This window comes from Leisingera sp. NJS204 (assembly GCF_004123675.1).
Lineage (GTDB): Bacteria > Pseudomonadota > Alphaproteobacteria > Rhodobacterales > Rhodobacteraceae > Leisingera.
Map to the genome: position 1 here is coordinate 936,586 of NZ_CP035417.1, position 56,930 is coordinate 993,515.

49 protein-coding genes and 8 pseudogenes (2 of these 57 only partly in view) are annotated in these 56,930 nt (G+C 60.4%); 37 read left to right on the forward strand and 20 right to left on the reverse strand.

Annotated elements, in window-relative coordinates; translation table 11 throughout:
* The 7 genes from ETW24_RS04735 to ETW24_RS04765 all read left to right on the forward strand — a co-directional run.
* Positions 1-630, forward strand: the 3' portion of a protein-coding gene (locus tag ETW24_RS04735) for a bile acid:sodium symporter family protein (RefSeq protein ID WP_129369985.1). 246 nt of this gene lie to the left of the window's left edge; 630 of the gene's 876 nt are visible here — the last part of the coding sequence; its start codon lies beyond the left edge, outside the window; the stop codon is at positions 628-630.
* 84 nt (positions 631-714) lie between these two features.
* On the forward strand, positions 715-2,790 hold the full coding sequence (locus ETW24_RS04740) for an NADPH-dependent 2,4-dienoyl-CoA reductase (protein ID WP_129369986.1): 2,076 nt from the start codon (positions 715-717) through the stop codon (positions 2,788-2,790).
* Positions 2,791-2,819: 29 nt separating this feature from the next.
* Complete coding sequence (locus ETW24_RS04745) at positions 2,820-4,337, forward strand: phytoene desaturase family protein (protein ID WP_129369987.1); 1,518 nt, start codon at positions 2,820-2,822, stop codon at positions 4,335-4,337.
* 4 nt (positions 4,338-4,341) lie between these two features.
* Positions 4,342-5,505, forward strand: coding sequence for a 2Fe-2S iron-sulfur cluster-binding protein (locus tag ETW24_RS04750; RefSeq protein WP_129369988.1), 1,164 nt, complete (start codon positions 4,342-4,344; stop codon positions 5,503-5,505).
* Between the two features lie 25 nt (positions 5,506-5,530).
* Entirely contained in the window at positions 5,531-7,249 is a 1,719-nt protein-coding gene (locus ETW24_RS04755; protein WP_129369989.1) for an AMP-binding protein, read from the forward strand.
* Between the two features lie 271 nt (positions 7,250-7,520).
* Complete coding sequence (locus ETW24_RS04760) at positions 7,521-7,979, forward strand: abscisic acid-deficient protein Aba4 family protein (RefSeq protein ID WP_164982688.1); 459 nt, start codon at positions 7,521-7,523, stop codon at positions 7,977-7,979.
* 155 nt (positions 7,980-8,134) lie between these two features.
* Positions 8,135-8,791: a hypothetical protein gene (locus tag ETW24_RS04765; RefSeq protein ID WP_164982689.1), complete on the forward strand. Its 657-nt coding sequence runs from the start codon at positions 8,135-8,137 to the stop codon at positions 8,789-8,791.
* Between the two features lie 125 nt (positions 8,792-8,916).
* On the opposite strand, the gene ETW24_RS04770 is transcribed toward ETW24_RS04765, so the two are convergent.
* Entirely contained in the window at positions 8,917-9,744 is an 828-nt protein-coding gene (locus ETW24_RS04770) for a LytTR family DNA-binding domain-containing protein (RefSeq protein ID WP_129369992.1), read from the reverse strand.
* Between the two features lie 228 nt (positions 9,745-9,972).
* Between ETW24_RS04770 and ETW24_RS04775 the strand changes: the two genes are divergently transcribed.
* Positions 9,973-10,752 carry a MipA/OmpV family protein gene (locus tag ETW24_RS04775; protein WP_129369993.1) on the forward strand — a complete coding sequence of 260 codons (780 nt, stop codon included), beginning with the start codon at positions 9,973-9,975 and terminating at the stop codon, positions 10,750-10,752.
* A 69-nt stretch (positions 10,753-10,821) separates the two neighbouring features.
* The gene (locus ETW24_RS04780) at positions 10,822-12,048 is read left to right on the forward strand and encodes a fumarylacetoacetate hydrolase family protein (protein ID WP_129369994.1); all 1,227 of its coding nucleotides are present in this window, start codon (positions 10,822-10,824) and stop codon (positions 12,046-12,048) included.
* 237 nt (positions 12,049-12,285) lie between these two features.
* Here the strand turns inward: ETW24_RS04780 and ETW24_RS25325 are convergent.
* Positions 12,286-12,381 (reverse strand): annotated as a pseudogene (locus tag ETW24_RS25325) (IS5/IS1182 family transposase); the annotation flags it as partial.
* A gap of 133 nt (positions 12,382-12,514) precedes the next feature.
* Here ETW24_RS25325 and tnpA point away from each other — a divergent pair.
* Complete coding sequence (gene tnpA, locus ETW24_RS04785; protein WP_129369995.1) at positions 12,515-12,979, forward strand: IS200/IS605 family transposase; 465 nt, start codon at positions 12,515-12,517, stop codon at positions 12,977-12,979.
* On the opposite strand, the pseudogene ETW24_RS04790 reads toward tnpA, so the two are convergent.
* Positions 12,925-13,380, reverse strand: a pseudogene (locus tag ETW24_RS04790) (IS5 family transposase); the annotation flags it as partial. The gene tnpA and the pseudogene ETW24_RS04790 sit on opposite strands and share 55 nt — an antisense overlap.
* 69 nt (positions 13,381-13,449) lie before the next feature.
* On the opposite strand from ETW24_RS04790, the pseudogene ETW24_RS04795 reads away from it, so the two are divergent.
* Positions 13,450-13,972 (forward strand): annotated as a pseudogene (locus ETW24_RS04795) (transposase); the annotation flags it as partial.
* A 97-nt stretch (positions 13,973-14,069) separates the two neighbouring features.
* Here the strand turns inward: ETW24_RS04795 and ETW24_RS04800 are convergent.
* The 3 genes from ETW24_RS04800 to ETW24_RS04810 all read right to left on the reverse strand — a co-directional run bounded on the left by ETW24_RS04800 (position 14,070) and on the right by ETW24_RS04810 (position 15,357).
* Positions 14,070-14,516 carry an IS3 family transposase gene (locus tag ETW24_RS04800; protein ID WP_164982690.1) on the reverse strand — a complete coding sequence of 149 codons (447 nt, stop codon included), beginning with the start codon at positions 14,514-14,516 and terminating at the stop codon, positions 14,070-14,072.
* A gap of 65 nt (positions 14,517-14,581) precedes the next feature.
* Positions 14,582-14,902 (reverse strand): IS3 family transposase, encoded by a 321-nt coding sequence (locus tag ETW24_RS04805; RefSeq protein WP_254695681.1) that lies wholly within the window; start codon positions 14,900-14,902, stop codon positions 14,582-14,584.
* Positions 14,903-15,060: 158 nt separating this feature from the next.
* Positions 15,061-15,357, reverse strand: a complete 297-nt coding sequence (locus ETW24_RS04810; protein WP_129369997.1) for a transposase — start codon at positions 15,355-15,357, stop codon at positions 15,061-15,063.
* A 61-nt stretch (positions 15,358-15,418) separates the two neighbouring features.
* On the opposite strand from ETW24_RS04810, the pseudogene ETW24_RS04815 reads away from it, so the two are divergent.
* Positions 15,419-15,931: pseudogene (locus ETW24_RS04815) on the forward strand (transposase); the annotation flags it as partial.
* Positions 15,932-16,013: 82 nt separating this feature from the next.
* Here ETW24_RS04815 and ETW24_RS04820 read toward each other — a convergent pair.
* Positions 16,014-16,439: a hypothetical protein gene (locus ETW24_RS04820; protein ID WP_129369998.1), complete on the reverse strand. Its 426-nt coding sequence runs from the start codon at positions 16,437-16,439 to the stop codon at positions 16,014-16,016.
* A gap of 135 nt (positions 16,440-16,574) precedes the next feature.
* Here ETW24_RS04820 and ETW24_RS04825 point away from each other — a divergent pair, with 135 nt between their 5' ends.
* Positions 16,575-17,642, forward strand: a complete 1,068-nt coding sequence (locus ETW24_RS04825) for an AraC family transcriptional regulator (protein ID WP_129369999.1) — start codon at positions 16,575-16,577, stop codon at positions 17,640-17,642.
* Between the two features lie 76 nt (positions 17,643-17,718).
* On the opposite strand, the gene ETW24_RS04830 is transcribed toward ETW24_RS04825, so the two are convergent.
* On the reverse strand, positions 17,719-18,318 hold the full coding sequence (locus tag ETW24_RS04830) for an alpha/beta fold hydrolase (RefSeq protein WP_129370000.1): 600 nt from the start codon (positions 18,316-18,318) through the stop codon (positions 17,719-17,721).
* Between the two features lie 202 nt (positions 18,319-18,520).
* Entirely contained in the window at positions 18,521-20,161 is a 1,641-nt protein-coding gene (locus tag ETW24_RS04835) for an FAD-dependent oxidoreductase (RefSeq protein WP_129370001.1), read from the reverse strand.
* Between the two features lie 342 nt (positions 20,162-20,503).
* Here ETW24_RS04835 and ETW24_RS04840 point away from each other — a divergent pair.
* Both ETW24_RS04840 and ETW24_RS04845 read left to right on the forward strand, forming a co-directional pair.
* Positions 20,504-21,646: pseudogene (locus ETW24_RS04840) on the forward strand (IS3 family transposase).
* 497 nt (positions 21,647-22,143) lie between these two features.
* On the forward strand, positions 22,144-23,184 hold the full coding sequence (locus tag ETW24_RS04845) for an IS481 family transposase (protein ID WP_129369363.1): 1,041 nt from the start codon (positions 22,144-22,146) through the stop codon (positions 23,182-23,184).
* Positions 23,185-23,242: 58 nt separating this feature from the next.
* Here ETW24_RS04845 and ETW24_RS04850 read toward each other — a convergent pair whose 3' ends face one another.
* From ETW24_RS04850 to ETW24_RS04865, 5 genes are all read right to left on the reverse strand, one after another.
* Positions 23,243-24,880, reverse strand: coding sequence for a recombinase family protein (locus ETW24_RS04850; RefSeq protein WP_164982691.1), 1,638 nt, complete (start codon positions 24,878-24,880; stop codon positions 23,243-23,245).
* Positions 24,881-24,905: 25 nt separating this feature from the next.
* Positions 24,906-25,085, reverse strand: coding sequence for a hypothetical protein (locus tag ETW24_RS24175; protein WP_164982692.1), 180 nt, complete (start codon positions 25,083-25,085; stop codon positions 24,906-24,908).
* A gap of 327 nt (positions 25,086-25,412) precedes the next feature.
* Positions 25,413-27,635 (reverse strand): AAA family ATPase, encoded by a 2,223-nt coding sequence (locus ETW24_RS04855; protein ID WP_129369602.1) that lies wholly within the window; start codon positions 27,633-27,635, stop codon positions 25,413-25,415.
* 89 nt (positions 27,636-27,724) lie between these two features.
* On the reverse strand, positions 27,725-28,462 hold the full coding sequence (locus ETW24_RS04860) for a GIY-YIG nuclease family protein (protein WP_205877331.1): 738 nt from the start codon (positions 28,460-28,462) through the stop codon (positions 27,725-27,727).
* A 307-nt stretch (positions 28,463-28,769) separates the two neighbouring features.
* Complete coding sequence (locus ETW24_RS04865) at positions 28,770-29,261, reverse strand: hypothetical protein (protein ID WP_254695685.1); 492 nt, start codon at positions 29,259-29,261, stop codon at positions 28,770-28,772.
* A 756-nt stretch (positions 29,262-30,017) separates the two neighbouring features.
* On the opposite strand from ETW24_RS04865, the pseudogene ETW24_RS04870 reads away from it, so the two are divergent.
* Positions 30,018-30,878 (forward strand): annotated as a pseudogene (locus ETW24_RS04870) (IS91 family transposase); the annotation flags it as partial.
* Positions 30,879-31,345: 467 nt separating this feature from the next.
* Here ETW24_RS04870 and ETW24_RS04875 read toward each other — a convergent pair.
* The 5 genes and pseudogenes from ETW24_RS04875 to ETW24_RS04890 all read right to left on the reverse strand — a co-directional run bounded on the left by ETW24_RS04875 (position 31,346) and on the right by ETW24_RS04890 (position 36,242).
* On the reverse strand, positions 31,346-32,080 hold the full coding sequence (locus ETW24_RS04875; RefSeq protein ID WP_129370003.1) for a DUF3726 domain-containing protein: 735 nt from the start codon (positions 32,078-32,080) through the stop codon (positions 31,346-31,348).
* Positions 32,077-33,777: a hypothetical protein gene (locus ETW24_RS04880; RefSeq protein ID WP_205877356.1), complete on the reverse strand. Its 1,701-nt coding sequence runs from the start codon at positions 33,775-33,777 to the stop codon at positions 32,077-32,079. The genes ETW24_RS04875 and ETW24_RS04880 overlap by 4 nt, the downstream gene beginning before the upstream one ends.
* A gap of 107 nt (positions 33,778-33,884) precedes the next feature.
* Positions 33,885-34,691 carry a LysR substrate-binding domain-containing protein gene (locus ETW24_RS04885; RefSeq protein ID WP_237456952.1) on the reverse strand — a complete coding sequence of 269 codons (807 nt, stop codon included), beginning with the start codon at positions 34,689-34,691 and terminating at the stop codon, positions 33,885-33,887.
* A 6-nt stretch (positions 34,692-34,697) separates the two neighbouring features.
* Positions 34,698-34,847, reverse strand: a pseudogene (locus tag ETW24_RS25165) (LysR family transcriptional regulator); the annotation flags it as partial.
* A gap of 657 nt (positions 34,848-35,504) precedes the next feature.
* Positions 35,505-36,242 (reverse strand): GntR family transcriptional regulator, encoded by a 738-nt coding sequence (locus ETW24_RS04890; protein ID WP_254695697.1) that lies wholly within the window; start codon positions 36,240-36,242, stop codon positions 35,505-35,507.
* Positions 36,243-36,403: 161 nt separating this feature from the next.
* Here ETW24_RS04890 and ETW24_RS04895 point away from each other — a divergent pair, with 161 nt between their 5' ends.
* From ETW24_RS04895 to ehuA, 7 genes are all read left to right on the forward strand, one after another.
* Complete coding sequence (locus ETW24_RS04895; protein ID WP_129370007.1) at positions 36,404-37,186, forward strand: maleate cis-trans isomerase family protein; 783 nt, start codon at positions 36,404-36,406, stop codon at positions 37,184-37,186.
* Between the two features lies 1 nt (position 37,187).
* Positions 37,188-38,369, forward strand: a complete 1,182-nt coding sequence (locus tag ETW24_RS04900; protein ID WP_129370008.1) for a M24 family metallopeptidase — start codon at positions 37,188-37,190, stop codon at positions 38,367-38,369.
* Between the two features lie 18 nt (positions 38,370-38,387).
* Positions 38,388-40,844, forward strand: a complete 2,457-nt coding sequence (locus ETW24_RS04905) for a GcvT family protein (protein WP_129370009.1) — start codon at positions 38,388-38,390, stop codon at positions 40,842-40,844.
* Positions 40,845-41,008: 164 nt separating this feature from the next.
* A complete protein-coding gene (locus ETW24_RS04910; RefSeq protein WP_129370010.1) occupies positions 41,009-41,851 on the forward strand; it encodes a transporter substrate-binding domain-containing protein in 843 nt (280 codons plus the stop codon).
* Positions 41,852-41,917: 66 nt separating this feature from the next.
* Positions 41,918-42,583 (forward strand): ectoine/hydroxyectoine ABC transporter permease subunit EhuC, encoded by a 666-nt coding sequence (gene ehuC / locus ETW24_RS04915; protein ID WP_129372842.1) that lies wholly within the window; start codon positions 41,918-41,920, stop codon positions 42,581-42,583.
* A 3-nt stretch (positions 42,584-42,586) separates the two neighbouring features.
* Positions 42,587-43,252, forward strand: a complete 666-nt coding sequence (ehuD, locus tag ETW24_RS04920; RefSeq protein ID WP_129370011.1) for an ectoine/hydroxyectoine ABC transporter permease subunit EhuD — start codon at positions 42,587-42,589, stop codon at positions 43,250-43,252.
* A gap of 2 nt (positions 43,253-43,254) precedes the next feature.
* The gene (ehuA, locus tag ETW24_RS04925) at positions 43,255-44,070 is read left to right on the forward strand and encodes an ectoine/hydroxyectoine ABC transporter ATP-binding protein EhuA (RefSeq protein ID WP_129370012.1); all 816 of its coding nucleotides are present in this window, start codon (positions 43,255-43,257) and stop codon (positions 44,068-44,070) included.
* A gap of 4 nt (positions 44,071-44,074) precedes the next feature.
* On the opposite strand, the gene ETW24_RS04930 is transcribed toward ehuA, so the two are convergent.
* The gene (locus tag ETW24_RS04930) at positions 44,075-44,953 is read right to left on the reverse strand and encodes a LysR family transcriptional regulator (protein ID WP_129370013.1); all 879 of its coding nucleotides are present in this window, start codon (positions 44,951-44,953) and stop codon (positions 44,075-44,077) included.
* Positions 44,954-45,085: 132 nt separating this feature from the next.
* Here ETW24_RS04930 and ETW24_RS04935 point away from each other — a divergent pair, with 132 nt between their 5' ends.
* From ETW24_RS04935 to ETW24_RS04985, 14 genes and pseudogenes are all read left to right on the forward strand, one after another.
* Entirely contained in the window at positions 45,086-46,228 is a 1,143-nt protein-coding gene (locus tag ETW24_RS04935) for a M24 family metallopeptidase (RefSeq protein ID WP_129370014.1), read from the forward strand.
* Positions 46,229-47,023, forward strand: coding sequence for a maleate cis-trans isomerase family protein (locus ETW24_RS04940; protein ID WP_129370015.1), 795 nt, complete (start codon positions 46,229-46,231; stop codon positions 47,021-47,023). It begins immediately after the preceding gene.
* Between the two features lie 22 nt (positions 47,024-47,045).
* Positions 47,046-48,317 (forward strand): sarcosine oxidase subunit beta family protein, encoded by a 1,272-nt coding sequence (locus ETW24_RS04945; RefSeq protein ID WP_129370016.1) that lies wholly within the window; start codon positions 47,046-47,048, stop codon positions 48,315-48,317.
* Between the two features lie 11 nt (positions 48,318-48,328).
* Complete coding sequence (locus ETW24_RS04950) at positions 48,329-48,613, forward strand: sarcosine oxidase subunit delta (protein WP_129370017.1); 285 nt, start codon at positions 48,329-48,331, stop codon at positions 48,611-48,613.
* Positions 48,610-50,970: a 2Fe-2S iron-sulfur cluster-binding protein gene (locus ETW24_RS04955; protein ID WP_254695698.1), complete on the forward strand. Its 2,361-nt coding sequence runs from the start codon at positions 48,610-48,612 to the stop codon at positions 50,968-50,970. Before ETW24_RS04950 ends, ETW24_RS04955 begins: the two co-directional genes overlap by 4 nt.
* The gene (locus ETW24_RS24690) at positions 50,961-51,569 is read left to right on the forward strand and encodes a glycine cleavage T C-terminal barrel domain-containing protein (RefSeq protein ID WP_254695699.1); all 609 of its coding nucleotides are present in this window, start codon (positions 50,961-50,963) and stop codon (positions 51,567-51,569) included. The genes ETW24_RS04955 and ETW24_RS24690 overlap by 10 nt, the downstream gene beginning before the upstream one ends.
* Positions 51,562-52,170, forward strand: coding sequence for a sarcosine oxidase subunit gamma (locus ETW24_RS04960; RefSeq protein ID WP_129370018.1), 609 nt, complete (start codon positions 51,562-51,564; stop codon positions 52,168-52,170). The genes ETW24_RS24690 and ETW24_RS04960 overlap by 8 nt, the downstream gene beginning before the upstream one ends.
* Positions 52,167-53,339, forward strand: a complete 1,173-nt coding sequence (locus ETW24_RS04965; protein WP_129370019.1) for an aromatic ring-hydroxylating oxygenase subunit alpha — start codon at positions 52,167-52,169, stop codon at positions 53,337-53,339. The genes ETW24_RS04960 and ETW24_RS04965 overlap by 4 nt, the downstream gene beginning before the upstream one ends.
* Before the next feature lie 56 nt (positions 53,340-53,395).
* Positions 53,396-53,704 carry a transposase gene (locus tag ETW24_RS04970; protein ID WP_129372843.1) on the forward strand — a complete coding sequence of 103 codons (309 nt, stop codon included), beginning with the start codon at positions 53,396-53,398 and terminating at the stop codon, positions 53,702-53,704.
* Positions 53,644-53,805, forward strand: a complete 162-nt coding sequence (locus ETW24_RS24695) for a hypothetical protein (protein WP_164982653.1) — start codon at positions 53,644-53,646, stop codon at positions 53,803-53,805. The genes ETW24_RS04970 and ETW24_RS24695 overlap by 61 nt, the downstream gene beginning before the upstream one ends.
* Complete coding sequence (tnpB, locus tag ETW24_RS24435; RefSeq protein WP_129371295.1) at positions 53,799-54,011, forward strand: IS66 family insertion sequence element accessory protein TnpB; 213 nt, start codon at positions 53,799-53,801, stop codon at positions 54,009-54,011. The genes ETW24_RS24695 and tnpB (ETW24_RS24435) overlap by 7 nt, the downstream gene beginning before the upstream one ends.
* A gap of 85 nt (positions 54,012-54,096) precedes the next feature.
* Positions 54,097-54,255 carry an IS66 family insertion sequence element accessory protein TnpB gene (gene tnpB / locus ETW24_RS24440; protein WP_205877358.1) on the forward strand — a complete coding sequence of 53 codons (159 nt, stop codon included), beginning with the start codon at positions 54,097-54,099 and terminating at the stop codon, positions 54,253-54,255.
* An 87-nt stretch (positions 54,256-54,342) separates the two neighbouring features.
* A pseudogene (tnpC, locus tag ETW24_RS04980) lies at positions 54,343-56,110 on the forward strand (IS66 family transposase).
* 645 nt (positions 56,111-56,755) lie between these two features.
* Positions 56,756-56,930 carry the beginning of a methyl-accepting chemotaxis protein gene (locus ETW24_RS04985; protein WP_129370020.1) on the forward strand. Its footprint extends 1,238 nt past the window's final position, so the window shows 175 of its 1,413 coding nt (coding positions 1-175); the start codon lies at positions 56,756-56,758; its stop codon lies beyond the right edge, outside the window.

Sequence of the window (56,930 nt, forward strand, 5' to 3'; positions counted from 1 at the left end):
GCGCCATCGAATGCTGTTTGCGCTGTTGCCCGTGGGGATGTCGCGCTTTCGGTGTCACTGACAGCGGTTGCCAGTGTTCTGGCCTTTCTGACCGTGCCTTTCATAATCGGACTGGGAATTGAGTTCTTCTTGGGCGAAAGCACGACGCTGCACCTGCCGTTCTGGGAAACGGCGTTTCGTATATTTCTGACGACGTTCTTGCCGGTTGTGAGCGGGATCGTGGTGGGAGCTGTGGCCCCTGAGTTTGCAGTCAAGGTCCGCCGGCCGATGTTTATCAGTGGCTTCGTGACCATTCTGATCACGTCCCTGTTGTTTGTGGCTGGCCGTATGCATCTGATTTCAGCGTTTGATGCGTTTGATGCGTTTGGCGCGGTGGTGGTGCTGAATGTGCTGATGATGGGGCTTGCCTTCGTACTTGGGCGGATGGCCCGCCTGAAGGAAGATGAAACCCGCGCGGTGACCGTCGAAGTCGGGATGCAGAATATCTCCATGTCGATCGTGGTCATCATGGGAATCTTGAACGCACCTGAGCTTTTGGGACCAACCTTCTTCTACCTGCCTTGGGCCTATGTCACCGGCTTAGGCTTTGCTTTCCTGGTCCGCAAGCTCCGTGCTCCGGCGCTGGCCTGAGCAGCCTCGGGAACAAACCTCGCCACTGAATCGTAACATCTTCGTTTGCGCTGAAGCGTTCGAAGACTGCCGAAGAGAAGCAAGATGAAATATCCACTGACATTTGAGCCGATTGAACTGGGGCACGTCACTCTGCCCAACCGGGTCATCATGGGGTCCATGCACACAGGCCTGGAAGAAATTGACCAGACAGGTGAGCGGATAGCAGCCTTTTATGCGGCGCGCGCGCGCGGCGGCTGCGCGCTTATCGTGACTGGAGGCGTTGCTCCGAACGAAGAAGGCAGCACCGGTATTCCCAGCAAGCCAGACAGCTACGGGCGGCTTGACTCACCAAAATCCCTGGCGATTCACCAGCGGGTGACACAGGCGGTGCATGATGAAGGCGGCCGCATTCTATTGCAGATCCTGCACACCGGCCGGTATTCCTACGCGCCTGGATCTGTTGCGCCATCAGCAATTCAGGCACCGATTTCAGCGCATGTGCCTCGCGAGCTGACAGGTGCGGATATCACTCGGACGATCCATGACTTCGCCAAATGCGCCCAGCGGGCCCAGAAAGGTGGGTACGACGGTGTCGAGATCATGGGTTCAGAAGGTTACCTGATCAACCAGTTCATTGCGCAGCGCACCAATCACCGCACCGATGAATGGGGCGGCGCCTATGAGAACCGTATCCGTTTTCCTGTTGAAATTGTACGCCAGACCCGCGAGATGGTCGGCCCGGACTTCATCATCATGTTCCGCCTATCAATGATTGACCTGGTTGAGGGTGGTTCCGACTGGGAAGAAGTGGTGCAACTGGCCAAAGCGCTGGAAGAAGCCGGTGCCACTGTCCTGAACACCGGAATTGGCTGGCACGAGGCCAGAGTGCCAACTATTGCACAGGCCACGCCCCGGCAGGCCTGGTCCTGGGTGACCCGGCGTATGATGGGAGAGGTTTCGATCCCGCTGATCACCTCGAACCGGTTCAATGCACCGGATCAGGTGGAAGAGGCCCTACGCGATGGCCATGCGGATATGGTGTCGATGGCGCGCCCGTTTCTGGCGGATGCGGATTTCATGAATAAGGCCCTCGATGGGGATGAGGCGGCCATCAATACCTGCATCGCCTGCAACCAGGCCTGTTTGGACCATATCTTCAGCATGAAGACCTGTTCCTGTCTGGTGAACCCGCGGGCCTGTAACGAAACGCGTTTTGCCACGACCCCTTCGGACAAGCCGCAGCGGATTGCCGTTGTGGGGGCAGGCCCTGCGGGCATGAGTTTTGCATGCGAAGCGGCGGAGCGGGGCCATCAGGTTGTTCTGTTCGATGCTGAAAAGAAGATTGGCGGGCAGCTGAACATTGCGCGCAATGTTCCGGGGAAAACCGAATTCGATGAAACCGTGCGCTATTACGGCAACCGGCTTGAACGCGCTGGTGTGGAGATCCGGCTTGGCACGCGGGTTGGATTGCCTGATCTGGAAGCCGGATTTGATCAGGTGGTTCTGGCCACGGGGATCGAGCCGCGCGCCTTGGACATTCCCGGCGCAGATCACCCCAAAGTGTGCAGCTATATCGACATTCTGACCGGGCGTGTGGTCGCGGGAAAACGCGTGGCAGTCATCGGCGCGGGCGGCATCGGTTTTGACACGTCAGAGTTTCTTCTGGTCGCGCCAGGGCATGACCATGCCCATGTTCCCTCTTTCATGCGGAAATGGGGTGTGAACCCTGGCTGGGGGCAGGGGGAAGGCGGCTTGCGCGGCGGGCTCGCGGAGGCGCCGGCACCGGATGCTCCGTTCCGGGATATCACTTTGCTGCAGCGCAAAACAACGCCGCCGGGTGCAGGGCTGGGCAAAACCACCGGCTGGATTCACCGCGCTGAGATGAAGCTGGGAAAGGTGCGGATGCTGGGCGGGGTTCAGTATCAAAAGGTTGATGACGCGGGGCTGCATGTGGCCGTGAATGACCAAAGTGAAGTTCTGGACGTCGATACGGTTGTGGTGTGTGCAGGCCAGCTTCCCAAGCGGGATCTGCTGGAGGGGCTGCAGGCTCGCGGGATCCCGGCGCACCTGATCGGGGGCGCCGATGTGGCTTCCGAACTCGATGCAAAGCGCGCCATTCAGCAAGGGCTGACACTGGCTGAGAGCCTGAGCAAACCCCAGGCCCAGGCATGCGCCTGAATGCAAAGTCCGACATGAGGAACGAACACATGACTGATTATGATGCGATTGTCATTGGTGCAGGCAACAGCGGCCTGACCGCCGCTGCGGGCATGCAGCGCAAGGGGCTGCGGACGCTTCTGCTTGAACGGCATAATATCCCTGGCGGATGCGGGACGTCTTTCGTGCGGGGAGAATTCGAGTTCGAGGTCGCGCTCCACCAGCTGAGCGGGATGGGATCTGATGATAACCCTTTTGTTCTGCGCCAGACATTTGAGGAACTTGGCGTGATGGATAAGGTTGATTTTGTCGAGGAAGGCGAAATCTACCGGTTCTGCGTTCCGGGCAAGGTGGATGTCACGCTGCCTGCAAGCATTCCTGGGATTGTTGCGGTGTTGAGCCGCGAGTTTCCGGAGGAAGCCGGGAAAATCCGCGATTTCATGAAGGTCTGCGGACAGCTGACACATGAATATTATGTGCTGTTCCCGCGGGCCAAGGCATCAAAAGACCCGGAAGAATTGGAGCAGCGCTGTCCCAATGTCGTCAAATACGGAGTACGCACAGCGCGTGATGTGCTGGATGAGTTTTTTGCGGATGAGCGTCTTAAGGCAGCGTTGGGTGCATATTGGCCGTATCTAGGGCTACCCCTGGATGAGCTGCCTTTTGTCGAACTGGGGCCAATGTTCTTTCTCTATGCCGAATACCGCCCCTACCACATGCGGGGCGGGTCGCAGGCGATGTCCAACGCGCTGCTGGACAGTTTTATGGAAGCGGGCGGTGAAGTGCGGTTCAATACTGCGGCGCAAACCATCCATACCAATGATGGCCGGGTCTGTGGGGTGACCACAGAACATGGAGATCGCTTCAGCTGTAACCATGTGGTTTCAAATTCAAGTTCGATCCATACGTTCAACGAGTTGCTGGATTGGGATGAGGCTCCAGAACAGGTGCAGCAGATATTCCGCCACAGCCGGATCGGGGTCTCGGGGTTCATTGTCTATATGGGGCTTGATGTTTCGCCGGAGGAATTGGGCGTGACCGCCGCGTCCAACTTTATTTGCTCTGATCTGGACGACCGTGTGGTTTTTGAAACAGCCAACGCGCTGACAGATCCGGCCGGCTGCCTGTTCACCTGCTACAACTATGACGACCCGTCCTTTGCGCCGGACGGAAAGTCGATGATCGGGCTGATGTGTGCCCAATACGCCGCCCCATGGGAGGCGATGGACCCGGAAATCTATTTTGATGCGAAATATGACTTTGCAGAGCGCCTGATCGCGCTGGCGGAACAGGTCTATCCGGGGTTGAAAGACCATATCGAAGAGGTCGAGGTCGCCACTCCATTGACGGTTATGCGCTACCTCAACACGCCTGGCGGCGCGATTTACGGCTTTGATCAGAACGCGTTGGAAACCCCGGTGTTCCGCGAACGCCTTAGAGGGCCAGAAGGCCTTTATCTTGCAGGGGCCTGGAGCGGTCCGGGCGGATTCCAGCCAACCTATATGGCTGGGCTGTCTGCGGCGAACACTGTCGTGCGCAACAACACTCAACTACTGGCTGCGGAGTGAAACCATGAGCACAAAATCCACACTGAATGTGATTGCCGCCTATGACAAGGTCTGCGCCGAGAAGGCTGAACTGGCCCACGAAGGCAGCAACTTTGCCGCAGACCGGAATGCGGTCGCGCGGCAGATCCGCAAATTGCACCCCAAGCGGCTGACCCTGACTGTTGGTGAAATCATCCGCGAAACCCCGACGGCGTGCAGCCTGCGCTTGCTGAGCGATGATGGCTCACCGCTGCCTCCGTTTCAGGCAGGGCAGTACATCAATTTGTTTCTGACTGTCGACGGAGTTGAGACGGCCCGCCCGTTTGCCATTTCGTCCGCGCCGCAAAGCCGGGACTATTATGATGTGACGGTTCGCAGTGTGCCCGGCGGTTTTGTCAGCCCCTATATGGTCGGCGAGATGTTCGAAGGCCAGATCTTGCAAAGCTCCGGCCCGATGGGTTCCTTCTACTACAATCCGTTGTTCCACGGGGGGGATCTGGTTTTCCTGGCCGGCGGGTCCGGTGTTGCGCCGGCAATGAGCATGATCAGGGATATCATAAACAAGAAGCGCCCGCTGAACTTCCACCTGATCTATGGTTCGCGCAGCACGGATGACATCATTTTCCGGCAACAGCTGCAGACACTGGCAGAACAGCATGACTTCCTGACCGTTGATGAGGTTATCTCTGAACCAGACGCGGATTATACTGGCCACACCGGATATCTCAGCGCGGAAATGGTCCAGCGTCTGACCGGCGATGTTGACGGCAAGATGTTTTATCTTTGCGGCCCGAACGCCATGTATGACTTCTGTAAGCCGGAATTGGAAAAACTGGGAGTGCCCGGCCGGCGCGTTCGGATTGAAGCAAACGGGGCGCCGCCAGCGCCGCAGAAACTGACCGGCTGGCCGCAGGGCCTTGAGACCAGTAAAGAAGTCACTGTTACCGTGCGCGGCCGGGGACAGTTCAAGATGCCCGTTGGCGAGCCGCTGCTGAACGCGATGGAGCGCAACGGTTACCAGGCGGAAAATGCCTGCCGTTCTGGTGAATGCAGCCTGTGCCGGGTCAAGGTCTTGTCGGGCGATGTATTCAACCCGCCGCAATCCCACCTGCGCAGTTCTGACCGCACGTTTGGCTGGACGCACGCCTGCGTTGCCTTTGCGCTCAGCGATATTGAAATCCTGATTTAGGAAAAATGATAAGGGAGGAACGAACATGCCAACCACGGAAACACTCGCAGAAAGCACTCGGCGCATCGATGGGAACAGTCGTTGGTGGGACCGCTCATACACAGCTGCACAGGCCGCATATGATCCGAACGCGCGGCGCTATGCACATGTTTCAGACATTCTCTTTGACACGGTAAAGGCGTTTCCTGATCGTGTTGGCTTTTCTCTAGTGCTGCCTGGCGGGCAGTGCCTGGACAAGACATATGCGGAAATCGGTCAAGCTGCAGAGGCGGTGGCCGCCTACCTGCGCGAAGATTTGGGCTTGCAGCCCGGGGATGTTGTCGCGGTACAGTTGCCGAATTCACTTCACTACCCGGTTGTTTTGTTTGGTGCGCTGCGTGCCGGTCTGACGGTGACCAATCTCAATCCGCTCTATACCCCGCGCGAGATCGCCCATCAGCTTCGGGATTCCGGCGCCAAAGTCTTATTCGGGTTCAATCTGTTTGCGGCCCGGCTTGCCAAGGCGCTTGAAGATGTTCCAGTTGACAGGGTGATTGTTGCGGCTGTCTGGGATTTTTTTCCGCAGGAAGTGTCGTCTCAGCTGGAACACTACCTTCGCAATGTGGCCAAACAGGTACCGGACGTTCCGTTCGACCATGAGAATTTTGCAGACGCTCTGGAAACGGGCGGCCGCCATCGCGGCAAAGACTGCTTGGCAGAGGGCAAGGACTGCTCTGCGCCGGCTTTCATACAGTATACTGGTGGCACAACCGGGGCCAGCAAAGGTGCTGAGCTGACACATGACAATGTCGTACACGTCCTTGAAATGCTTGAATGCAGCGTCCGGGACGCGCTGGACCCAGACAGGCAGAACTCAATTCTTACGGTCATCCCATACTACCATATCTTCGCGCTGATCGTGAACATGATGTTGTTCACCTCCCAAGGCGGGCGCAATATCCTGATCCCGAACCCAAATCCGGTTTCCAATCTCAAACCCGCATTTGAGAACTACCGAATAGACTGGCTGACCGGAGTTGACACGCTGTTCAATGGGCTGATGGCACAGGACTGGTTCCAGGAGATGAAGCCTGAAATCGAGCTTGCGATCGGCGGCGGCACAGCGTTGAGGGAGGATACGGCGTCGCGCTGGCAGGCGGCGGTTGGTCCGATCGCCGAAGGGTACGGAATGACGGAGTCTACCTGTATCATTGCGATCAGCCCGTTTGACGGCCGCGGCAAGCCAGGCACGGTCGGCTTCATTGTGCCCGGTCTAGATGCCAAGATAACCGATGAGCAGGGCAATCCAAGGGGCATCGGTGAACCCGGCGAATTGCATGTAAGGGGACCAAATATTGCAACCGGGTACCGCAATCAGCCGGAAGCAGGCGGCGAGACGTTCCAGGACGGCTGGATGGCGACAGGGGATGTCGTAACAATGGACGCTGATGGCTACGTTACAATTGTCGACCGCAAGAAGGACATGATTCTGGTCAGCGGTTTCAACGTTTACCCGAATGAGTTGGAGGCGGTTATCCAGGCGCTGCCGCAGGTCGATGAAGTGGCTGTTGTCGGCAAACCGCACAGCGAGCGGGGTGAAAGCCCTCATGCATTCATCAAACGTAACAATGATGGCCTGACTGAGAAGATGGTGGTTGACCATTGCCGTGCAAATCTGACGGGGTACAAGATTCCGACACATGTTACATTCCTGTCCGAACTGCCCAAAAGCCCGGTGGGAAAGATCTTGCGGAAAGACTTGTAGCCAGAACTCTCCCGGTGCAGCTTTAGCGGTTCCTGACGCAAGACGGCCCGCGCCTTGCGAGCCGTCATTGCACGGCAGCGTTCATGCGGCACCGCCCCGGGTATTACATGGCTGCCAAATTGATCGCTGTCGCGGCCATATTTCCGTGTGCATGGTTTCTCGGCATCTGTCGCAGGAATGAGCTTTCAGATGTTTGCTCTGAACAAGATCGTGGAAGGCTGTAGAAGCTGAAGTACCATAGAGGCCTGGCCTAAAACAGGAGACGTTGGGTTTGACGCCTGAAGCGCTTTTTTCGCATTCCAGCAGCCTTGCAACAGCCGGTTGGGTCATTCTGGTTCTTGGTCCGCGCAGTATCGGCTGGCTGAACCTGTTCCCGCGGCTGCTCATTCCTGCAATCCTTGCAGCGGTTTACACGGCGGTCGCCTTAAGCCGCTTTTCCGAAACCGGGGGGGGATTTGGCAGCCTCGCTGACTTTACTGTGTTCATGACGAACGAGTGGGGCTTGCTGGCGGGCTGGGTGCATTACCTGGCATTTGACCTGATTGTGGGCTGCTGGGCCGCTGCACGGCTGGATGTCGCCGGTGTCACCCGAATTGTTCAGGTGCCTGTTTTGATATTGGTTTTCATGCTGGGGCCGATTGGCTATTTGCTGACCATCCTGATTGTCTATGGCCTCAGCGGATCTGCATGGCTTGAAAAACAAGCCACCGCGGAAAGGACGATCTTGTGACAGGCTCTAAAGAAGCTGACCGTCGGGAAAACTATCGGAATTGCTCCCGGTTCCGAGTGTTGACCGTCTTTTCCTTGGCGCTGATGGTAATTTGCGGGCTGTGGAGCTTCGCTGATCACCGGTTGGTGGATGGCACACCGGTTTGGGGGAAGCCTATGAAGTTCGCGTTCAGCTTCGCGGTCTTTTTCGCCACGATAGAAGTCTTCGAGAGTTTTATGTCAACTCGACTGCGCCGTGGGAAGCCGTTACAGATCGCGTTTGGCGTGATGTCGGTCTGCTTTCTGGCAGAAATGGCCTATATCTTCTATCAGGCCGCGATGGCGGAGCCTTCGCACTTTAACTTGAGCTCTCTGTTTCATACCGTGATGTATTCGGGCCTGATGTTCGCAAGCGCGATATGCATTTTGATTGTCAATCTGTACATTGCCTGGCTTATCAAACACGACCATGAGGCCCACATATCTCCGGTTCTGCGGGAGGCGGTTTGGCTGGGCGGCCTTTTGACCTTCTTGCTTACAATGATTGTGGCGATTTATCTCAGCGCTCAGGATGGGCATTTTGTCGGAGCGCATCCAGAGGGAGCGCCAACCTTGCCTGTTTTTGGCTGGTCCCGCGTCGCCGGTGATTTGCGGCCCGCGCATTTTCTCTCGCTTCACGCTATGCAACTGCTGCCACTTATTGCGTTTGCATTGAACCGCAGGGGCAGCCTTGGACGGCGCAGCCTGTTTTGCTGGAGTGCGCTATACGCAGTCTTCACAATGGCGGTTTTCTGTCAGGCACTCATGGGCTATCCCCTGATACCCCTTGCATAAAGTGCCGGATAGGATCGGGGTGAGGCTGCTCGTTGTCGGACGCAGGGGGGAAGCGATACTACGGTGATTGAGGCAGGTAGGGGCAGGGGTGCCGGTGGCTCTGGCGCACAGGCTCCAGCTTGCAATCATATTTTGTGCCGCAGTTCGCTGTATTTACGTCGGCTGACTGGAACGTTATCTCCGTTGGACATCTCGCAGGCATAGGCGCTGCCAACACGTTTGATTCCCTTAGCGTGCTTGAGATTCAGCCAGTGTGACCGGTGGCATTGAAGGCCGGTGAACTCCTCGAGCGCCGCCACACTTTCGGCAAATGGCTGTTTTATCAGCACTTTCCCGTCGGCAGTGATAACATTTACATAATGCCCCTGGGCCTCAATCCGGATCAGATCATTGCCTAGGTTGTGGGGCACGTTAGGCAGCGCGCTTCTCAGCATAGGTTCGGTGGCGGGGAAGGCTGCCAATAGCTTGCGGTGCTCACGGACGGCGGCTGCGAGTTTGCTGGCGGCAATAGTGAAAAAAGCGCTGCAGACCACAGCGGACAGGCCAACTGAAGTAAACTCATCGAAGAGGTTTTGTATGATACCGCCTGGGGGGGCGCTGAAGGTGCCCGAGAACCATTGGTCGAGCAGCAGTGACACAGGCGATAGCAGGACTGGAAGACAGAGTGTACCGGCAGTGAGAGAAGGTGTCCTGCCAAGGCCGAGCCGGACGCATAGCATAGCGGTGCCCAAGACGATCCCGATGGAAAGGAAGAAATGGATAAACCAGGAGGCGGCTGCCGCGAGATAGCTCAGTTCTGCAGTTGGCTGCGGGGAAAAACTGGTCAGGATCAGCGCTGCTGCAAACGAGAGGGAGGCGGCATAGGCCCAAAGCCGCTGCCAGCTGATGCCGCTCAGGCCGAAGAGGGACAGGGCGATATTCATTCCTCCCTGCGATCCAGAACTCAGCTGCATAACCTAGCCTCCTTAGGTGCCGGTAGGATGCTCAACTTTTCCAAATCTATATAGGTGTAAACGCTGAATCTTGAACGGTCGACGTACGACCGTCCGTACCTTTTGGCGACCGTTCATGCACAATAACAGCGGATCAGGGAATTCAGTATTTTCTGGGCTGCCATACGGAGAGATGCCTTTGCCAAGCGCAGCCTATGCGCTTGAGAATGATCATCAAAAGGTTTCTCCATGTCTCAGTCTCTTAGGGCTCCTCTCGCCCTTGCCGCCGCAGCTACAGCACTCTTAGGCGCACCCGCCCTGGCCGGCGAAAAGAACCTCACAGGCGTTATCGGTCTGGGCACGTCCTACGGCCCAGAGTTTTCTGGTTCCGATGAGTCTTCAGCCTCGGCCTTCCCGATCATCAGTCTGGAATGGGGCGAGCGCTATTTCTTCGATGACCGCGGGTTGGGGTTTTACGCCCTGCGGAACCAGGGTGGCTCTGGGCTGTCTGCGGGTCTGGCAATCGGATATGATTTTGACGAACGGATCGCCTCTGATGACTCCCGGCTGACAGGGCTGCGCGATGTCGAAGCCGGCGCAATGCTGACAGCGTTTCTAGAATATGATCTGGGGTTCGCTGATTTCGGGCTTGCGCTGAACCGAGGGTTGGAAAGCGCAGGCCATGAAGGTACGCGCGCAACAATGAGCCTGGAATTCAACGGACAGGTCAATTCGCGTCTCTCACTCTCTGCTGCCCCCTATCTCGTTTGGGCCGACAGCTCTTATTCTCAGGCGTTTTATGGCGTTAGCCCGTCCGAAGCAGCTGCTTCGACGTTTGCCGGATTTGCGGCCGGCTCCGGGTTTGAACGGGTTGGTGTCGAACTGCAGGCCACTTATGCCCTGAATGACCGTACTGGCATTTTTTTGGGGCTGAACCACGCGGAACTGGTGGGCGATGCCAAAGACAGTCCGGTCACCTTTGACTCGGGGCAAACCGCGATTTCGACCGGCATCTACTTCCGATTCTAAAACGTCGGCACGCGGTCGGCCTGGCGGCAGCCAGGCCGGTTGCCTGCGGCGAAATCACTGGAGGCTTTAATGAAACGTATTCTCTCCGCGGCTGCGGCTATGTGTGCAGCCGTATTGCTCTGGGCTTTCTTGCTTGACGATGATCCTGCGCGCATGAACCAGATCACCACGGATGGGCAGATCGTTCAGCCTGGTGTCCTGCCGGCTGGCAAGGCAATTACCATGGCTCAGGCGCAGGGCAGAAATGGCCAGGCGATCCCGCTTCTGGTTGTCGGGATGACGCCTGATAACGTGACGGCTGTCGACCTAACCCGGTATGGCGGAGCGCCGGATACGGATCTTTTTCGCGTTTTTGATCAGGTCGGAGAGGAGACGTTAAAAACGCTGTTGCAACAGGCCCAGGGCACAGATGTAGCCGCGGGATTGCTGGGTGAGTACAGCTTCGATGTGTTGAAGCCCGCTGCGGGCGGGGGGGATTTGCATATTGGAAGCGGAACGAATTTCCCCGAGCATGCGGAAGAAACCCTCAGTTCGTCGGTCTTCAACTTTCCCAAGTTCGGCGTTGCGACACCGCCAGTTACCAGCGTGGCTTTGCGCGATGGCGTGCTGCTGGATTATGAAGTGGAACTTTGTGTCCGGTTCGATCGCGACATCAGATCATTTGCAGACTTCGAAGCCGCTCGGAAAGGCTTCTTCCTGTGCGGGGATTTTACCGATCGCGGTACGCTGCTGCGGATGATTGATACGGGGAACTTTGATTCCGGGTCCGGGTTCAGCGATTCAAAAAGCGGAGAAGGCTTCTTTCCCAGCGGGCCCTTCCTGGTCATTCCGGCAGAGTGGCAGAAGTTTGTGACTGATGAACGCATTCAGACGCTGCGAAACGGTGTAATCCGTCAGGACGCTTTTGGCGCAGAGATGATTTTGGGCTTTGATGATCTTGTACAGAAGGTTCTTGGGGACACGGCTTCCACACGATTTGTTTACAAAGGCTCCAATCACCGGTTGGTGCGGGACGAACAGATCGCCGAGGGGCAAGGCCTGATGTCCGGGACACCGGAAGGCGTGATCTTCATGCCGCCGACAGCGCGCCAGATCGTGCGTGGAGTAGTCAGGTATGTTGTTTCGGGGGCCGTCTTCAAGGCAGCAAATCCTTACGACGCGATCATCTCATCTGTTGTCACTGATGAGCAGGAAGCCGGGCGGTTTCTCATGCTAGACGAAGAAGTATCATATCTCTCTTCTAGTATGGGAAAAATCACCATCGCTGTGACCTCCCCGGCAGGGCAGGGGACATAACAAGGATGTGGCCAGAGCTGTGGTTCTGGCCGCTTAAGTTGTCCGGCTGCGGACGGGTGCTTGTTGGTCGGGACTGTAATGCCGACCTGTCGAAGATGTCTTGATCACCAAAGGGATTTGCCGGGGCACCCGGTGAAGACCGTCGCGAGATCAGTTTTGATAAACTGAACGGGTGGCGAGATGCCGCCACCCATCGCGATAGATACCCGAACATTTCCCTAGGCCATGTTGACAAATGCGGAGCCAAAGGCGGATAGAAGTGATGTCAATGAAGCCCAGGAAGCTTTCAGCAGTCTTGTCATAGCGGGTTGCGACGCGCTGGGCATTCTTTAGTATCCACTCACTGGAGCAAACCCTCCGGCTTCCAGCCGGATCCGCTTAAGCGTGAAAGCTTCCTGTTATGCACTTACCCTCCGGAAAATGAGCCGCAGCCGGGTCGAAGGATCATTTTCCGGAGGGTAAGCGCATGCAATATGATACCGGCGAACACTGCGTTTTCTACCACCGCTACCATATCGTATGGTCGACCAAATACCGCTACAAAGTGCTGCGCGGGGCATTGCGCCTGCGGGTGCGCGACATTTGCCGCCAGGTCTGCGCCGAGAACGGGGTCGCCATCTTGCGCGGGGTGCTGTCGAGCGACCATGTGCATATGTTCGTGTCGGTACCGCCGAAACTCGCCATCTCCGAACTGGTGCGCAAAATGAAGGGCCGTTCGTCTTACCGGGTGCAACGGGAATTCCCTGCGATCCGCAGGCGCTACTGGGGCTGCCGGTTCTGGGGCCGCAGGTATTTTTCAACCATCAAAGGCGCCATCACCGAAGACATCATGCTTCAGTACCTGGAAAATCACATTGCCGATCCTACCGGCGCCAGCCGGCAGTCGTTCAGTTTGTTGAAGCATCGCTCAACCATGTTGCGCAGCCGGTAAAGTCTGTGATCTACACCCACGCGCATCTTGCGGGTCTTGCGCATTGGAATTTGAGTGAGGATGTCGCGCTCATCCATGGTTTTCCGCATACGGTCAGCATCATAACCCCGGTCTGCTAGCAGCACCTTGGGCTCCGGCAGGTTGTCGGCCATGACCAGGTCGACAACCGAGATAACCCGACGTTTGGCCCGGTGTGATTTCCGTTCTCATTGGCAGGCCATGCGCGTTGACGCGAAGGTGGATCTTGGTCGTGAACCCACCTCGTGAGCGGCCAAAACCCTGTCGAGGAGTCCCCCTTTAGCGCCCGTTGCCTCATGATGGGCGCGAATGACGGTGCTATCGACCATTTGCAGGGCCTCTGGGACGGCCCCGTTCTGGTTGAGGGCATCCATAATGTCCTCCTAAAGGGCCTTGATGCAAAAATCGGGCGAGGGATTCACTGCGTGAAACCAGCATGCTAGCTGTGAGCCATGAGCAGTTGGGCCGCTAGGAAGTACAAGACCACGAACTGGCCGGCTTACAATGAGGCACTAAGGCGGCGCGGTTCGCTGACGGTGTGGTTTGATCCCGACATGGTGTGGAGACCTGCGCCGACGGGACGGCAGCCGAGCTTCAGCGATGCCGCAATCCAGACCTGCCTGACGATGAAGGTGCTGTTCGCGATGCCGTTGCGACAGACGGCTGGGTTCGTCGAAAGCCTCCTGCGGCTGGTCGGGCTGGACTGGCCGGTCCCGGACTTCAGCCCCTTGTGCCGTCGCCAGCGGAAGCTGAACGTGGCTATCCCCTACCGTGGAGGGAAAGGCCCGCTGAACCTGTTGATCCCCTCTCGTGACATCACTGCGTGATGCACTGCCGGGCAGCGGACAGCACCGGGATCAAGGCCGAGGGCGAAGGTGAGTGGAATGCCCGAAAGCCCCCCTCTCGCACATGCCATGCATGTGCTGCCGGGCAGCGGGTGGCTCCAAGCGGCGCATCTGGCGCAAAATACACATCCCCTGCCCGTCAGGGTCATGCACAGCATGATCCCGCGAGGGGAATTGATGAGGAAACTGGAGTTCGCCCCTGTTTCCGGACAGTTTGATTATTGACCCTATGCGGCAATTCTCCAAGTCATGGTTTCGTATGCTTGCGCGGGTGTTTGGCAGCCGATGGCGGAATGACGCCGTTGGCGATTGTAGAAGACCTCTTTGTATTCGAAGATCGCAGCCTTTGCCTGGGCACGCGTTTTGAAGCGCTCCCGGTGAACCAGTTCCTTTTTCAGGGACGCAAAGAAACTCTCCATCGGTGCGTTCTGCGCCTTCAAATGGTCCCCCAGACCATTTGATCCGCTGGTGCGGACCAGCTTGAACTCCAGGCATTCTCCGGTGCGGCTCATGGATTGCGTGATGCGTGCCGCCCTAAGCAATTTGCGGTATTCTCCGCCTGCATATTGCACGCCGCGGTCGCCATGGCGGATGAGCCCTGGTACCGGGCCGCGGCGCCCAAGGGCCATGTTCAAGGCATCACAGCACAGTTCCGATCGCAGATGATCGTCCATGGCCCAGCCCACGATTTCACGCGTGGCATTCGACCATTGTTCTCGAACCAATGGCGAACAAGGTCTCATTCCTTGATGGCAGCCACGTAGAGCCAGCCTTCAGCGGTGTCGGCATAAGTGATGTCAGCGAGCCGAACACGGTTCGGAACGGTGCAATCGAACTGTTGCTCCAACAGATTTGGTGAGGGTTTGAGGCTGTGATTGCTGTCTGTGGTGCGCCGCTTTCGACGCTTGTACAGGCACGGTGAGACATTGTTTTCACGCATTATTCTGGCCACGCGCCGCTCCGAAACGTCCTCGCCATCGGCTTTCAGATCCTGGTGGCCCCGCTTTGCCCCATATCGTTTTTTGCTTTGAGTAAACGCCGCTTTGATCTTTGGCAGCAACGCGGCGTCCCGGGTGTCCCGCAGCTTTTGCCGCTGATCCCGGGCAGGTTGCGGCTGGACAAAGCCGTAAAACCAGCTGCGCGCAACGCCAGCAATGCGACAGAGCTGAGCGATCGGCTAAACAGTCTTGCGGGCAGCGACAAATGCATGTTTCGCGTTCATGTCTTCGCTGTCCTTGAGGCGAAAAAAGCGGAAGCCTTGTGGAGGATCCCATTTTCCAGCTTCAAACGTTTGTTTTCCTTCCGCAGACGATCCAGTTCCGCTGCATCCGCCTGCTGCCTGCGCAGCGCCGCCATTGATCCTGCCGCTTCGGCCTCCAAGTGCCAGGTCTTCAGCTGGGAACTCGTCACACCCAGTTCCCTGGTCACGCCACATTGTGTGGCACCAGGCTTATAAAGCCGGCCAACAGCTGCGGCTTTGAATTCATCTGTGAACGTTCGTCTCGATTGTCCCATTCCATGCTCCTTCCGTGGACAGGGGTAAATTACCCCGGTGTCCGGGAACAGGGACGAAGTTCAAATGCTGGAGGTCAGAGCCGTTGCGATCACTGGCAGCAATATCGGCGACGCCCCCATACTACCGGAACTGCTGGACCAGACCGGAGCGGATCAGGACATCGCGCCGGTCACAGCCGACGGGGCCTGCGGCACAAGAAATTGCCACGAGGCAATCGCTGCCCGAAATGCTGCCGTTGTCATACCGCCACGCAAGAACGCAAAGCCTTGGAAACCAACGAGTCCCGGCGCCGTCGCCCGCAACGAAGCGCTGCGAGCCTCGAAGTACTTGGGCCGTGCCGTCTGGCGACGGTGGAGCGGCTGCCACCGCCGGAGCCGTGTCGAGATATGAGGAGGATCAGAAAAGGATCCGGGGGATCCTTTTCCCGACGATTGGATGAATTGCATCAAACTCCTTGGCCAATCCTTGATGGCACGAGACTTCGAACGCCAAGTCGCCGAGCTGCAGGTCCGTATCGCCGTGCTGAACGGCTACACTGCGCTTGGCATACCTGTTACGCGGCCCGTGGGATAAGTCCGTCCGGGGAAAGGGGAACTACGGTCAAACCCCGATTTGTGCAACAAGGCCCAACAGAGCCATTTCACGATACGAACATTTAATAGGAATGGGCCGAAGTTGCGGCCTTTCTTCTTAAGGAGAAAAAAAGTACCGCAAGGCCTGAAAAGAATAACGTGATTTGTGGGACGTGGATCATATACGCGCCATTTGGTGAGATGGAGTCGCCCCATACTTCACTAATTCCACCTGTTGACCAGCCAAAGGTCCAAGCGACCCAAAAGGGGATTACGACTATTGTGCCAAGAATTGATACACGTCGCCAGTCTTGAAGGGTTTGGGCCTTGAATGTGAAGTAGATAGTGATAGATGCGAGCGTCAGGCCAAATGTCACCTCACGTATGAAGTGGTTCTTCACATAGTCAGCGATCAACGGTGTCGAAAGGGACGTCGGGATAAACTGAGAATATGCAATGAACATGAACGATATTCCGCTGATGATCAGTATGCGTCCTAATAGTGTCATATTTTTTTCTCCCTGATATTTTATTTGTGAAGGAAATTTGATCCATTCACAACTTCTCCTCATTTATCATCATAGCGGTTTTTTCTGGTCTGGTGACGAGGTTGACTTGGCTCTGCGGCATGGTTAAGAAAGCTCATGAATAGAGCTACGCAGACCGGTGCCGCAATAGGAAAAGGCGAGTTCCTGATCTCTGCGGATTACCTTGGGTTGTTGATATCGTTTTCAGCAAAATACGGCGTTTCACCAGAGTCTTTGTTTTCCAATTCGGATGTTTCATTAACTGACTATTTGTCCAGGCCGCTCTTTGTGCGGAGTGATACGTATAACGGGCTAATCGACGAGCTTGTGGGCGCCTCGCGCGATCCGTTGCTGCCGTGGAAATACGGCAAGGCCATCAGTGAGCTGTCCCATGGAGCCGTCGGTCTAGCGCTTCAGAGTTGTGCCACATTGCAACAATTCTTCGATCTTCTGCCGATGTTTTTTGCGACCCGTGCGGGTTACGCCCAATCCGTCTCTGTCAGGGTCGCCAAAACCCGCTGCGAAATTGTTGTCCGTTCGTCAAAACCCGATGCTCCCGGACATATCGTGCGGTTCAATACTATTGCCAGCCTGATGGCATTTGCCTGGATGAGCCGCCGGTTGACAGGAACCGAAACAGGATTTCTGGATGAGGAGTTGCAAATCTCCTGGCCCGATCCCGGGTTGGAGATTCCGGCTGATTTGCTGCCGCCGGGTACAACGGTCAGTTTCGAACAGCGGGAGAACCTGATTTCGCTGCCTAAGACCCGGCTGCATACGCGGATCGTATCCAGCAGTCCCAGTTTGATGGATGCAGCTTTGCGCCGCTGTGAGGTGGAAATGGAGGCGCCACCACCCAATTCGGGAGTGGTGGAGAAGGTGCAGTGGATGTTCCGGAAGACAGAACCGGAGCTGCCTACGCTTGAGGCAACGGCAAGCCGTCTTGGTGTTTCGCCCGCGACATTGAAGCGGCAGTTGAACAGCCAGGGGACCTCCTTCATTAAAATCAAGAAACAGGTCAGGTTCGACCGGGTCACCGGGCATCTTCTGCTTGGCAATCTGTCGATTGACCAGATTGCTGTTCGCACTGGATTCAGCGATGCCAGCAATCTGTCAAAGGCGTTCAGGCAGTATTTCGGGGAAACCCCCGGCCAGTTCCGGGAGCGGCATAGGCTGCTGGATTAGAGCGCGGCAGGCCGGGGATTTTGCCGATTGTGCCCGGTTCCCAGCACAGCTGGCAAGAACACCGGGAGGGTGCGGTTTAGGCGTAAAGAAACCTTTGCATGGTTGCGGCCACATCTTCCGGAGCTTCCAGAACAGCGTTGTGGCCGACTGGCAATTTGGTGACAGAGGCTTGCGATGGCATACGGGAGAGAAGATGTTCGGAGCGGGCTGCGTCCATTGCCGGATCCTGATCACCATAGATCACCAGACAGGGAACATTGCGTCCGTTCAGGCAGTCCGACAGGTCTTCGCGGTATTTCATGACGCTGAACAAAACAGGTTTGAGCGCCTTGTAGTCCAAGAGGTGCAAATAGTTGCGCAGTTTGCTCACCAGCATATGGTCGTCTTCGGCTGCGGACTTGGACAAGAGCGCCTTTGTCAGCGCGCCTTCGAAGTTCTTGACGCCGAAGCGGGCCAGCAGGCGCGGAATAATCGAGAACATGATTTTCTCGGAGGTTTTGGGACCGGATGCGCAGGTGTTCATCAGAATCAGGCCATCGCAGCGGTCGGCAAAATGTTTGCAGAAGGATTGCGCAACAAAGCCTCCCCACGACAGGCCGACAATTGTACAGCTCGGCAGCGCGTGGTGGTCCAGTATCTCGCGCAGAGCGACGCTGCAATCTTTGATTGAGAACAGTTTCTGCGGGGCATCTGAGCCGCCGTGGCCGGGGGGTCAATGACCAGAATGTTGTAGTCGGGGATAAAGGCCTCAAGGATCGGATCCCACATGGTTCCGTCGAAAAACATGCCGGGCCAGAAGGTCAAAGTCCCCTTGGGGTTAGGCGAACGGCTGATCGCCACGGCCATGCTGCCCAGGCTTGTCTGGATTTGCTCTTTGATCACGTTACTGTCTCCGCTTGGTAGGTCGCGTTAATGGCCGAGGCGGCTTTCATCGCGTTGTAGATACATAGAGATAGGAAGGTTCCTTCCAAAGAACGCCTCCCGTTTACACCGCCGCCGCCGAAACCGCTGGCCTCGCCAACGGCATAAAGACCGTCAATGGCAGATCCGTCAGACCGCAGCACGCGTGAGGACAGGTCCGTGTTGATCCCGCCCAGACTTTTACGTGTGATCAGGTGCAGCCGGATTGCCACGAGAGGCCCCGCCGCCGGGTCCAGGATGGGTTGACCCCGGCAAATCCTAAGCCGGTCGCCTTTCCATTGGCGCAGGCCGACAATACGGCGAACCTGGTCGTCGTTGACCTGGCCGTCACTAGCTGTAAGCTGGCGGTCATAATCGGTCAGTTCGGCTTCCAGAACTGCTTTGTCGATCCGGTTATGGCCGCTTAATCGGTTCATGCTCGCAACGAGCTCATCCAGAGTGTCGGCGGTAATGATGTCCCGGCTGCGGGGTTCTATCTGCTTCAGAAAGTCATCAGGAACACGCAGCAGATTGGCTAGGAACGTGAGTTTGCGTTCGTCCCGGATAGCCGTATTAAAGATGGCTCCGGAGATATTGAGCTCTCGCTTGGCAATTTCCCAGTTCATCACCTGCCAGGTGTAACCGTGGTCCTGCTCACAGACCCGCTGGCACAGATGGCGGGTGTCGAACCCGGAAACCAGTGGCATCGGGCCAATACGACGCCCATAGCAGTTAGCCCAGAGCCCGGACCGGGGCGGGATCAGACTGGCACCATGCTTGGGGTCCATGCGATCGGAATAGGGGTGATGAATTCCGGCGGCATAATTCCAAAACGCGTCCAGATGCGTTACATTAGCAGATAGATCTTCGGCCGCCACGCGATGCAGCTTGCCATCGGAATATTCGTGCGAGCCATTAAGGATGTAGTCCGGCACCTTGGGCCAATTGTTCGGCCAGAGGCGGCGAACCTCCTCCTCGCTGCCTGTTACGCCACCGCTAGCGATGACTATGTCCCGGCCGTGAAAACGGCGTTCGATACCATTGTTTTCAGCAATGCAGCCGATGACCCTGCCGTTTTTGTAGATGAACTGCTGCACATCGTGGTGGAACACCAGCGTCAGCTTGCGGCGCTGCTTGTGGCGCATCAGGCGCTGTACCAAGAGCCGGGTCAGCTTTTCCGATGACCCCCACATGATGTGGTATCTTGGTACCGAATTGCCAGACGTGTAGTCGCCCCGCTCCACCCAGCCGGGCGCCGGTAGAAAGCGGATTCCCAGCTCCTTGGTGAGCCATTGATAGACTGTATCAGAGCCTTCATTGATATAGGAAAGCGCCCATTTTTTTTGCCAAACATCTTCTGGGCCGAATTCGGCTGCGTGCAGCCAGTCACGGGTGGCGAGTTCCTTGGAATCCTTGATCCGGTTGCTCCGCTGGATGGGCGTGCCGGTAAACCACATGCCGCCGAATGCTTCATAAGCCTGACCGCCGAGTTTTGAGGGCGTGCCCCGTTCCAGAATGGCTACCGACCGGCCGTGGTCCAGCAATTCAAGTGCCGTGACAATCCCGGCGATCCCTCCACCAATAACCACGGCGTCAAAGTGTCTGGGAAAGGGATTCATGGAGCGCCTCTCAAGCAATGCGGCTAGTAATTTCCACCGTGATTGAGAGAGTGGCGATCTTAGCCACATGGTTCGAGAGCGAAAGAGATCAACTGTTTGGTTAAAGGGGCGCAGATTGCAGGCCTGACGTCGGGAGCGAATGCGCGATGCAGATTACACTGCCGCCATGAATGGCGCGTCTTGATAGGGTGATGGATGAGCTATTGGCATTCTGCACGCAGCCGTAGTTCGTGTATTCGCACCAGTGGCAGGCCGGCGTGGTGCTCAGCCCCCTGAATACTGGATCGTTCAGAGCTGGAGTTTTCCGCTAAATTTCCCTGGCTGAGAGAGGTGCGGAATCGCATGAGAGCTCCGAAGTTCACAGAGGCACAGAAGGCGTTCATCCTGAAGCAGGGCGAGCAAGGAACGCCGGTCGCGGAGATCTGCCGCAAGGCCGGGATCAGCCAGGCGACATACTTCAACTGGAAGAAAAAATACGGGGGCCTTCTGCCGGACGAGATGCGCCGGCTGAAAGCGCTTGAGGACGAGAACATCCGGCTGAAGAAGATTGTGGCGGACCTGACGCTGGACCGGGAGATGCTTCAGGATGTCATTCGGCGAAAGCTCTGAAGCCTGGCCGTTTGCGCGAGATTGTCACCGGGATGTGCGTCGATTGGGGTGTATCGATCCGGAAGGCTTGTGGGGCCATCTGCTTCGACACATCCACCTACCACTACAAGTCCCGGCGGACCACTGCCCGGCAGGGCATCGCGCGGCGATGTCCCGAGAGGGGACCAGGCTGCCGTCGAACGGCGGATCAAAGAGATCGCAGAAACGCGTGTGCGCTATGGCTACAGGCGCGTCCATGTGCTTCTGACACGGGAGGGGTGGATCATCAATATCAAGAAGACCCGCAGGATTTACAACGAGTTGGGGCTGCAGCTCAGGAACAAGCACCCAAAGCGCCGGGTGAAGGCAAAGCTCAGAGAAGACCGTCAGGAAGCCGTTGGGCCGAACGATGTCTCGGCGATGGACTTCGTTCACGACCAGCTCGCCCTGGGCAGGAGGTTGCGTATCCTGACCGTTGTCGACACGCATTCCCGGCTCTGCCCTGCGGCCGATCCGCGCTTCACCTATCGGGGCGAAGATGTTGTGCAGACGCTCGAACGGGTCTGCCGGCAGATCGGCTACCCCAAGACGATCAGAGTCGATAACGGCAGCGAGTTCATCTCGCGGGACCTCGATCTATGGGCCTACGCCAACGAAGTTACCCTCGACTTCTCACGGCCTGGAAAGCCCACGGACAATAGCTTCATTGAGGCGTTTAACAGCAAGCTCCGGGCGGAATGCCTGAACGCCCATTGGTTCATGAGCCTTGCAGATGCCCGCGAAAAGCTGGAGGATTGGCGTCGGCACTACAATGAGGACAGACCCCACAGCGCAATCGGATACAACGTCCCGATTGCCATGCATTATCCCGATGGCGTCACCAGCCCGTCATCGTGACAGAGCCGGAAAAACCCAGCTCCCGGCGGTCCAAGGTTGGGGTTCAGAGCAGAAAGCCTCGGCAATATGACACCGGCCGGTGTCTACTTCGGTCGCAGCGGCGGCATTCTGAAGGAAAGGAGAACCATCAAGGAAAAAACACTGAAACAGCGACGCTTGCTCAATCTCGGGCGCGCTACTTAAGATCAAAACCGATGCGCCAGGCCGTCCTAAATGCTGTCAGCTCAAACGGACCACTTCATTTGATAATGGACACCTGCGCAAAGCTGCCGTTAGGTGTGAGTCACCATGCGGTTAAATGATTGCGGAGAGGGCAGGTAGGAAACGGCGGTTGCCTGCTCCCGCAACCAACACTAATTAACCTGAATTAGTCTCGATGTGATCTGACACCGCCCCCATTTTTTCAAATTGGATTGGGGGCGGTGGTTCCCTTGAAGGGAGATGGTTGTCCGTTTTGATGGTGGTGCCAACCAAACCATCGAAACGAGGAAACCACGATGTTGAATACTACCGACAAGATCATCAAACACAAAACCGGCCTGCTGAATCTGGCCGAGGAACTGGGGAATGTCTCGAAAGCCTGTCAGGTGATGGGCTATAGCCGGGATACTTTCTATCGCTACAAGTCAGCCGTTGAAGAAGGCGGCGTGGAAGCGCTGTTTGAGCGCACCCGGCGCAAGCCCAATCTGGCAAACCGGGTGGACGACGCGACCGAGCAGGCCGTCATCAAATCCGCCACTGATTTCCCGGCCTACGGTCAGGCCCGCACTTCGAACGAGTTGCGTAAGCTGGGTGTCTTCGTCTCACCCTCGGGTGTCCGGTCGATCTGGCTGCGGCACGATCTGGCGAACTTCAAGGCCCGGCTGAGGGCGTTGGAAGCCAAGGTGGCCGAGGACGGCATGATCCTGACCGAGGCCCAGGTGCAGGCGCTGGAGAAGAAGAAGCTCGACGATGAAGCCTGCGGCGAGGTGGAAACAGCCCATCCCGGCTATCTGGGATCACAGGACACGTTTTATGTCGGCACCCTCAAGGGCGTCGGGCGGGTCTATCAGCAGACTTACGTGGACACCTATTGCAAGGTGGCGCATGCCAAGCTCTACACCACCAAAACACCGATCACCGCAGCCGACCTGCTCAATGACCGAGTGCTGCCATTCCATGACGAGCACGACCTGCCGGTGCTGCGGATCATGACAGATCGCGGGACGGAATACTGCGGGCGCGTCGACAAACACGATTTCCAGCTCTTCCTGGCGATCAACGATATCGACCACACCAAAACCAAGGTGAAATCACCGCAGACCAATGGCATCTGCGAACGGTTTCACAAGACGGTGTTGCAGGAGTTTTATCAGGTCGCGTTCCGCAAGAAGCTCTACGACAGCATCGAAGCCTTGCAGGCCGATCTGGACGAATGGCTGCACCACTACAACCACGAGCGCACTCATCAGGGCAAAATGTGTTGCGGCAGAACGCCGTTTCAGACCATGATCGAGGGCAAAGAAATCTGGAAGGAAAAGTTCCTGAACCAAACTTGACCTGACAGACGCCGCCGGAAAAACGGCCAACTGTCAGATCACATCGGAACCACTACAATTAACCTGACATATCAAAAGCTTCGGATCTACCATCCGGGGCCTTCTTCGTGTTCGGGCCTTCCGCACCCGCCGCCAGCCGCAGCAGCCCCGCCAGATCCCCCTCCAGCGTCAGATCCAGGCCAGTACCCTCCGCCGCGGGCGTCAGCACGATCCGCTCCACCAATGCGCGCAGCGCTTCCTTGGCCTCTTCCATGCCTCCGGCGGAGCCAAGGCCCTTGATCAGCCGTGACACCCGTTCGCGGTAGGCCTCCGCCATCGACGGGTGAAACACCACCGTGTCCGGGGCAGGGGTCTGCTCCAGCTCCCGCTCCAGCTGCTGGCGCCGCGTGTCGAGCTCGATCATCCGGCCCTTCACCTGGTCTACGGGAATGCCCGCAATGATCGCATCCACCAGCTTCTGGTGGTCCCGTTTGGCGCGGGCCAGCGCCTGTTCCTTTTCCTTGCGGTTCCCGGCGGCTGCGGCCTTCAGCCGGTTGCGCTCGGCAGTGTATTCTTCGCAGAAGACCTGCACCGCATCCGGATCCATCAGGTGGTTCGCCAGTGCATCCAGCACCCGGGCTTCCAGGTCGGCCTGCTTGATCGTGCGCTTGTTGCTGCAGACCGCGTCCCCTTTGTTCCGCGCCGGGGAACAGCCGAAGCTGTCCTTGGAGATCTTGGCAAAGCCGCCGCCGCAGCCACCGCAGGCCATCAGTCCGGAAAACAGCGTCTTCGGGCGCCGCCGGTCCCCGACGGGGACATTGGTGCCTGCGGTCTTCAGGTCGCCCTGGCGGGCCTGGACCGCATCCCAGAGATCCTGGCCAATGATCCGCAAGTTCGGGACGTCGGTGACCGTCCAGTCACTTTCCGGGTTCAGCCGCGAGATGCGCTTGCCGGTCTGCGGATCCTTCACGTAGCGGAGCCGGTTCCAGACCTGCCGGCTGATGTAGAGCTCATTGTTCAGGATGCCGGTGCCGCGCTGGCGGTTGCCGTGAATGGTGGAGGCACCCCAGTGGCGGCCGGACGGGGCAGGCACGCCTTCAGTATTGAGCGCCTCTGCGATCTTCTTCGGCGAAAGCCCGCGGGCGTAGTTCGCGAAGATCCGGCGCACGGCATCTGCCTCTTCCGGGTGGATCTCCCGCTCGCCGCGGATCAGTTCGCCGCTGGACGTGAGTTGCGGCTTCATGCGGTAGCCGTAAGCTTTGCCACCCGCGGATTTGCCCTCCAAAGCGCGCCCCTTCAGGCCGCGGCGGGTTTTGTCGGCGAGATCCTTGAGCTGCAAGGCATTCATCGTCCCCTTGAGCCCGATATGAATCTCCGAAATCAGACCTTCCGAGAGGGTCCCGATCGGGAGGCCGTTGAAGCAAAATTCCTGGTAGATGTGGGCGATGTCGGCTTGGTTGCGGCTTAGACGGTCGAGGGCTTCCGAGACCAGCACATCGAAGGTGCCGCCGCGCGCATCGCGGAGCAGGGCCTGCATGCCGCTGCGCATAAGGCTGGCACCGGAGATAGCGCGGTCGGAATAGGTGGCCACGACCTCCAGCCCCTGGGCCTTGGCGTAATCGGTGCAACCGCGGATTTGGTCTTCGACAGAGGCGTCGCGTTGCAGGTCTGTCGAGTAGCGGGCGTAGATGGCTGCTCTGAGCCTGGGCTGGGACATGGCGGTGTTCTCCGGTGGTTTGATGTTAACCGGGAGAATTGCCGTCCCGGTGGTCGGTGCGGGCTGCCTCGCGGGCGAGGGCGCGCAGGAGTCCGTGAAGTGACGCGCGGGTGCAGGCGTCCTGCCGGCAGGAGCCGTTTTGCGGGCGGCCGGGTGTTTCCGGCGCCTGCTGGCATTCGGCATGTCTCTTCCGGTCCCGTGCCATTGGCCGAGGTCTCCTGTCTCCGGTGGGCGGTGGCCGCCCGCGTGCGCTGATGGAGACAGTTTACTGCGCCGGATTGGGTTGGATCGACCCGGGTTGTAACCCTGCGGAGACGGAAATTGTGGATAAGGGCCTCGAAATACGGAACTTTCCCTCTGCAGAGGGAGCTGGGCAGGGATGCGGGCATGGACCGCCCCGGCGTGGCTTTGGGGCAAAACCTTTCCGGGAGGGAATTATCCGGATTTTGGACCAACCGGAGTCTGCGCCGCGGGAGTTTGCACAAAACATTGTGCAAATCCGGTGGCTGGGCCGCTTGATTGGCGGGCGAATCTACTGGTCCAGGACCGGCTCTGGACCATTTTTGCGCGGCACCTCGCGCAGCCAGCACTTGATGGCCTCGCCGTCAAACTCCCTTTTTCGAACTAGAACCGAGGCCATTTCTTTGAGCAAGTGCTTGTAGGGGTACAACAAAGCACGGGCAACGTCTTCGGCATGGTCGAGCCGGTCCTGCAGGCGTTTGCGCTCGCCTTCCGACAGGCGGGCAAAGTCTGGCGGCCCGAGCCAGGCGTTGCCGATGGCCCCAAGCCCCAGTTCAAAATCCATCGCCAGGACCATCCGCGCAGCCTGTGCCAAATCGGACGTTGCGCCCCCGCCGGCCCCGGCAGAAACAACCCCGAAGATGAGCCGCTCCGCCGCCCGCCCTGCGAGGTGGATAGACAGCTGGCATTCAAAGTCTGCCGGCAGACCCGCGTTCGGGGGAACATCCCGCTCGATTGTGCCGCCAGATGGAGACAGGCTGATCCGCGTGATCGTCTCGCCGTAGCTCCACGAGGTGATGGCGTGACCGACTTCATGAATGGCGATGCGGTACAAGAGGTCGTGGTTCTCCTCCTGTGCCATGACTTGCAAATGGCGGCGCAGAAGCTGCAGGTCGAGCGGGCAGCCGCTGTGCCGGGCCTCACTGCGGGCTGAGCGCACCGCCGCGTCCACGTCGGCAGCGGTTTTGCCAATGCAGTCCCGCGCCAGCTCCAACATCGCATCCTCGGGGAATGCGTCCTGCAGCCGTTCTGCAAGGAGGTGCTGCAGCATCGCCATGCTTGGCAGCGGCATCTGGATCTTGATGTCAAACCGCCCGGCTCTCAGCACCGCGGGGTCGAGGTGCTGTGGATGGTTGCAGGCACCAACCACCATAATCCCTGCCTCCCGGCTGATGCGGTCCATCTGCTCCAAAAAACCAGCAACCACTTGGCGCCTGTAGCTGGCACTGTTGTCGCCGGCACTGTCGCGGGAACCGATCGCGTCGATCTCATCGATGAAAAGGATACAGGGCGCATTCTTCCGGGCTTCATCGAAGCTTTTGCGCATGGCGTGCAGCAGGTTGCCCAAATGACCGGCGCTTTGCCACTCGGCGCAGCTGGTCTCGACGCAATTGACAGCGGCGCTCCGGCCCATCGCGCGGGCGAGGTGGCTCTTGCCGGTGCCCGGCGCGCCAAAAAGCAGCAAGGAGTGCGGGATCTCATTCCAGGCCACTTCGCCTTCGGCCCAGAGCCGCAGGTCCGCAACCAGTTGCCGGGCGGTGTCATAGGCTGGGCCGATGCCGGTGATCTCTTCCCTCGGCGTGTAGGCTTCGGGTGGCGAAGCGGCAGCGGCAGCAAGCGCCTGGGACAAGCGCTGCGCCATCTTCTTCGCTGTGGGCGCACGCAGGGCGAAAGACAGTGCGGGGGTGGAGAGCTCATGCAACTGGCCGTTCGGGGGCAGCGCCGCGCGGGCGGCGGCTTCATCAATGCGGCCCGTCCGGCTGTGGGTCTGACGCAGCAGGGCGATCAGAAAATCCGCGTCCGCTTGCGGCAGTGTCAGCTGATGACAGTGCTCCGCCACCAGCGGCGCTGGCAGTGCCATCTCATCCGGCAGGCAGATCCACAAAGGCTGGCTGTGCGCCAGGCCTTTGATGATGAGATCCTGCAGTTCATCGAAGTGTTGCTGTTCAATCGCACCATCGCGGGCACTGGGGACAGCGAGGGTCACGCGCTGAGGCAGCTGCACCTGGCGCCGGGCGTCATAGGCCTGCCAGCCCGGCGGCAGCAGGGCGTGGTTGAGGAGATTTTCCATACTTGAATACCCGCAGCGAGGAACGTTGCGCAGGATCAGCACGGTGCCGCGGATTAGCTGCGCGTCCACCGCAGCCGGGGAGCCGAAGGCCGCGGCGATCCGCAACAGCAGAAGCAGCCTGTCTGGGGGCAGGTCTGTGGCCGGCAGCCAGCGGCCCACGTCATCACATGCGTATGGGTCGGCGCCTTCCTGCTCCAGCGCTTCCCAAAGATCCGGAGGCAGATGCCGCGCGTCCGGCTGCTCGCTCAGATGGTGCAGCAAAGAATGGGGCTGTTCCGGTGCTGGGGGCACAAGCGGCTCCTCGGCGCCAGCACTGCCGTCTGGTGCGTCTTCTTTGAGTGTCTTGCGCCGCGTTTGCTGTAGCTCTTCACAGTAGAGATGATAGCGGCGGGCGCAGTCTTCGGCGAACTGCCACCAATCGGGGCGCGCGGGGGAGTGGTTCATGGCAAGCCTCCTGTGAACAGGCAAAAGGGATCGCTCGCCCAGCGGGGCCGGGCGGAAAACAGGTCGGAAATTGAAGGGGAGGGAGGCGCTTAGCTGTCTTCTTCCGCCTTGATGGCGTCGAGCATCGCGAAGATCACCTGGCACACATCCGGAAAATAGACCTCACTTTTGACCCTCAATTCATCTGCGTAGAGGTCTGGCGGCGCGACGCTGTCGGGGTGCTCTGCCTTCAGCCGCGCATGCAGGCCTTTCTCAATTTGCACAGCTGTGTGGCCGGAGCTGATGGGAACTGTCCGCAGGACCTGCGCCTCCGTCTCCTTGGTCTTCAGAAGTTGGTGGTAAAGGCGGGAGACGGGATCGCGGCTGTAGCCGAGTTTGATCAGCTTGGCACCTTTGGCGAGTTTAAGCTTCATGACGTAGAGAAAACTTGGCGCACTGCTCCAGCCCTCGCCGCAGTTGCTGCATTGAAACCGGCCAGTCTGCATGTTGGCACGGGCAATCCGCTGAACATGGCCGCAGGCCTGGTGCTGGTACAGGCGGTAGTTCTGGTTCCTGTTCGGATCCGGTTCGATCAGCTCCCAACCCTGCGCGGAGGCTTCTTCTTGCTCCTTCTGCTGTTGGCAGAGTTCGCAGCGTACGTCGCAGGTCCCGGCGGCAGCTCTTTTGATCAGTTCGAACTGCCGTCGCAGCCGGTGGCCGCAGTTCGCGATGTAGATGCCATGATGGCGGCTTTGCGGATCGCGGCCTGCCCACTTTAGACCTGCGGCCTCGGCATCGGCCTGCCACCGGTCTTGAATGCAGTGCGGGCACTGCGGCTGGTTGTTCATGAGAACAAAGATCTTGCTGGCGTGTGTCCGTCGGCAGGTGTGGCAGGACAGGAGCAGGTGATAGCGGTCCTTGATGCGCTGGACGATTTTGAAACCTTTTGCGCTGGCGGCGGCGCGCCAGTGGGGATGGACCGTTTGCGGGAAATGTTCGCAGGTTGAGTGGGCATGGCAGCCTCCGCATAGGCAAAAATGGACAGGGCAGGCGCCGGAACTGGCGCTTGCTGAAACTTCAGAAATGGCATGGCTGAGCCGGGCGCAGCGGCGTGTCCGCCGCGGGCCGGGTCAGAAGAATGCTGGGATGGTGGGCCTAGTTGGGCAGAAAGTTCTGCGCTTCAGCCGCCACAGAGAGTTCGATGAGAGCGTTCATCTGTCGCGTGCCGGTCTGCAGCAGGGCCTGGCAATCACCATCTTCGACGGTGAACAGCTCCAGGTTCTCATGGAACAGCTGCTGAAATCTGAGAGCCTCTTCCGGCCCCGTGGACTCGATGAGGAAGTGCAGCAGCATGCTCATGCGCTGCATTGGCAAATCTTCGGCACTGACCATCTGTGCGGTCAGGATGTCGCCGCTGAGTTTAAGGCAATCCTGCCATTTGGCTTCTGCGGCCTCTTGGATATCGGTGGACGCGGGATCCCAGGACAGCGCGTGCGACAGATCACGCTCCAAATTTGGGGCTTCGTCCACTGCCTTAGTCAGCGTGTCGAAAGTTTGGGTGACGAAGGTGGGGCTGTCATCTGCGGCTGATGCGGGCCACAGAGCTTTTGCCGCGCCGAGGCGCGTGATAACGGGGATGGTAGTCATATTGGTCTCCTTAGCCGAGATCAGTGTGGTTAGGGCGAGGTAAGAGGTTCCAGCTCTTGCCTCGCCTGAACAATGTGCGATGATGCCATCATGATGTCAGCATCAAAATGGTAATATCGGAATGGCCCCTCCCAAGAAAGACACAGAAGCGCTAACGCTCAGATTGTCGCGAGAACTCATAAATGCAATCGATGACCGACGTCGTCTTGAGCCTGATCTCCCAACCCGTCCGGAAATGATTAGGCGCGCATTGGTTGACTGGCTGGAGAAAACAAGCTGATCGGCAACAGGCTACGGAAGCGAAACACCCTTCTGCCATTTAAGATTATCGAGAAACAATAAGTCATCCCAGGCCCCCGGCAGGGCGGGTCCAGCAGGCTTCTGGCCGCAGGAAGCATGTTTGGGCGGAGCCCGGACTGCGACCGAGGAGGGGATCGAAGGGGGTATCCCCCTCGCGAACTGGTAAGTTGCAATTCCGGGGCCCAGCCCGGGATTGCAACTTACCTAGTGAGTACAAGCCTCACAAAAACAAAATAAGTCTATCGGGATTTTCGTCGTCTTCGCGGAGACTCGGATCAGAGAAGCAGATCCGAGCAGCAAGATGACCGTACAGCCCAAGTTCACCCAAGCCCAGCCCGTAATTCTTGATGAAGCACCGGTTGTGCTGCGCTTTGCAGGCTTGCCCGCGCCGATCGCCGACATTGCCTGCCAGAATGAGCCATTGGAACGCCATTGGTCCGAGAGACAATGGCGAATGCGGCGGTCTATGGCTTGCTGTTCAAGGCATCGGCCCAAACACTCCTGACCATCGCTGCCGATCCAAAACATCTTGGTGCGAAGATCGGCATGACATCGGTGCTGCACACCTGGGGATCAGCGATGACGCATCACCCGCATGTGCATGTCATCGTGCCAGGGGGCGGGCTGTCGCGCGATGTTGGCCGCTGGATCGGTTGCCGCCCAGGGTTCTTTCTGCCGGTGAAGGTCCTGTCCCGGCTGTTCCGGCGCTTGTTCCTTGAAGGGCTGGCCAGACTGCACAAGGCCGGGAAGTTGGCATTCTTTGGCGATTTGGTGGGACTGGCCGATCCGGATACCTTCGCCGCCCATCTCTCACCGCTGCGCAAAACGGAATGGGTGGTGTATGCCAAGCCACCCTTCGGCGGGCCGAAAGCGGTGCTGGCCTACCTGAGCCGTTATACGCACCGGGTCGCAATCTCCAACCATAGGCTCGTCCGCGCGGATGCCAGCACTGTTGCCTTCCGATGGAAAGACTACCGTATCAAGCGCGCAGACCGCATGAAGGTGATGCGATTGCCGACGTCCGAATTCATCCGCCGGTTCCTGATCCACGTCCTGCCCTCCGGCTTCCATCGCATCCGGCACTCGGGCTTTGTGGCTAACGGCATCCGTCGCGACAGGATCGCGAAGATCAGGCGCTTGCTGAATGCAGAGCCAGAGCCCGATCAAACGCCGGATGAGGCAGCCAGCGCCGAATGCGATGTTCAGCCCGCGCACCAGCCTTGCCCGAAATGCGGCGGTGCCATGATCGTTATCGAAACCTTTCTGCGCGGCCAAACACCCAAATCCCGGGCACCACCATGGGAGGACGCCGCATGACCAGCCCAACCCGATCGGCCTCGCAACGAAAAGACACCGAACCAGTCAGTGCGGCCATCTCACCAAATCATGCGCGGCATCAGGCCTGTAGCCTCATGACGAGAGGCCGTCCAATCAAGCCGTGTCGGGAAATGAGGCTCGCATACACCGCTCGTCGTCACGCAACCGTTTGCTCTCAACGTTCGACACCGCGGCTGTAACCCACAATCCCCATAGACCCAAAACAGCCCGCGCTTTCCTCCTTGTCAGATTTGTCGCCGCTGCAGCTCACGCTGAACAGCAGCCACAAACCTTAGACAGAGCGCCATTTCGCTGCGGCTGCGCCAATGACTGCTCTTGAACACTGGGTCATGTTGATAAATGGCACAGGCAGAAAAGTGCTTTGGCTGTTTCTGCCTGTGCCAGTGGCGGGTATGAAACCGCCACTGGTATCGCTCCTGGGCACCAGAAAACTCTTAAGCCGGTACCTAGGCTGGGCCAGCCCCTGCCCGGGATTTGTCATCCGAAAGCACCAGTATCGGCCAAGCAGCTGCATTCAACGCGGACCAATGGTCTGAAGACACAGAGATGCCACGCTCCAGCGACTGATCATAATTGGCCGCCAGCTGCGCTGCGGTGACTTCGAACCGCTGCAGTTCTGGATGTTCGGCCTGCCTGGTAACGGCATCGGCCAGCAGCGCAGCCTGGGTGGTGCAAACTATGAACAGCGCGGAAGCCTCTTTGCCGGCTCCGGCCTGTTCCACACGCCAGTAGTTGGGGAACACCGCGCCGCTTTCGAAGCTAGCACCATGCATGCCAATCTGATCGCTCCAGTAGGCTCCGATATAGACGCCCTTCTGGGCCACGAGCGACAAGCTGCGCAGGATCAGGCCGGGGTCGCGGCAATTGGCCAGTTCCACAATGGCAAAGCCTGTTTCCTGCGCCTTGGCAAAGGCGAGATCAGACGCGAGGGAGCCGTGCTCACAGACTTCGGCGCCGCCCGCGTCAATAACTGCGAGCCCTGCGTTTTCATAATCCAGCCGAGGCGCCACGCCGCCTTTGGGGGCTTCGGGCGGCAGCGTGATGCGCTCAATCCCGCCCAACCCGCACATGTGCGACCAGGTGATCAGCTGTGCAGCATCCTCATAATCTCCGGTCTGATGCCCGGCACCTTCATAAGCGCGTGACAGCGCCGCGATCATTTCGTTGCGGGAAACTCTCATGCCCGGACCTCCTCCATTTGGGGTTTCAGCGGCAGGAACCAGCTATCGTATGTCTGGCCGATGTCCTCGATCACCGGGGCGCCTTGGTACATAGTGTTGCGCACCCACAGTTTGGAGCGCGGGTCGAATTTACTGACGCCGAAGAACGCCAGCTTACACCGCAGCATGTCCATCGGGCGGATGTCGCGGCTGGCCAGATTGGCCCGGATTTCCGCGTATTTGTGGCGGGACATGGTTTGAATGCGGCGCACGATGCTTTTCATCGTCGGCCGGCGCAGCAGGAAGTGGACCACATCGCTGTCGGGGCTTTCCGCCAGGTCCTGTATCAGCAGATCATAGCATTCGCGTACCCGGCGCCCGATCGGCAGCGGCATCTGCTTTTCCACCCCTGGATCGGCCCCGGCAAAACCCAGCCGCGGCTCAAGCTTTTCTTCCGAGCGGTACCAGAATGCATCGGTCTCAGTGGCGTCAGAAAAATCGATCTCCAGCGCCCAGCCGTACCGGGTTTCGATCAACTGCCGCAGGGCTACAGTGCTCATCTCCGGATCAATCACTGGGTTGGGAATTGCTGCAAAACTGTCTTCAAGATCATTGACCAGTTCCGGGTGGATCTCCAGGCAGATGGAGTTAACCAATTCCTGAGTTTCCAGGCTCCAGACATCGCGGGCGTGATCCGTCAGTTCCGACCAGGTTGTCAGCTGATCGCCTGTCCCGGCCAGCCAGCTGTCCACCTCACTTAGTTCCGCAATCAGTACCTGGTTGCGGTCGATCTGCTCGGCGTCGCTGGTGTGGCTTTCGCCGAAGTGCTGCTTGGCACGGCTGACCAGATCGTGGAACAGACTGATGCGCCAAGCGGTCGGAGCCGCCTTGTGCAAGACTTGCGCCAGCGCAGTTTCGCGCATTTCCACCCATTGGCTGAACAATTCTCCATGGTTGATCAGATATGGCGCCATGCCCAGGCCCGTGGAATTGCCGATGCCAAAGAACCGCTTCAGCCGACCGTCCAGCAACACCGCGGTATCCGGCGCGCGGGATTTGGCGACATGATCCACCTGGTCCAGACTGAACTGGCGCAGCATGAAGCAAATGAACATTTCCGGTGCAAACGGGCGGTTGAAATCCGGAAACTTCGCCCGGACCTTGTTCCAGTCCGCCATGCCCAGCTTGCCGCTGCCGTAAACCGCCGTTGTCCGGTAAAGATAGCCGACTTCGGCAATGCGCTGCGCATCGGGCTGGCGGCCTGCGCTCAACTCTTCCAGAACATAGCTGAACAGCCGGGAAGAACGGTTGGCCCGCGACAGGCTGAACACCCGCGCATCAACTCGGCCTGCTTCCTGTTTCGGCACATTGCGGCGCAGATCCTCCAGCCAAACATCATCCACCAGGCCTTCGCAAAGCGCCATGGTCAGATCCCAACTGGTTGCAATGACCCGGTCATTGCGCTCCTCATCAGGCAATTCGGTGGAAAACAGCACAAAGCTGAAAACCCCATTGGGCGTTCGGATTTCATAGATGGCCGTGCCGTAGCCCTCCGGGTCCAGATCAAACAGCCGGCGGCTGATGTCCCATTCTTCCTTCATGATCCGTCGCACCAAAGTGCGCATGAAGCTGAGCGTCGAAGAATGCAGCGACCCCAGGCGTTGCAGATCCATGACCTCCGCCTCCGGCCGCATCCTTTCGGTAAGTGCTGTGAGCATGTATTGCCCTCCCATTTCAGTCCTGCGCGTTCGCAAACAGCTTTGGCCGGGAAGGGGAGCCAAGTAAAATTTGAAGAATCGAAAGACTTATAAGCCGGGCAAATAAATCACCCCCCGGTAACGGATGCCTCAACAGTCCGGTTCGGAAACCGCGCGGAAATCTGCCGTGCCTGGCCCTGCAGATACTCCAGAAAGCTCTGAGCCACAGAGGACAGCGGGCGGTCTTTTGCCACCACCAGCTGAAGCTCCCTGTACAGAGTTGGCGCCGACAGGCTGCGGTAGACCAATGCCGGGTTCAGATAATCCGGTGCCGCCAGCGCCGGCACCGCAGACACCGCTTCGCCGCTTTCAATCAGCCCGGCCAGCGCCGCCATCGTCAGCACCGTGAAATCGGGGCTGGTCACAGAGGCCGGCAACCCCTCACCCGCCTTGGTCAGACGGCTGACCCCGGTATCCTCGGCCATACCGGCAAACGGCAGACCGTCGAGGCAATCCCAGGTCAGCGGCTCAGTGCGGCGCGCAAGTTCCTGGGTGTTGCGGCAGATCAGCCCAACCTGATCGCGCAGAAACGGCAGATAGGTCAGCCTGGGATCATCAGACCAGCTGCTCGACAACCCGAAATCGGCACGTCCTTCCAGCACCTGCGCCTCCACTCCGCGCGCGTTGTCGTCCTGCAAGTGGATCTTTGCCTGCGGCATCTCTGCCGCAAAGCCACGCATCGCTGGCGGTAAAATCCGCACCGCCGCCGAAGGCAGCACCGCCACCCGCACCCGATTAAGCTGATCTTGCGCACTCGCCCGCACTGACAGGACCGAGGCTTCGACATCGTCCAGAATCTTCTCTGCCTTCGGCAGCAGCTCCTGCCCTTGCGCAGTCAGCTCAACCGACCGGGTGGTCCGCTTAAGCAGGGACACGCCAATAATTTCCTCAAACTGCTGAATACTCAGCGTAAGTGCCGGCTGCGACACCGCCAGATTTTGCGCGGCCCGACTGAAGGAGCCGCACCGAGCCACCGCAACAAAAGCGCGAAATTGTTTGAGAGACAGGTTACGGGCGATTTTTGTCTTCATTCCTGGAACCTATTACTTGCCAGCCAAACACTGAATGGGAAAAAATGCCTGCGTCGCTGGGGCGGAAAGCCGGAGTTGACCACAGACGTCAATTAGTTTGGCTCATTAAGTCTTTCTGCAGGGGAAGGCCACGATCACGGCCTGAACATTCCTACCTGAACTGGCCCACTGCACGGTGTAGTATCACGACTTCAACTCCGCTGCACGTTGCATGAATGGTCGAGATCTCCGCTGAACCGCAAAGCGGCTTTCCATGCCAGCACAGAAAAATCTTCCACTTTGCTTGTGCCACACAATTTTGACAGGTCCGGTGTGGGCTCTTCCTACTCTTTCGCCGCGCCAGGTGTGAATGGCCGATCCCCGAACAAGGGCCGTTCGCCTGGTTGGGCTTGGACTGGCAGTGAGCGGGACAATCCTGCCCTTCGCTGCTAATGCGCAGTTCTTGCTGCACTTGCGAGGATTTTTTCAGGCCGGGTGGGGCGGGTCTTTCTTCGCAAACGCGAAACATTCCCCGAGATCCGCGAAGGCGGTCATTGACTGCCATGCTGCTTGCAGCGAACACCATCTGCACGCAGGCTTCAATTAGATGGAAGCGCGCCGTGAGGGACGCATACAGCTCAAAGAGCTGCCAATCAGAAGCACTTTCCAGATTGAAAACTACCTCCTGACGATGGCATGCGCGGTGAATTCCGCGAGTTCGCCGCGCCAGATCTGGCGGCCGAAGCAGAATGGCTTGCCGTCCTTACTGTAAATCACCTGCTCAAGCTCGATGCCGGCATTGTAGGTCGGCAAGTTTAGTAATCCCGCCTCCTGTTCATTCAATGCGCGCATCCGGATCGTGATGTCACCGGAATGCGGCGGCACGTTGTATTCCCGCTCCATCAGCACCGTGGTCGACTGCTGCAGATTGTGGTCGAACAGGCCGGGGAACAGGCTGGCAATGGCGTATTCTTCTTCGACAAAGGCGGGGTGGTCCTGAAGCAGGAACACCCGGGTGTATTTGTACAGCGCCGTTCCTTCGGGCACGGCCAGCTTTGCGGACAAGACCGCATCTGCTGCGGCCATCTGCTGGGAGACCACCTTGATCGTCAGGCCGGGCCCGTCCTGGCCGAGCAGGGCCGAGAGGCTGACAGTTTGGCTGATGTCATAAGCCACCCGCTGCGGCGACACGAATCGGCCGCGGCGCCCGGAACTGTAGGCGAGGCCTTCCATTTCAACCGCAAGCAGCGCGCGGCGTGCGGTCATTCTGCTGATGCCAAACTGCTCTGCGATGGCTCTTTCCGAGGGTAGAGCCGCGTGAACGGGCAGGGCACCGCTGCGGATTTGCTCCCTCAGATGATCAATAACCATCTGAAAAGCTGGTGTTTTCTTTCTCTGTTCCAGATCGTTTTTCATCATGATGCAGCAGTTCCGCAAATTTTCTTTGGTATATACCAGATTGTTGGTATATACCAGCTCCAGGGGCTCTGTATCCTGAGTGCATGGCGTGGCCATGGTTTGCAAGGGAGGGGCTGGGGGAGCGGGGCAGAAATCCCGCGGGTTTTGGAGGCAGGCCCATGAATTTGGCGCCGGATATTCAAGCACTGCAATTCACCAGTGACGGGGGGCTGGGCAGCGTGGCCCGGATTGGCCTGATCGTTCTGCAATCGGATCAGACTCTGGAGCATGAGCTGTCGGGTGTTCTGCGGCGGCCCGGGGTGGCGCTGTATCACGCGCGGATCCCCAATGAGATGGAAGTCTCCGGCGATACGCTGCGGAAGATGGAGGCGGACCTGCCTACGGCGGCGGCGCTGCTGCCTGCTTCGTTCGAACTGGACGCCATCGGCTATTGCTGCACGTCGGGGGCAACGATGATCGGCGAGGCGCGGGTGGATGCGATCCTGCGCAGCGTTCATCCGGCGGCAAAGACCACCAATCCGCTGACCGCCTGCAAGGCGGCGCTGAGTGCGCTGAAGCTGAAGCGGATCGCGCTGATTACCCCTTATGCCGTCGAGGTGACTGAAGGCATGCGGGACAATTTGGCTGCCGCTGGGTTCCAGGTGAACGCAGTCGGCAGCTTTAACCAGAGCGACGATTTCAAAGTGGCGCGGATTTCCTCGCAGAGCATTCTGGAGGCGATCAAGGAGATCGGCCGCCGTGCGGATTGCGACGGCGTATTTGTGTCCTGCACCAGCCTGCGGGTCATGGAAATCCTGGCGGAGGCCGAGAAGGCCATTTGCAAGCCGGTCCTGTCCAGCAATCAGGTCACGGCCTGGCATCTGGCCAGGCTGGCCGGCATCGGAGACAGCATCGCCGGGGCAGGCATGCTGTTTCACACCCAAATGAAGATGGACAACTGAGATGACGGCAGAGATGCACCCCGCTGCGGAGCGCGGGTTTACCACACAGGAGTTTGAGCAGCGAACCGCGGCAGCCCAGAAGATCATGGCGGGCCTCGGGCTGGATGCGCTGCTGCTGACCACCGAACCGGAAGTGCGTTATTTCACCGGCTTCGACACCATTTTCTGGCTCAGCCCGACGCGGCCCTGGTTCGTGGTGATCCCGGCCAAGGGCGCGCCGGTGGCGGTGATCCCGGAGATCGGCGCACCCAGCATGGCGCTGACCTGGATTTCCGATATCCGCACCTGGCTGGCGCCGCAGCCGCAGGATGACGGTATCTCGCTGCTGGCGGACACCTTGCGGGAACTGATGCCCAGCGGCGGCACCCTGGGGGTGCCGATGGGGCATGAAACCCATGTGCGGATGCCAGCAGTGGACTTCGTGAAACTGCAGGAAGCCCTGGGCGGTATCCGCCTGGCTGACGGCACCGATGTTGTCCGCAGCCTGCGGATGGTGAAATCCGCATCTGAAATTTCCAAAATCGCGCGTATTTGCAGTATCGCGTCTTCTGCGTTTGAGGATCTGCCGAACCAGGTCCAGGCAGGCGACACCGAGCGTCAGGCCTTTGCCAAGTTCAAGATCAGCCTGCTGCAGCACGGTGCCGATGATGTGCCGTATCTGGTGGGCAGCTCCGGCCCCGGCGGATTTGCGGATGTGATCAACAGGTCAAGCGACCGGGTGATTGAGAACGGCGATATGCTGCTGTTGGACACCGGTTCGCTGTGGGGCGGCTACAGCTGCGATTTCGACCGCAACTATGCCTTTGGCCATGCCTCGGACGCAGCCAAACAGGCCTATGACCTGGCCTGGCGCGCGACCGAGGCCGGATTGCAGGCGGCACGTCCCGGCATCACCACCACGGACCTGTGGGGCGTCATGGCCAAGGTGCTGGAGGACGGCGGCTGCAGCGGCCATCAGATCGGGCGCATGGGCCACGGTCTGGGCATGCAGGTCACCGAATGGCCGTCGCTGATGGCGGGCGACAATACTGTAATCGAGGAATGCATGGTGCTGACGCTTGAGCCAGGTTTCGCCTTTGGCGGCGGCAAGATGATGCTGCACGAGGAAAACATCGTCATTCGCGCCGATGGCGCCGAACTTCTGTCCCGCCGCGCGCCGCGCGAGCTGCCAATCATTACCTAACACATGGGATCCGATCACATGAAAAAAGACCTTCCCTCCCATGCCCAGGTTGTCATTATCGGCGGCGGCATTCATGGCTGTTCCGTTGCCTATCATTTGGCCAAACAGGGGCTGACGGATGTGGTTCTGCTGGAGCGCAAGCAGCTGACCAGCGGCACCACCTGGCACGCGGCCGGGCTGGTCGGGCAGTTGCAGGGCAGCCATGCCACAACCGCTTTTGCCAAATACGGCATCGAGCTGCTGCAGGAGATCGAGGCAGAGACCGGCCAGAATCCAGGCTACCGGCGGTCGGGGTCGATCTCTATTGCGGTGAATGACGAACGGATGGCGGAGCTGAAACGCAAGGCGGATTTCGCCAAGCTGCACGGGATCGAGGCGCATTATCTGGAAACGGCGGAAATTCAGGAGCGCTGGCCGCTGATGAACCCCGATGGTGTTCTGGGCGGCATTTACATGCCCAGCGACGGATCGGCCAACCCGGTGGATCTGACCTCGGCCCTGGCCAAGGGCGCGCGGATGCGCGGCGCGAAGGTTTTTGAAAACATCAAGGTCGAAGAGGTGCTGACCCGCGGCAATAAGGCGGTGGGTGTTCGCACCGATCAGGGCACCATCAGCGCCGATTACGTGGTGAACTGCGGCGGCATGTGGGCGCGGGACCTGGGCCGGCAGAACGGCGTTGGCGTGCCGCTGCACGCCTGCGAGCATTACTATCTGGTGACCGAGGCCATCGAGAACCTGCCCAGCGACCTGCCGGTGCTGCGCTCCTATTGCGATGGCACCTATTGGAAGGAAGACGCGGGCAAGCTGCTGTTCGGCTTTGCCCATTTCCAGGCCAAACCCTGGGGCATGAAAGGCATTTCCGAGGACTTCGAGTTCGACAGCCTGCCATTTGTCGAGGAAGATGTGATGGAGGTGCTGGAACTGGCGATGAGCCGGGTGCCGCTGTTGCAGGAAACCGGCATCCGCACCTTCTTTAACGGGCCGGAAAGCTATTCCTATGACGGGCGTTTCATTCTGGGGCAGGCGCCGGACATTTCGAACTATTTTGTGCTGGGCGGGGTGAACTCCACTGGTATCCAGTCCGGTTCCGGCGCAGGCCGGGCCGTTGCGCAATGGATCATCGACGGTCACCCGCCGATTGACCTCAGCGAAATGGACCCCAAGCGCTGCGAGGAGTTCCAGGCGCGTGACCCTTATCTGCAGGAACGCTGCCCGGAAACGCTGGTGCTGACCTATGCGATGCATTGGCCGAACCGCCAGCGTGATACCGTCCGCAACCTGCGCCGCACGCCGTTCTACCACCCGATGAAGGCCCGCGGCGCCTGTTTCACCGAGGCCCAGGGCTGGGAACGCCCCGGCTGGTTCGCGCCAGAAGGGGTGGAGCCGAAGTATGAATACAGCTTTGGCCGCCAGAACTGGTTCCCGCATGTGCAAGAGGAGCAGAAGGCTGCGCGTGAAGCTGTTGCGATGATCGACTACACCATGCTGGGCAAGCTGATGGTCGAGGGCCGCGACGCCGAAAGCTTCCTGCAGCGGGTCTGCACCAACAACATGGCGATGGCCAATGGCCGGGTTGCCTATACGCTGATGCTGAACGAGCGCGGCGGCATTGAAAGCGACGTCACGGTGGCGCGTCATGGGGACGAGAGCTTCATGGTGATGAGCTCGATCTCGCACACTAGGCGCGACTATCTGCATCTGCGCGATCTGATCTGCGAGGATGAGGACGTGCGGCTGCGCGATGCGACCTCCGCATATGGGGTGCTGGGCGTCATGGGGCCGCAGAGCCGGGCGCTGCTTGAGGCGGTCAGCGATGCGGATGTCTCGCACGCGGCGTTCCCGTTCAACAGCCTGCGGCATTTCCACATCGGCCACGCACCGGTGTTTGCGCAGCGTCTGTCCTATTCCGGCGAATTGGGTTGGGAGATTTTCATCACCCCGGATTTTGCCGAGCACGTGTTCGAAGTTCTGATGCAGGCCGGTGAACAGTTCGGCATCCGCCTAATCGGCGGCGAGGCGCTGAATGCGCTGCGGCTGGAAAAGGGCTTTGTCCACTGGGGCCACGACATGGCCTATACCGAGGCGCCGCATCAGATGGGCATGGAGTTTGTCTGCAAGGTCAAGAAGCCCATCCCCTTCATCGGGCGCGACGCCTATCTGGCGCGCAAGGCGGAAAACAAGGGGCCGTTCCTATGTTCGGTCAAGCTGCGCGACCCGGAACCGCTGCTGCATCACAACGAACCTGTTCTGCGGGACGGCAAGATTGCGGGCTACGTGACCGCCGGCGCCTGGGGCCAAACGGTCGGGGCGGCTGTCGGCCTGTGCCTGCTGACCCTGCCGGAAGGCGAAATTGGCAAGGCAGCGGTGGAGAACGGCCAATTCACGGTCCTGGTCGAGGGCAAAAGCATCGAGGCGGATGTCAGCCTGACACCGTTCTATGACCCGCAAAGCAAACGGATGCTGTCCAGCGCCTGAGGGCGCCTGGCACCAAGGAGGAGTTCACGGTCCTGATGCACATCCCCGGTGTCCCGCTCTCATCACCGGCTCAAGCTCAGGACCGTGGCAATGGAGACGCCGCCCCAACCAAACAGCAGGCGCGAGTTCCAAATCGAAGACAGGTTAAATTCTGGGAGGAAACCATGACTTACAAACTACTCAACACTTTGGGCGCAGCGGCAGTTGCAACCGTGGTCAGCTCGATTGCGGCGCTGGCCGGGCCGATTGATGACAGGATCGCCGCGGGCGAGCCGCTCCGCATCGGCTTCTCCAACATTCCGATCTGGGGCTACCCTGACGAAAATGGCGACGCCAAGGGCTTTGTGAACGAGATCGCCATCGATATCTTGAAAAAAATGGGCCACGAAAGCGTCGAGGCGACCGTAACCGACTGGGGCGGGCTGATCCCGGGGCTGCAGGCCAACCGCTATGATATGATCACCGGCGGGCTTTATATCCTCAACAGCCGCTGCGAGAATATTTCCTTCTCCGAGCCGATTGCCCAGTCCGGCGACGCCTTTATCGTTCCGGCCGGCAATCCCAAGGGTATCCAGACCTATCAGGACATCCTGGCTGCAGAAGCCGTACTGGCTGCAGGTTCCGGCTACAACACCGTAGAAGCCGCCAAGAAGGAAGGGTTGACCGACGCGATGATCATGCAGGTGCCGGGGCCGACCGAGATGCTGGCCGCAGTTAAGGCAGGCCGCGCAGATGCTGCGGGCATGACCTATTTCGAAGCGGCGCATCTGGCGGAAAGCGATGAGGCCGTCGACGTGACCGACCCCAGCGCCCTGCCGGAATGGACGCTGAACTGGGTCGGCGTCGGCTTCCGCGACGCTGACAGCGATTTCCTGGCAGAGTTCAACACCGCGCTGGCGGAATACATCGGCTCTGAGGAGATGATGCAGACCGTCGCAAAATACGGCTACACCGAAAGCACCCTGCCCGGTGACAAGACCACCGAATGGACCTGCGCCAACCGCTGATCCGAATGTGCGGCGGATCCCTGAGGTCCGCCACATGCAAATCTCCTCGTGCCATACGGATTACAGATGGGTTTCTATGATTTCCTGATCCAGTACTGGCCGCGGCTTCTGACAGGGACGGGCGTCACCTTGGCCCAGTTCCTGCTCGCTGCGGTGATTGGAATCGCGATCTCGCTCTGCATGGGCCTGATGAAACTGTCGCAGAACGCGCTTATGCGCGGCGCGGCGGTGACCTATATCGAGATTTTCCGCGGTACCTCGCTGGTGGTGCAGCTATACTGGATTTTCTTCGTGCTGCCGCTGTTCGGTCTGACGATCGAAAAATTCACCGCAGGATACCTGGCTATCGGCATGAATATCGGCGCTTACGGCGCCGAGCTGGTGCGCGGTGGCATTCTGTCAGTGCCCAAGGGGCAATGGGAAGCGGCGCTGGCGATCAACATGAGCCCGGCGCAGCGGATGCGGCGGATCATCCTGCCGCAGGCGCTGGTCAGCATGCTGCCGCCCTGGGGCAACCTGATGATCGAGCTTTTAAAGGGCACCGCGCTGGTGTCGCTGATCTCCGTTGCCGACCTGATGTTCGAGGCGCGGCAGATCAATGCCTCCACCTTCCTGTCGGCGCAGGTCTTTGGCGCGGCGCTGGTGGTCTACTATGTGCTGGCCCGCTTTCTGGTGACGCCGTTCATGCGCTGGCTGGAACGCCATATGGCGCGCAAGATGGGGAGGGCGTAATCCATGTTTGACTGGCAATGGGACTTTACCTGGGAAATCCTGCCGCGGCTGGTCTACGCCACCGGCAATACGCTGATCGCTGCCGGGGCGGGCTATGTGATTGCGGTGGTGCTGGGGCTGATGCTGGCGCTGGTACAGCGCACACCGTCCAGGGCGGTGACCTTCACAGTGCGCGAGTTTGTGGAGTTCATCCGCTCCACCCCGCTGATCCTGCAAATCTTCTTTGTGTTCTATGTGGGGCCGCAGTTCGGGATCCGCCTCAGCCCTTGGATGTCGGGGATGATCGCGATCGGCCTGCACTATGCCTGCTACCTGTCGGAGGTTTACCGCGGCGGCATCGAAAGCGTGCCGAAAGGCCAGTGGGAGGCCGCCATTGCGCTCAACATGACCACCGCGCAGAAATACCGCCGGGTCATCATCCCGCAGGCGATCCCGCCCGCGCTGGCCGGCATGGGCAACTATCTGGTCGGCATCTTCAAGGACACGCCGATGCTGTCGGTGATCGGGGTTGCCGAGCTTATTCATACCGCCAATTCCATCGGGTCTGAGAACTACCGGTTCCTGGAACCCTATACGATGGTTGGCATCATCTTTCTGGCAATCTCCCTGCCGGCAGCGGGCCTGATCCGGCTGTTCGAAGGGTATGTGCGCCGCAAACTGGGACTGTAACGATGCTGGACAAGACTGGCTTTCCGCTTGAAATCACCGGTGAAGACACGCCGATGGTGAGCTTTCGCAAAGTGAACAAATCCTATGGGGCGCTCACTGTGCTGGACGATCTCGATCTCGACGTCGCGGCAGGGGAAATGGTCTCGATCATCGGTCCCTCCGGCTCGGGCAAGACCACCGTGCTGCGGATGCTGATGACGCTTGAGCAGATCAACGGCGGGGTGATCTATGTGGACGGCAAGCCGCTGACGCATATGCCCAAGGGCGGCCAGCTGGTGCCTGCAAGCGAACGCCACCTGCGCAGCCGCCGCGCTGACATCGGCATGTGTTTCCAGCATTTCAACCTGTTCCCGCATATGACCGCGCTGGAAAACTGTATGGAGGGGCCGGTGCAGGTGCTGGGCCTCTCCAAGGCCGAGGCGCGCGACCGCTCAGAAGAGCTGCTGGAGATGGTCGGCATGATCTCCAAGAAGGACCAGCACCCCTCGCGGCTGTCGGGCGGCCAGCAGCAGCGGGTGGCGATTGCGCGGGCGCTTGCGATGCGGCCCAAGGTGATGCTGTTTGACGAGGTGACCTCTGCCCTCGATCCGGAGGTGATCGGCGAGGTGACCAATGTGATCCGCAAGCTGGTGTCGGAGCATAACCTGACCATGCTGATGGTGACCCATCAGATGGGCTTTGCCCGCGATATTTCCGACCGGGTGTGCTTCTTCTATGGCGGCCGGATCGAGGAGCAGGGCCCGCCGACCCAGCTGTTCGGCAATCCCCAGCGCGAGCGCACCCAGCAGTTCCTGAGCGCGGTGCGGGAAGCGGTCTAGGTCTTCAGACCGGGATGCCTGCATCCCGCAGCAGGCTGCGGGTCTGTTCGCTGAGCAGGCCCGTGCGCCAGATCACGAAATAGCTGCGCCCGGTTATCAGCTGGTAGTCCTCCAGCGGCACCAGCCGCCCGGCGTCGATCTCGAAGCGCAGCACATCGGGGCAGCCAAGCGCCACCCCGCGGCCGCGGATGGCAGTATCCAGCGTGCTGCCGTATGAGCCCAGGTTGACCTTGGCGGCCTGCGCAATTTCGGCAAAGCCGGTCAGTTCGGCGAAATCGTCCCAATTCACCCATTTCGGGGTCAGCTTGTCGAAATCAAGCAGGGTCGCCGCCGCCAGCCCGCCTTTGCGCTGCGCCTTGGCGGGGGAGGTCACGGGCATCCAGCGCTCCGCGAACAGGAGCGAGCCGTCCCAGCCTGCCGGGATGTCCTGGCCGTAATAGATCAGCGCATCCGCCTCCAGCGCAAACAGGTCGGCGTCCTTGTCGGAGGCGGTGAGAGTGACCGGCGCGGCATCGCTGCTCAGCAGGTATTCATTGATCCGGGGCGTTAGCCAGTATTGCGACACGGCGACATTGGCCGCCAGCGACAGCCGGGCGCCGGTGCTGGCGCGGCGCAGCTGGTTCAGGCATGAATGCAGGTAATCCAGCGCTTCGCCGGAATTGGCCGCCAGGATCTTGCCGTTGCGGGTCAGCGACAGGTTGCGGCCGCGGCGGTTCACCAGGGTCATGCCCAGCCAGTCCTCAAGCACTTTGATTCGCTTGCTGACCGCGGCTTGGCTGACATTCAGCTCCTCTGCCGCGCGGGTGAAATTGCCGTGCCTGGCAACCGCTTCGAAGAACAGGAGATAGTCGAGGGGCGGCAATGCGCGGCGGTAGTTTTTCATAACTTCTGGTTATCACAATTCCGGACCGAATGTCACTTTGTAAAGTGCGGTTTTGGCCATAGCATTTGGGCCAAGGCCCAAGCTGCGGCAAGGTTTTGCCGCGCGGCTCTCCATAACCTACAGGGAAATCCGATGTTCACTGAGCGACTGTCCCGTTTCCAGAAAAACCTTGCCGATGCCGGCATCGATGTGGCGCTGATCACCGATGACGACAACGTCTATTACCTGACCGGCTATTACGATTACCTGCATATGGAGTTCGGCCGCCCGACCATTCTGGTGGTGCCCAAGGACGGCGGGACGCTGCTGATCACCCCGACCATCGACCTCAACAGCGCCAAAGCGGCGGCGCGGGTGGACCGGGTCGCGGCTTGGAATGACGGCATGGGCAACGAATGGCGCGAGGAACTGCCCGCGGAGGTCCGCAATGCCGGGTTGGTGGGGATCGAACCAGGCCATATGCCGCCGCCGGTGCGCGCCTATGTGAACGATCTGGTGGCGGCGGAAAAGATCATCAGCGCGACGCCGATCCTGAACCGGATGCGGATGATCAAATCGCCGCAGGAGCTGCAGCTGGCGCGCCACGCGGGCGAGGTGGCCACCGCGATGATGAATGCGGGCCGGGCCGCAATTGGCGACGGGGTGGCAGAGTTCGAGGTGGCGATTGCCACTAGCCAGGCGGGCACCCGCAAGGCGGCAGAGCTGCTGGCGGCGCACTACGACGATGGCGACATGTCGCCCAATACCCATTTCCTGCAGATCATGGCCTCGGGCAAGGACATCATCAAAACCCACCACCGGGCCTCGACCCGAATCATGCGGCGCGGCGAGCCGGTGTTTCTGTGTTTCTGCGGCATGACCAATTTCCACCGTTTCAAGCTGGGTTTCGACCGCACCTTCTGGATTGGCGAGCCGGATCCGGCGCAGGTGGCGGTCTATGAGGTTGCCGCAGCCAGCCAGAAGGCGGCGCTGGAGGCGCTGCGTCCGGGCGTCACCGCGGAAAGCGTGCATGCGGCCTATGCTGAGGTGATCCAGGGGGCGGGGCATGAATACCCGTTCCGCTGCGGCCGGGCGACCGGCTTCAGCTTCCTGGAGGCGCCGCAGCTGGTCACCGGCGACACCACCATTATCCAGCCCGGCATGGTGCTGGCGGTGGACGGGTCGGTCTCTGTCGATACGTTCCGCGCCCAGGTGGGCGACAGTTTCATCATCACCGAGGACGGCTGGGAGCAGCTTACCCAGCATCCGAAATCCGTTGAGGAGGTCATTCTGTAGATGTTCCAGCCAGGCCAGATTATCCAGTCCAAGCCGCGCACCCCGGAAATGGATGCCGGGCGGTTCCACCGCGCCAAGCTCGGCTTTATCCTGATGTCCACCGACCCCTCAGCCGAGGGCGATTTCTGGGACATGGCGCCGGAGGGCGTGGCGGTCTATGTCACGCGGCTGAAGACCGACGACCACACCACGACCGAAACGCTCGCCAAACATATCGAGCATATGGCCGATGCCGCGGCGCGCATCCAGCCGGAGGCCAGGCCTGATGTGGTCAGCTACAGCTGCACCTCCGGCTCCATCGTGATCGGCGAGCAGCGGGTCATGGCGGAGATCAAAAAGGGCGCGCCCTGGGCGCAGCCGATGTGCCTGGTGCAGGGGGTTCTGGATGCGCTGAACGAACTGGGCACCAAGAAACTGGTGGTCGGCACGCCTTATCTGGATGACATCAACACCGCCGAGGCGGAGTTTCTGGTCGAGCGCGGCTTTGATGTGCTGGACATTCAGGGGCTCAATATCGCCAGCGGCTGGGACATGGGGCTGGTGACGCCGGACTACTGGAAGAAATTCGCGCTGGAGATCGACCAGCCGGAGGCCGATGCGATTTTCCTCAGCTGCGGCGGTGTGCGCTCGCTTCCTGCGGTCGAGGAAATCGAGCAGATCACCGGCAAGCCGGTCATCACGTCGAACCAGGCGCAATTCTGGTCCTGCCTGCGCCGCGCCGGGATCATGGATGAACTGGAGGGTTTCGGCCAGATCTTCAAACACCAGGGACGGGTGCTGAAACCCACCGCCTGAGGCCCCTTAAAGACCTGAAAAAATGACCCGTTTTTCCGCATGGAATGTCTTTTGGCAGGGGATGTCCGGCCAAAGGGGGTGGAGCCGTCAGTGGCGCGACCCCGAGTCCAAGCCCCATTACGATGCCGTCATCGTGGGGGGCGGGCTGCATGGGCTTGCCACCGCCTATTACCTGGCCAAGACCTACGGGCTGCGCAATGCCGCGGTGCTGGAGAAGGGCTGGATCGGCGGCGGCAACGCCGGGCGCAACACCACCATCGTGCGCTCCAACTATGCGCGTCCGGGCAACCGGCAGTTCTATGAGCATTCGCTGAAACTGTGGGAAGAGCTGAGCCACGAGCTGAACTATAACGTGATGTTCAGCCAGCGCTCCCATATCGCGCTGTTGCACAGCCCCGGCGCCATCGACGCGGCGGCGCGCAATTACAACACCCTGCGCCGCACCGGCACGCCCGATGCGGAGATCTGGGGGCTGGAGCAGCTGAAACAGGTGGTGCCGCATCTGAACTATGCGGCTGGCGCCCGCTTCCCGGTGATGGGGGCGGCAGTGCAGAAGCGCGCGGGCACCGCCCGCCATGATGCGGTGGTCTGGGGCTATGCCCGCGCCGCGGACCAGCTGGGCGTGGACATCCTGCAGAACTGCGCGGTGACGGGGGTGGAGCGCGACGGCGGCCGGATTACTGCGCTGGAAACCACGCGGGGCCGGATCACCGCCGGCAAGGTCGGCTTTGCGGTTGCAGGCAATACCTCGCGGCTGTGGAGCATGGCCGGGCTTGGCCGCCTGCCGATTGAATCCCACAAGCTGCAGGCCTTCGTTTCGGAGCCGCTGAAGCCCCTGCTGGATCAGGTTATGGTCTTCGGCATGGGCGGCGCGCATTTCTATATCTCGCAGTCGGACAAGGGCGGCATGGTCTTTGGCGGTGATCTGGACTGGTACACATCCTATGCGCAGCGCGGCAACCTCCCGATCGTGCAGGATGTGGCAGAGGCGGCGATGTCGGTGATGCCCTGCCTGGGCCGGGTCAAGCTGCTGCGCCATTGGGCCGGGGTGGTCGATATGTCGATGGACGGCAGCCATTTCATCTGCCGGACACCTTTGGACAATCTCTATCTCAACACCGGCTGGAACTACGGCGGCTTCAAGGCGACGCCTGCCGCGGGCTGGTGGTTCGCTGATCTGATCGCCAATGGACGGCCCGCGCCGATAATTGCGGATTTCGACCTGAAACGCTTTGAGCGGGGCTTGCAGATCGACGAGCGCGGCGCCGGCCCCGACCCTAAGCTGCACGGATGAGGAGCTGAGCCATGACCCGGATTTCCTGCCCCTTTTGCGGTCCGCGCGACCATGCCGAGTTCAGCTATGGCGGCGATGGCTCGATCACATACCCGGCGCTTGAGGCGCCCATGCAGGACTGGCACGACGCGGTGTTCCTGCGCGAAAACATCTGTGGCTGGCAGGTGGAGACCTGGCAGCATCTGCATGGCTGCCGCATGTGGCTGAAGGTGGAGCGGGACACGATGACCCATGAAATCCGCAGCGTGGCCCCCGCCCATCCGGGCCTGGCCGCCGCGCTGGAGAGCGGGCTATGACCGCGCGGCGGCTGGGCCAGGGCGGACGGATCGGCCGGAGCAAGCCGCTGGAGTTCCGTTGGGACGGCAAGGCGATGCGGGGCTATGCGGGCGATACGCTGGCCTCGGCGCTGATGGCCAATGGCGAGCGGGTGCTGGGCCGGTCTTTCAAATACCACCGCCCGCGCGGGATCATGTCGGCGGGGGTGGAGGAGTCGGGCGCCATCGTCACACTTGGCAGCGGCACCCGGGCGGAGTCGAACGTCAAGGCCACCATGCAGGAGCTGTTTCAGGGGCTGGAGGCGCGGGGCCAGAACGCCTGGCCCAATGTTCGCTTTGATGCGGGCACGGTGAACGGGCTGTTCGGGCGGTTCTTTTCGGCGGGGTTTTACTACAAGACCTTCATGGGGCTGCCGCCGTTTGAATGGGGTCAGGGCACCGGTCTCTGGATGAAATACGAGGCGCTGATCCGCAAGGCGGCGGGCATGGGCGCGGCCTCGCGGCAGGCTGACCCGGATTGTTATGACCATGCGCACGCCTATTGCGATGTGCTGTTGGTGGGGTCTGGCCCCGCGGGCCTGCGGGCGGCGCTGACGGCGGCGGAGGCAGGCCGCGACGTGATCCTGGCAGAGCAGGATTTCGAGCTGGGTGGTGACCAGCTGAACGATCCCGCTGCCGAGCCTGAACGCCGCGCGCTGGTGGAGGCGGTGCAGCGCGCGGGCGTGCGGCTGATGCCGCGGACCACAGTCTTTGGCCTTTATGACAATGGCACCGCCGGGATGGTGCAGCGTGTGACGGACCATCTGGCGGAGCCTGCGCCCTACCTGCCGCGGCAGCGGTTCTGGACCGTGCGGGCCGGCGCCACGGTGCTGGCCACCGGCGCGCTGGAACGCTCTGTGGCCTTTGGGGGCAATGACCGCCCTGGGGTGATGACTGCGGCGGCGGGGCGGGTTTACCTCAGCCGCTTTGGCGTCCTGCCGGGGCAGCGGGTGGTGGTCGCGACCTGCAACGACAGCGCCTACCAGACCGCCGGCGAGTTGGCAGCTGCCGGGGCAGAGGTTGTGCTTGCGGATGCGCGCCAGCAACCCGTCCCGGATGTTCCCGCCGGGGTCAGGCTGCGCAGCGGTCTGGCTCCGCTGGAGGCAAAGGGCCGCTCGGGTGTCAAATCCCTGCGGTTTGCCCGGCGGATCGGGTCTGGCTGGCAGGCGGCGGGCAGCGAGGCCTGTGATCTGCTGCTGGTCTCTGGCGGCTGGTCGCCGGTGGTGAACCTGGCGTCGCACCGGGGCGTCAAACCGGAATGGAACGCCGAACTGGCCTGTTTCCTGGCAGGTGAATGCGCAGAGCCGCTGTTCATGGCAGGCGCGGCAGCGGGCGTCTGGGACCGCGCCGCCTGCGAAGCCTCCGGCGAGGCGGCGGCGAAACGCGCCCTGGGGCTTGCGGCTGCCGGCCCTCAGCCGGGCGGCTGGGAAAGTCCCATCGAACCAATGTACGAAGTCTGGCTGCCGGGCAGCAAACCCAAGGCATTTGTCGATCCGCAGCATGATGTCACCGGCGATGACGTGCGGCTGGCGCATCAGGAGGGCTTTGTCTCGGTCGAGCATCTGAAACGCTATACCACGCTGGGCATGGCGACCGATCAGGGCAAGATGGGCAATATCATCGGCCTGGCGCTGATGGCCGAGGCCTTGGGCAAGGAGATCCCGGCAGTGGGCACCACCCGCTTCCGCCCGCCCTATACCCCGGTTGCCATCGGCGCGCTGGCGGGGCGCAACGTGCATGGCCATTTCAAAGCCCTGCGCCGCACCCCGCTGCACGATTGGAACCTGCGCCATGGCGCCACCATGACCGACGCGGGCCTGTGGCACCGGCCCTGGTATATCGCCAAAGCTGGCGAAACCATCGCCGGGGCCTATGTGCGCGAGGCCGCCACGGTGCGCGCTACCCTTGGCATCTGCGATGTCAGTTCGCTGGGCAAGATCGCGGTGCAGGGGCCGGATGCGGCAGAGTTTCTGAACCGCGTCTATACCAATGGCTTTGCCAGGCTGGCGGCGGGCAAGGCGCGTTATGGCATCATGCTGCGCGACGACGGAATGGTGCTGGACGACGGCACCACCTGGCGGCTAGCAGAGGATGACTTCCTGATGACCACCACCACCACCGGGGCCGGCAAGGTGATGGTCTGGCTGGAGGAGCTGCTGCAAACCCGCTGGCCGGAGCTGCGGGTGCATCTGACCTCGGTCTCCGACCAATGGGCGGGTGCGGCCATCGCCGGGCCGAAATCGCGCGAGGCGCTGGCTGCCTGGCTGCCTGCCTGGCGGATCCGGCGGCGGTCTCGGCAGCGGCGCTGCCCTTCATGGGGGTGGCCCGCATGGCCCTGAAGGACGGCTCGGAGGCGCTGGTTGCGCGGATCAGCTTCTCGGGCGAGCTGGCCTATGAGCTTTATGTGCCCGCCGGTCAGGGTGAGGCGATGATGGACATGCTGTGGCCGGAGGCCTCCCGTCTGGGCGGCTGCCTTTACGGGCTGGAGGCGCTGGGAACACTGCGGATCGAGAAGGGCCATGTCACTGGCGCCGAACTGGACGGGCGGGTCACGATCCGCGATGCCGGGCTGGGCAAGATGGCATCCTCCAAGAAAGCCTATATCGGCAAGGCCTTGCAGGACCGCCCGGAATTGCTGCGCGAAGACCGCCCGCAGCTGGCGGGGATTTTCCCCAAGGACCGCAGCCAGACCTTCAACGGCGGCGCGCTGCTGTGCAGGCCGGATGAGGGCGAGGGCTTTGGCGAAGGCTGGATCACGGCTGTCACCCATTCGCCGGCGCTCGGCCATTGGATCGGGCTGGGCTATATCGCGGGCGGCCATGCGGCCTGGGAAGGGCGGGTGCTGATGGCCAGCGACCCGGTGCGCGGCGGTCTGGTCGAGGTCGAGATTGTCTCCCCCCAAATGTTCGACCCGGAAGGAGAGCGGATGCATGGATGACCAGGTCAACAGATTGCAGGCGCATACGGCGCCGGTGCGCGGCGGCAGGCCGGGGCCTGCTGGTGTCACGCTGAGCCGCCTCACCAGCTTCCGCCTGACCCAGATCGCCGCCTGGCCGCAGATCCTGACCGAGGCCGGGGCACTGGCCGCCGCCGCCGCAGGCTGCGGCGCGGCGCCGGGGCCGGGACGGGCGGCGCAGGGCAAGGGCGGCCTGCTGCTGCGGGTCGAACCGCTGAAGTGGTGGCTGCTGCGGGGGGCGGACCAGGCCTCTGTGCCGCTGCAAGGCGGCAGCGCCTGCGCCTTTCTGAACCTCTCCAGCGCCCGCACCCTGGTGCAGGTATCGGGGCCGCAGGCGGCCACGCTCTTGAACCATTTCCTGCCGCTGGACCTGCGTCCCGGTGCCTTTTCGCCGGGCCATGCCGCCTCCACCGCGTTTCACCACATTGGCGTCACCCTGTGGCGCAGCGGTGCGGGCTTCACGCTGGCGCTGCCGCGCAGCTTTGCCGCCTCGCTGCAAGAGCTGCTGGAGGGCAGCGCCCTGCAATACGGATTGAAAATGCGCGATATCCCCTTTTCCCCTGTAGCAGGAGGCCTGGAATGAAACCCCGCATGTCTGTTGACGAGCTGCTGGAGGCGGTGACGCGCAATGCCGCGCTGCCGGATGAGCTGGCTGAGGCGACGCCGCCGCAGGTCTATACCTCGCCGGAGTTCCTGGAGCTGGAGCTGGACGAGATCTTCAACCACGAATGGTTCTGCGTTGGCCGGGAGGATGAATACGAGAACCCCGGCGACTACCGCGCCACCACCATCGGGCGCGATCCGGTGGTGGTCCTGCGCGACCGCGGCGGGGTGCTGAGGGCGATGTCCAATGTCTGCCGCCACCGGATGGCGACGCTGCTGGAAGGGGCCGGCAATATCCGCGGCCGGATCAGCTGCCCCTATCACGCCTGGACCTACAACCTGGACGGCCAGCTGATCGGCGCCGCCCATATGCGTGAGAATTTCAATAAGAAGGAGGTCTGCCTGCCGCAATTCCAGGTCGAGGTCTGGCAAGGCTGGGTCTATGTCTCGCTCGATCCCGATGCGGCGCCGCTGGGGCCGCGGCTGGCGGGCCTGTCCAAGCGGCTGGAGAACTACCAGCTGCCGAAATACCGCACCCTGTTCCGGGCCGAAGAGATCTGGGACACCAACTGGAAGATCCTGGTGCAGAATTTCACCGAGGGCTACCACCTGTTTGTCGCCCACGCCCAGACCATCGAGCCGGTGATGCCGACCCGGCTGGCCAATGCGATGCATGGCGGCGCGGCCTACAGCCTCTATGAGCAGGGCCGGGTGCCCGGCAAATCCTATGAGCGCAACTCCGACATGCAGGTGGACAATCCCTTGCTGAGCGATGAGGAGCGCGAAAAGGCGGTGCTGTCGGCGATTTTCCCCTGCCATGTGATGTCAGTGGTGGCAGAGCGCACCTTCTGGCTGTCGCTGCAGCCCTATGGCACCGATAAGGTCAAAGTGTTCTGGGGCGCTGATTACTACCCCGGCGCGGTGCCGGACGACCCGGAGGAACGCGCTGCCTTTGCCGCCGAGCTGAAGGCCGGGTTCGACCGCATCAACGATGAGGACAAGCCGATCATCGGCGCCATTGCGCAGAACGCCAGGGCGCTGGCGGCAGCACCCGGGCGGCTGTCGCCCAAGGAACGCACGGTCTGGTATTTCCAGCAGTATCTTGCGGCGCAGCTTTGCAGTAACCGTCGTTTGCGCCCCACGTTGTAGCGCCCATCCCGTGCTGCGAGATCTTGCACATCTCACAGTGGGGAGTGCGTTTCGCAATGTGCGCTACAAATTCGTTTCTCAAATCGTTGGGCGTGGAGATCTACGCGTCGGGCCACCGGCGGTGGCCGGATGAAGCCAAGGCCCAGGCAGTGGCGGACACGCTCCAGCCGGGTGCGACTGTGAATGGCGTGGCGGCGCGGTATGGAGTCTTGCCAAACCAGCTGTCGGCTTGGCGCCGGCTGGCGAAGCAGGGGAAGCTGGTGTTGCCAGCGGCGGAGCCGGACGAACCGGTCTTCGCCCGCTGGTGGTTTGTGATGTTCCGGAGGAGCAGCCGGAGCCGGACATTGCGGCATCCGATGAGGTGATCCGGATCGTCTCGGGCGAAGTCAGGATCGAGCTGGCGCCAGGCACGCCCGCAGCGCGGATCGCCGAGATTGTGCATGCGCTCGGGGCCACGCCATGCTGATGCCCTCACAGGGCGTCCGGATACTGGTGGCAACGAAGCCGGTGGCTCGCCATTGGGCTCGAACCAATGGCGTCCAAGGCTCGCTCCGCAAAGGCCATGACGGCCTGGCGGCGCTCGTGCAGTCAGCGCTGGCGGAAGATCCGTTCACGGGCACGGTCTTCGTGTTCCGCGCCAAACGGGCGGACAGGATGAAGATCCTGTTCTGAGAGTTTGCGCCGGCCTGCGTGAAACGCAGCAAACTGTCCGGGGGACAGTTTGAGGCAAGAACGGGCGGAGCCCAGCGGGCTTGTCATGGCATACAAACGGCTGGAGGAAAGCACGTTCACCTGGCCCGCGATCCGCGACGGGGCGATGACCTTGAACCGTGCCCAATTCGAGGCGCTGCTTGCCGGGCCGGACTGGCGGCGGGTGCGGTCCCTGGAAGAGCGCCGCCCGGCTGTGGCAGAGTGACTCGGGCAGCGGAATGACTGCTCCCAGAGGGGCCGATCAGGGTATGGTCCAGCCATGTCCAACACCCCGCCCATCGACCTCTCGGTCATTCCAGAAGACCAGCGTGATGCTGTTCTGGCAGTGTTGCGCGGGCGGGATGTGCTTCGGGAGGCCAACAAACGCCTGGAGCACCTCGTCGCCGAGCTGAACCAGGCCGTGCATGGCAAGCGGTCGGAGAGGCTGAGCGAGGAGCAAGTCATTGATGCGCCATTGGTCCGAGCAACAATGGCGGCCGGCAGCTGGCTTTCGAGGATCTCGAGACAGCAGTGGCCGAGGCCGAGACGCAGCAGGGCGCGCAGACGTCCACCGGTCCGGCGCCGCGCAAGGCAGCCCGCCGCAACCGGGGCAATCTGCCCAAGGATCTGCCGCGGATCGAGAAGGTGATCGAACCGGCCAGCCTGGACTGCCCATGCGGGTGCGGCGAGATGCACCGGATCGGCGTCGTGCCGCAGGCACGCCTTCGGCGTGACGATCGCACCGAGCGGCTGGATATTATTCCCGCGCAGCTCCGCGTCATCCACTGCCCGGCAGTGCATGTTTACATGCACGAGAGGGGGCACTGTCCGGCCCAAGTATGCCTGCCGCGCCTGCGCAGAGGGCGTCACCCAGGCACCAGCCCCCGCGTACCTGATCGAGGGCGGTTTGCCGACCGAGGGCGCCATCGCGCATGTGCTGGTCAGCAAGTTCTCGGATCATCTGCCGTTATACCGCCAGAGCCAGATCCTGGCCCGCTCCGGGATCGATCTGCACCGCAGCACGCTCGCCGATTGGGTGAGGACAGCTGCCTTCCACCTCGGTCCCGTAGTCGACCGGCTCGCCGAACACCTGAAAAGATCGGGCAAGCTGTTCATGCCTCTCGGCAGCATGCTTCGCATGCGCCTGCCGGGTAATAGACGAGACCACGGCGCCGGTCCTGGACCCGGGCCGCGGCCGGACAAAGACCGGGTATCTCTGGGCGCTGGCCCGGGACGACCGCGGATGGGGCGGCGATGACCCGCCCGGCGTGGTCTTCACCTATGCTCCCGGCCGCGCCGGGCAGAACGCGGAACTGATCCTGCAGGGCTTCGACGGCATCCTGCAGCTGCCCTCCCGGCAGCATCCTGCGGATGCGCCTGCCGGGTGACAGACGGCTATACCGGCTACAACCGGCTGACGCGCCCCTCGCGGAAAGGCGGCGCGCCGGTCACCTTCGCGCATTGCTGGGCGCATGCCCGCAGGAAGCTGAAGGAGGTCTTCGCCCGCGACGGCGTCGTGCTGGAAGCACGCCTCCGGCATGACGATCGCCGCCGAGGGGCTGCGCCGGATCGCGGAGCTCTACCGTATCGAGGGTGAGATCCGCGGCATGGGCCCCGGCCAGCGGCTGTCGGCCCGGCAAGCCCGCACCGCGCCGCTGGTTGCCGGGTTCGGAGAGTGGCTGCAAAGCCAGCGCCGCCGGATCTCCTCAAAGTCGCGTCTCGGGGAGAAGCTGGCCTACATCCACCGCCAGTGGGACGGGCTGCAGACTTTCCTCCACGACGGCCGCGTCGAGATCGACTCTAATGCCCCCTTTCGGCAGATTGCTTCGCAATCGCCTGCCGGGCAGTGGTGCGAGAACCTGATCCGCCCAATCGCCCTGACAAGAAAGAACGCGCTATTCGCCGGCCATGATGAAGGCGGCCGCGCTTGGGGCCGCATCGCTTCGCTCATTGCCACGGCGAAGATCAATGGCGTCGAGCCCTTCGCCTACCTCAAGGTCACCCTCGAAGCCATCGCTGCAGGTCACCCTGCCAGCCGGCTCGATGAACTCCTCCCCTGGAACTTCCAGCTGTCAAGCTGAAAGCCCGGTGCCCTCCAGGCGCCGCTTACGCTTTGCAAGGGCGGCCTGTCAGAAGCATTGTCGGAAACGCGGCAAGGCTGTGTCGGCGCCTTGTAACCAACTGATGCAAGGAAGCAGGGCTGCGCCTGCGGTGATCTGCGCTCTGCCAACCCCTCCTGCGCGCGGTCTCTATTTACGGAGTTGACCAATGTCTCCTTCGGCCGCGAGCTGTACAGCATCCAGTATCGATAGGAAGGGCCGGTGTCAGTCAGTCTTTCGCGAGCAATCTCGCTGCAGTTGCGAAGTGCTGCAGCTGCTCGCTAGGTAACAAGGGCTCTGACTGGGCATTCGCCGCACCAGGTGTGAATGACGGCAGGCAGCCCCTTGCGGACCTTGACCATCCTGCGACCTTTAGTCAGCACGACTTGTCGCCTACCGCCCCAAGCGGTCACAAGACAAGCTCTTCTTAAATGTAGCCTCAAGGTCACTACCTGCGCAGACCTTTGACTTCACGCAGCGGCTTCATAGCCAGGTTTTTCAAAAGGAAATCATCATTAAAGGCACCTCGGCAATCGGCACTCAGATATTTTAACGATATTATATCGTTTTCGAGTTATCACATTTACCCCACAGGAGTTCGGCCCAGAAACCCTTGGAGTAAAGATAATGTTTTTTAAGAAAAAAAAGCCAAAAACAACTGAAAAAGACGACATGAATGCGATCATCGCCGGCATGGTCGATCGCACACAAGCGACTATTCAGTTTCACCCAGACGGAACGATCATCACCGCAAATCAGAACTTTCTGAACGCATTAGGTTACAGCCTGGAAGAGATCCAGG

What these genes read in the sequence shown, in the direction of transcription:
- ETW24_RS04820 (WP_129369998.1), bottom strand. Translation starts at nt 16,439, where the DNA reads ATGACACTATTAGGACGCATACTGATCATCAGCGGAATATCGTTCATG.
- ETW24_RS04900 (WP_129370008.1), top strand. Translation starts at nt 37,188, where the DNA reads ATGACGGCAGAGATGCACCCCGCTGCGGAGCGCGGGTTTACCACACAG.
- ETW24_RS04745 (WP_129369987.1), top strand. Translation starts at nt 2,820, where the DNA reads ATGACTGATTATGATGCGATTGTCATTGGTGCAGGCAACAGCGGCCTG.
- ETW24_RS04835 (WP_129370001.1), bottom strand. Translation starts at nt 20,161, where the DNA reads ATGAATCCCTTTCCCAGACACTTTGACGCCGTGGTTATTGGTGGAGGG.
- tnpB (WP_129371295.1), top strand. Translation starts at nt 53,799, where the DNA reads ATGCTGATGCCCTCACAGGGCGTCCGGATACTGGTGGCAACGAAGCCG.
- ETW24_RS04770 (WP_129369992.1), bottom strand. Translation starts at nt 9,744, where the DNA reads ATGCAGCTGAGTTCTGGATCGCAGGGAGGAATGAATATCGCCCTGTCC.
- ETW24_RS04855 (WP_129369602.1), bottom strand. Translation starts at nt 27,635, where the DNA reads ATGAACCACTCCCCCGCGCGCCCCGATTGGTGGCAGTTCGCCGAAGAC.
- ETW24_RS04910 (WP_129370010.1), top strand. Translation starts at nt 41,009, where the DNA reads ATGACTTACAAACTACTCAACACTTTGGGCGCAGCGGCAGTTGCAACC.
- ETW24_RS04880 (WP_205877356.1), bottom strand. Translation starts at nt 33,777, where the DNA reads ATGCTCACAGCACTTACCGAAAGGATGCGGCCGGAGGCGGAGGTCATG.
- ETW24_RS04950 (WP_129370017.1), top strand. Translation starts at nt 48,329, where the DNA reads ATGACCCGGATTTCCTGCCCCTTTTGCGGTCCGCGCGACCATGCCGAG.
- ETW24_RS04850 (WP_164982691.1), bottom strand. Translation starts at nt 24,880, where the DNA reads ATGTCCCAGCCCAGGCTCAGAGCAGCCATCTACGCCCGCTACTCGACA.
- ETW24_RS04755 (WP_129369989.1), top strand. Translation starts at nt 5,531, where the DNA reads ATGCCAACCACGGAAACACTCGCAGAAAGCACTCGGCGCATCGATGGG.
- ehuD (WP_129370011.1), top strand. Translation starts at nt 42,587, where the DNA reads ATGTTTGACTGGCAATGGGACTTTACCTGGGAAATCCTGCCGCGGCTG.
- ETW24_RS04865 (WP_254695685.1), bottom strand. Translation starts at nt 29,261, where the DNA reads ATGACTACCATCCCCGTTATCACGCGCCTCGGCGCGGCAAAAGCTCTG.
- ETW24_RS04810 (WP_129369997.1), bottom strand. Translation starts at nt 15,357, where the DNA reads ATGGGACAATCGAGACGAACGTTCACAGATGAATTCAAAGCCGCAGCT.
- ETW24_RS04825 (WP_129369999.1), top strand. Translation starts at nt 16,575, where the DNA reads ATGAATAGAGCTACGCAGACCGGTGCCGCAATAGGAAAAGGCGAGTTC.
- ETW24_RS04965 (WP_129370019.1), top strand. Translation starts at nt 52,167, where the DNA reads ATGAAACCCCGCATGTCTGTTGACGAGCTGCTGGAGGCGGTGACGCGC.
- ETW24_RS04800 (WP_164982690.1), bottom strand. Translation starts at nt 14,516, where the DNA reads ATGGACGATCATCTGCGATCGGAACTGTGCTGTGATGCCTTGAACATG.
- ETW24_RS04940 (WP_129370015.1), top strand. Translation starts at nt 46,229, where the DNA reads ATGTTCCAGCCAGGCCAGATTATCCAGTCCAAGCCGCGCACCCCGGAA.
- ETW24_RS04935 (WP_129370014.1), top strand. Translation starts at nt 45,086, where the DNA reads ATGTTCACTGAGCGACTGTCCCGTTTCCAGAAAAACCTTGCCGATGCC.
- ETW24_RS04895 (WP_129370007.1), top strand. Translation starts at nt 36,404, where the DNA reads ATGAATTTGGCGCCGGATATTCAAGCACTGCAATTCACCAGTGACGGG.
- ETW24_RS04945 (WP_129370016.1), top strand. Translation starts at nt 47,046, where the DNA reads ATGACCCGTTTTTCCGCATGGAATGTCTTTTGGCAGGGGATGTCCGGC.
- tnpA (WP_129369995.1), top strand. Translation starts at nt 12,515, where the DNA reads ATGCAATATGATACCGGCGAACACTGCGTTTTCTACCACCGCTACCAT.
- ETW24_RS04765 (WP_164982689.1), top strand. Translation starts at nt 8,135, where the DNA reads ATGAAGTTCGCGTTCAGCTTCGCGGTCTTTTTCGCCACGATAGAAGTC.
- ETW24_RS04775 (WP_129369993.1), top strand. Translation starts at nt 9,973, where the DNA reads ATGTCTCAGTCTCTTAGGGCTCCTCTCGCCCTTGCCGCCGCAGCTACA.
- ehuA (WP_129370012.1), top strand. Translation starts at nt 43,255, where the DNA reads ATGCTGGACAAGACTGGCTTTCCGCTTGAAATCACCGGTGAAGACACG.
- ETW24_RS04890 (WP_254695697.1), bottom strand. Translation starts at nt 36,242, where the DNA reads ATGAAAAACGATCTGGAACAGAGAAAGAAAACACCAGCTTTTCAGATG.
- ETW24_RS04960 (WP_129370018.1), top strand. Translation starts at nt 51,562, where the DNA reads ATGGATGACCAGGTCAACAGATTGCAGGCGCATACGGCGCCGGTGCGC.
- ETW24_RS04970 (WP_129372843.1), top strand. Translation starts at nt 53,396, where the DNA reads ATGTGCGCTACAAATTCGTTTCTCAAATCGTTGGGCGTGGAGATCTAC.
- ehuC (WP_129372842.1), top strand. Translation starts at nt 41,918, where the DNA reads ATGGGTTTCTATGATTTCCTGATCCAGTACTGGCCGCGGCTTCTGACA.
- ETW24_RS04930 (WP_129370013.1), bottom strand. Translation starts at nt 44,953, where the DNA reads ATGAAAAACTACCGCCGCGCATTGCCGCCCCTCGACTATCTCCTGTTC.
- ETW24_RS24175 (WP_164982692.1), bottom strand. Translation starts at nt 25,085, where the DNA reads ATGGCACGGGACCGGAAGAGACATGCCGAATGCCAGCAGGCGCCGGAA.
- ETW24_RS04905 (WP_129370009.1), top strand. Translation starts at nt 38,388, where the DNA reads ATGAAAAAAGACCTTCCCTCCCATGCCCAGGTTGTCATTATCGGCGGC.
- ETW24_RS04750 (WP_129369988.1), top strand. Translation starts at nt 4,342, where the DNA reads ATGAGCACAAAATCCACACTGAATGTGATTGCCGCCTATGACAAGGTC.
- ETW24_RS04845 (WP_129369363.1), top strand. Translation starts at nt 22,144, where the DNA reads ATGTTGAATACTACCGACAAGATCATCAAACACAAAACCGGCCTGCTG.
- ETW24_RS04875 (WP_129370003.1), bottom strand. Translation starts at nt 32,080, where the DNA reads ATGAGAGTTTCCCGCAACGAAATGATCGCGGCGCTGTCACGCGCTTAT.
- ETW24_RS24690 (WP_254695699.1), top strand. Translation starts at nt 50,961, where the DNA reads ATGGCCCTGAAGGACGGCTCGGAGGCGCTGGTTGCGCGGATCAGCTTC.
- ETW24_RS04740 (WP_129369986.1), top strand. Translation starts at nt 715, where the DNA reads ATGAAATATCCACTGACATTTGAGCCGATTGAACTGGGGCACGTCACT.
- ETW24_RS04860 (WP_205877331.1), bottom strand. Translation starts at nt 28,462, where the DNA reads ATGAACAACCAGCCGCAGTGCCCGCACTGCATTCAAGACCGGTGGCAG.
- ETW24_RS04780 (WP_129369994.1), top strand. Translation starts at nt 10,822, where the DNA reads ATGAAACGTATTCTCTCCGCGGCTGCGGCTATGTGTGCAGCCGTATTG.
- tnpB (WP_205877358.1), top strand. Translation starts at nt 54,097, where the DNA reads ATGGCATACAAACGGCTGGAGGAAAGCACGTTCACCTGGCCCGCGATC.
- ETW24_RS04955 (WP_254695698.1), top strand. Translation starts at nt 48,610, where the DNA reads ATGACCGCGCGGCGGCTGGGCCAGGGCGGACGGATCGGCCGGAGCAAG.